This window comes from Marinobacter sp. UBA3607, from assembly GCF_002375525.1.
GTDB classification, from domain to species: Bacteria; Pseudomonadota; Gammaproteobacteria; order Pseudomonadales; family Oleiphilaceae; genus Marinobacter; species Marinobacter vinifirmus.
Genome location: NZ_DFLY01000034.1, coordinates 1 through 55,914 on the forward strand (window position 1 = coordinate 1; position 55,914 = coordinate 55,914).

Here is a 55,914-nt window from a genome sequence, read left to right on the forward strand (position 1 = left end):
ACCGGCGACTTCCTGGGCAAGGATCGCAAGCTGCGCCTGCAGGCCGGTGACCTTCTGGCCGTGCGCTCTGCCGGTGCTTACGGCTTTGTGATGGCCTCCAACTACAACACCCGAAACCGCCCGCCGGAACTGATGGTGGATGGTGACAAGGTGCACGTGGTCCGGCGCCGGGAAACCCTGGAAGACCAGCTGGCTCCTGAAAGTTGTCTGCCGGAATGAGCGGGGAACCGGAGATGAACCAGCAAAGACGGAATCAGGGGCCGCTGCTGAGGTTCACCAAGATGCACGGCCTGGGCAACGATTTCATGGTGGTGGATGCCATCAGCCAGCCGTTTCGCCTGCGCCCGGAAATGATCCGGGAGCTGGCCGACCGTAACTTTGGCATTGGCTTTGACCAGCTGCTGGTGGTGGAGCCGCCCGGATTACCGGATGTCGACTTCCGCTACCGGATCTTCAATGCCGACGGTTCGGAAGTGGAGCAGTGCGGCAACGGCGCCCGCTGTTTTGCCCGCTTTGTGCGGGATCAGCGCCTGACCAACAAGCGGGTGGTGCGGGTACAGACCGCCAAGGGCGTGATTGAACTGAAAATTGGCAAAGACGGCATGGTGATGGTGAACATGGGCGTGCCGGAACTGAACCCGCCCGCCATTCCCTTTGCCGCCGACCGCCAGAAAACCGTGTACACGGTGGAAGTGGACGGCCAGCAGATTGAATTGTCGGCGGTGTCTATGGGCAATCCCCACGGTGTGCTGGTGGTGGACGACGTGGATACCGCGCCGGTGGCCAGCCTGGGGCCGGCGCTGGAGAAGCATCCGCGGTTCCCGGCCCGGGCCAATATCGGTTTCCTGCAGATTGTGGATCGTAGCCACGCCCGGCTTCGGGTGTTCGAACGGGGCTCCGGTGAAACCCTGGCCTGCGGCAGCGGTGCCTGTGCTGCAGTGGTTGCCGGCCAGTTGTGCGGCTTGCTGGATGCCCGGGTAGATGTGGAACTGCGTGGCGGGCGCCTGGTGATCGAATGGCAGGGTGAGGGTACCCCTGTTATGATGGAAGGCCCGGCGACAACAGTATTTGAAGGCCAGTTACGACTGCCGGGCGAGGCTCCGCCGCGCCGGCGCAAAGGCCCTCGCAGCCCTAAAACAAGGTCCTGACAGCTCAGGAGAACACGATGACAGAACAAACGGCCCGCCAGAAGGTCGCAGAACTCACCCGTGAGCAGGTAGCGGATTATCTGCGCGACAACCCTGATTTCTTTGTCGACCAGGATGAACTGCTGCGCACCCTGACCCTGCCTCACGACAGTGGACGTGCGATTTCCCTGGTGGAACGCCAGGTTCATCTGTTCCGTGAGCAGCGCGATACCCTGCGCCGGGAGCTGGTCGAGCTGGTCTCGATTGCCCGCCACAACGACCGGCTGTTCGAGAAGAGCAAGCGCCTGCTGCTGCAGGTGATCGAAGCCCGAAACCTGAACGACATGGCGGCGGCTATCGATGACAGTATCCGCAGTGATTTCGGGCTGGATGCCGCGTCTGTCTTGCTGTTCAGTAATGATGAACTGCCCGGTTCCGGCCAGGGTGCCCTGCATGTTGTCAATGCCGACCTGGCACAGGAACGACTGGGTAGCCTGCTGGATGGTGAGCGGGCGGTGTGCGGACAGTTCCGGGAGAATGAGCGGGAATTCCTGTTCCCGGACCGGGACGAACCAATCGCCTCGGTCGCCCTGATGCCACTGCGCCATGAAGGCCTGGTCGGGGTGTTTGCGGTGGGTAGCTGCGAGTCGGGTTATTTTGACCAGAGCATGGGGTCGCTGTTCCTGAGTTATATCAGCGATACCCTGAGCCGCCTGCTGCCGCCCATGCTCAAACGCCATGGCTCCGGCGCATCGGTGTCTGACCTGGCGGTGGAAAGCGGTCAGGGGTGACCTTGGAGGTTGACCCCGGCGCCCTCGACACCCCCGGCACGCCGCCCGGGGCCCTGGCCGCGCCGCTGTCGGGCTTTATCCGCCACCTGCAATCAGAAAAGCGGCACTCCGCGCGCACCTGCGATAATTACCAGCGTGACCTGCAGCGCCTGGCGCTCTGGCTGACAGGGGGCGGTTGCGATTGCTGGGCGGACCTGTCCAGCCACGACGTCCGCCGGTATGTCGCCCACCTCAGCAAAGGCGGCCTTGGCGGCCGCAGCATTGCCCGCCACCTATCTTCTGTTCGTCGCTTCTACCAGTATCTGCTCAGGGAAGGCCTGGCCCGGGATAACCCGGCGCTGGATATCCGGGCCCCGAAAACCGGTCGCCGGTTGCCGAAAGTGGCCGATGTCGACCAGATCAACCAGTTGCTGGAAGTAAATTCGGACGATCCGCTGGAAGTCCGGGATCTGGCCATGTTCGAACTGATGTATTCCTCAGGCCTGCGGCTGGCAGAACTGGCCGGGCTTGACCTGGTCTCCCTGGACCTCAAAGGCCGGGAGGTGAGGGTGCTGGGTAAGGGGAGCAAGGAACGGATTCTGCCGGTGGGCGGCAAGGCGGTAACGGCCCTGAACAGCTGGCTGGCACTGCGGTCGTCCCTGGCGCCGGAAGGCGAGCCCGCAGTGTTTGTCAGCCAGCGGGGTGATCGCCTGAGCCGGCGCAGCATCCAGGCCCGGCTGGCCCGCTGGGGTGTGTTGCAGGGGGCCGACCAGCGCCTGCACCCGCACCTGCTCCGGCATTCCTTTGCCAGCCACATGCTGGAATCCAGTGGTGACCTGCGGGCCGTGCAGGAATTGCTGGGCCATGCCGATATCGCAACCACCCAGGTGTATACCCACCTGGATTTTCAGCACCTGGCCAGGGTCTATGACCAGAGCCATCCCCGGGCCAGGCGCCGGCGCGGGGGTTCGGGTTCCGGCGAGAGTTGAAACCGGGCGTCAGTGCCTTAGCATGGCATCGAGCTCGTCAATGATTTCTGCCCAGTCACTGTCTTCTTCCAGGCCTTCCTCCAGGAAGTGGGACTGGGCCTCGGACCAGAACGGGGCATCCTGCAGCGCGATTTCCGAGGGCAGTGGCGAGTGACGGCCAATGAAGTCTTCGATGCTGGCTTTGTCTGCCGGCATGCCAAGTTGTTTGAACAGGGTGCTCAGGCTATGTTTGCTGGTGTCCATGGAAGTGCCCTCTGTGATGGGTTGGCAAAATGCAATGTACCCCGTTTACGGGTATGGTTTCCTGAAATGTAGTGGACCCGCCGAGGATATCCAGTGAAGTCTGTTTCACAGTTATTGTTCTGCCTGCTGTTTCTGGTATTTCAAGGGGCCGCGCTGGCAGATCCGCCACTGGCCGCGCCGGACCCGGTGCTGGGCGTGGAAGACCTGGAGTGGCTGGAGCAGCAGGACAGCTTCCGGGTAGGCATCCGCCACAGCCAGGTACCCCTGGTGTTCGATACCGGCGATGGCCCCCTGGCGGGTATCTGGATCGATTACCTGCAGCGGATTGAAAACAAGCTGGGGGTGCTGGTAGAGCCGGAACTCCTGGATGGCTCCGGTAACCAGCCAGAGCCGGATATCATCCTGACCACCCGCATTCCCGATGCCCCGGTGATTCCGGGCGTGCGCCATACGGCGCCGCTGATGTCGCTCACCTATGGGGTCTTTGTGAATGCCGGAGCGGCGGCAATCCGCGGCCCGTCAGACCTTGAAGGCAGCCGGGTGGCCATTGTCGGTGACGACCCCAACCAGTACCCGCTGCTGGACCCGGTGAACAACTTTACCCCGGTGCCGGCGGCCAATCTTGGCGAAGCTGTCAGCCTGCTGCTGTCGGGCAAGGCGGATGCGTTTCTGGGGCCGGTGCCGGTGGTGTCCGACTACCTGGAATCGGCAATGATCAACGGCGTTGGCCTGTCCTTGCTGCTCGACCACCGGGAGGTGGATGTCGTGTTGCAGGTGCCCATCGAAGAAGCCAACCTGTTCCGGGTGTTCGACCGCGCCATTACCGCCCTCGGCCACCAGGAACATCGCAGCATCCGGCAGTCCTGGTTGCAGGCCAGCGCGCCGGAGATGGACGCCGGTAACCAGTCCCTTGGTAGTTCAGAGCGGGCCTGGCTGAAAGCCAATCCCGGGCTGAAGGTGGGCGTCCGGTCAGACTGGCCGCCCTTCGAATTCCAGCAGGACGGCCGGCCCGCCGGGCTGGTGGTCGACCTGCTCAAGCGCCTGGAGCAGGACCTGGACATCCGCTTTGAATATGTTCCGGTGGATAGCCGCAGTGCCTCGGAAGAACAGCTGAAATCCGGTGAAGTGGATGTCCTGCCAGGCATGTCCCGAACACCCCGTACCGAGCAGGATTTCCTGTTTACCCGGGCCTATGTGAACGTACCCATTGCCCTGGCGATTCGGGACACCGGGCGGTTTATCGGGGATTTGCGGGAGTTGCGTGACGAGCGGGTAGGGGTGGTCAATCGCCAGGCCAGCCATGATTACCTGCTGATCAATCATCCGAACCTCGACATTTATCCGCAGCAAACTGTAGAAGAAGGCTTGCTGGCGCTGTCTAACGGCGACCTGGACGTGATGGTGACCCATATCCCGGCGGTCAGTTACACCGTCGCCCGGTTGGGGCTGACCAATCTGCGTATTACCAGCATCACCCCGTACCAGTACGACCTGCGGTTAGCCGTGGGCCAGTCGGCCCAGCAGTTGCACCGGATACTGAACAAGGCCCTGAGTGGTTTGCCGGCATCGGAAACCGAGGCGGTTTACAACCGCTGGATTCACCTGGATATCGAGCAGGAAGCCGACTACACCGTGGTGCGCCGGATTATCCTGATCGCCATCGTGGTGGTGCTGATCTTCCTGTACTGGAACCGAAAGCTGTCGCTGGAAGTCGACGAGCGGATCCGGTCCGAGAATGCCCTTAGGCGAAGTGAAGACGAGCTGCGGGCAGCCAAGTTGGAGGCGGAGCGGCTGGCGCGGCAGGCCGAAGCCGCAAGCCGCTCCAAAAGCGAATTCCTGGCCAATATGTCCCATGAAATCCGGACGCCGATGAACGCGGTAATCGGCTACAGCGACCTGCTGTATAACTCGGTTACCGACCCCCAGCAACGTAACTACCTCAACGCCATCCGTGCCGGCAGCCGCAGCCTGCTGATGCTGATTAACGACATCCTGGACCTGTCCCGGATTGAAGCCGGCAAGATGCGCCTGGACTTTGGCCCCGTGTCGGTGCGCCGGCTGTTGAGCGATGTCCGCCACATCTTCGATCTGCGCGCCACCGAGCAGGGCATCACCCTGGAAGTGAGCGTTGGCAAGAAAATGCCGGCGGCCATGATGCTGGATGAAACCCGGCTGCGGCAGGTGCTGTTCAACCTGGTGGGTAACGCTATCAAGTTCACCCACGAGGGTGGGGTCACCGTTCGGGCCGTGGCGAGCGAGCTGGACGAACCGGGCGGGGAAGACTCCGAAACCCGGTATTACCGGCTGGTGGTGACGGTGGCCGATACCGGCATTGGCATTGCACCAGACCAGCAGGAGCGCATTTTTGACGCCTTCGAACAACAGGAAGGCCAGAGCTCCCGGCGTTACGGCGGCACCGGGCTGGGCCTGGCAATCAGCCGTAAACTGGTGGAAATGATGGGCGGCGAGCTGACGGTGGAGAGTGAGTCGGACGTGGGGTCGACCTTCTCGGTGGTATTGCCCCGGGTGGAGGCTACCGTTGAACAGGTGGAAGACGACGGTACGCCGAAAGAATCGGAGCGGTTACTGGCCCAGACCATGAGCATTCAGGAGCGGGGCTGGTTGCGGGAAAAGCTGGCGGAAGACTTCGGTAACGAATGGCAAGACGTTCGAGAGAGTGGCGACCCGGAACAGATGAAAGACTTTGCCCTGAGAGTGGTCGAGTGGGGCCAGCGTTATCGATCCCCGTCGGTGACCCGGTACGGTGAGAAGTTGCTGTCGGATGTGGAAGCCTTCAACCTGGACGCTGTTAATACCGCGCTGGAAGCCTTCCCGCACCTGCTGGGCCAGAGCTGAGGCAGCTCTGGCTTACAGGCAGTCGAACTGGGACTGGCGGTCGAAGGCAACCGACACCATGTCGTAACCGGAATCCGACAATGAGCGGATCAGGTCGCGGTCTTTAAGCAGGGTCATGCAGACTTTGTGTACGCTGGCCTGAAGCTGTTCGCTGGCCGGCTCCTGGCCGGTGAAGCGGAAGTCCACCACCAGGTATTTGCGATCCACTGCCGCAAGTTCAGGAATGTCTTCCCGCTCGATGCTTTCAAAGCCGATGTAGGTGGCTTCGTTGTCCGCGAAAACGCCGCTCATCAGAACATCCAGGTTTTCTGCCTGAGCTGCGGGTGCCGTCAGTGCGATGACCGCGGCGGAAGCAAGGGATGGCAACAGGGCACGCATGGTTATTCTCCTTGGGTCGCGCCTTAAATCCGTGTAACGCAATGTAACAGATTATTAAGTTAGATTGTTGCAGAGGATTTGGCAATTTTCCTCCGGTGAGCTCCGGATTTTTCAATTGTTTGCAATCTTCAGGCATTTTTGCGGTTCACCAGGCTGGCCTGTTCCGGCAATGGTTTTCAGCTATCATTGGCCCATTGGTCTGCGAAAAATAACGAGGCATAACTATGTTCCAGCTTGTGTTCAAAGGGGAGTGCGTGCCGGGCACCGACCCTGCTGCGGTTCGTAATAACGCAAAGGCCCTATTCAAGGCCAGTGTCGAGCAGCTTGACCGCATGTTCAGCGGTCAGCCGGTGGTTATCCGCAACAAGCTTGAGCAGGTGCAGGCTGAAAAATACCAGGCGGTTCTGAAAAAGCATGGCATGGTGGCCTATGTGCAACCGATGGCCGGTGCAGCGCCATCCAGGCCGCAGCCACGGCAGGAACCGGCACCGTCGGCACCGGAACGCCCTGCCAGCCCGGCGCCGGCAGCTACCGGCGCTGCGCAGGACGCTCCCGCCCGAACCGGTAAAACGCCCGAACCGGAGCCCGGTGACCGACTGCCCGTTGCGGGTGAAAAAGTGGATGACATCCTGGCCGGTTCCGGCCTGAGCCTGGACCCGCCCGGAGTCACGTTGGTGGAACACCAGGAAGCCGAAGCCCCCATGTTTGAGCATCTGGACGACTGGACCCTGGCGCCGCCCGGCACCGACCTTGGCGTAGACCGGGTGGTTCCGCCGCCGGTTGTGCCGGATATCTCCCACCTTTCCCTTGCCGACGATGACAAGAAAAAGCACTGATCGCCCGATCTTGAGCCCCCCGAAGCTGTTCGCCATTGCGCTGACGTTGCTGGCCATGCTGGCAGCGCCAGCCTGGGCCCAGTCGCGGCCCGAGGTTCGCCCCAAGGTGGGTCTGGTGCTCAGTGGCGGCGGCGCCAAGGGCATGGCCCATGTAGGTGTGTTGCGTGCGCTGGAAGAAATGAAGGTGCCGGTGGACATGGTGGTGGGCACCAGCGCCGGCTCTGCGGTGGCGGCCCTGTATGCCTCCGGTATGCCGGTGGAGGAAATAGAACGCCGGTTTATCGAGCTGGACTGGCTGTCCAGTTTCCGGGACGACCCCGGCCGTGCCTACAAGCCGGTGCGGCGCAAGCAGGATGACTGGCGTTTGCCGCTGGCCCCCGGCCTGGGGGTGAGCATGGACGGTATCCGGCTGGGTGGCGGCCTGGTGACCGGCCAGAACCTGGGTTTTATCCTGAACGAACTGACCCGCAATGCCGCGCTGGTGGAGGATTTCGATGAGCTTTCGATCCCGTTCCGGGCGGTGGCCACCGACCTGGAAACCGGGGTGGAAGTGGTGATCGGCAGTGGCGACCTGGCCGAAGCCATCCGGGCCAGTATGAGCATACCGGGAGTCTACGCGCCGGTAGAACGGAGCGGCCGGCTGCTGGTAGACGGTGGTGTAGCCAACAACCTGCCGGTTAGCGTGGCCCGGGACATGGGCGCCGATATCATCATTGCCGTGGATATCACCGACCCGCTGCTGACCAATGAGGAAATGCAGGAAGCGTCTTCGGTGATTGGCCAGCTGACCACCATGATGACCCGCCGTAATACCGACGATCAGCTGGCCCGGCTGACCGACAGCGACATACTCATCCGGCCGGACCTGGAAGGGCACTCCTCTGCTGACTTTTTTGATGGCCCGGTACTGTTCGAGCTGGGCGCGACCGCTGCCCGCGAACATGCGGTGGCGCTGAACCGGCTGGCGGTTTCCGGCCCGGCCTGGCAGGCCTGGCGGGATTCGGTCGAAGGCGGCATGTGGCAGCCGGGGCCGATCGCCCGGATCGAGTTCACACAGGGTGACCGCCTGGCCAGTGAATTCCTGCGCGAGCGGATTCGCCAGCAAGCCGGTGAGCCACTGGATGTCGAACAGCTGGAAGATGACCTGAAACGCATCTACGGCCTGGGCTACTACGAGACAGTGTCCTGGTCGATGCGCCCCTCTGACGAGGGCCCGGTGCTGATGGTGCGGGCCCGGGAGAAAAGCTGGGGGCCGAACTACCTGTCGTTTGGCCTCAACTACGAAGACAACTTTGACGGCGACACCCGTTTTAACCTGGCCGCGGGCCTGCGTATGACCGAACTGAACCAGCTGGGAGCCGAGTGGCAGACCGCCGCGCAGCTGGGTACCCAGCCCTGGGTGCGCACCCAGTGGTACCAGCCGCTGGATTACGGCTATGACCGGTTCGCGGTGCTGGGCGTGGAATACCGCCAGGATGATTACAGCGTATACCAGGATGGCGAGCGGATTGCCGAGATTGATGTTGGCTTCCGCCAGATAGACCTGGCGGTAGGTATGGAGCTGGGCCGCAACGGTGAAGTGCGCCTGGGCTACGTGCGCGGGCTGGCGTCAGTGGACGATGAGTTGGGTGCGTCGGTGGCACCTTCCAGCCATGTTCATCAGGGCTACGCCAGTGTGCAGTTGGTTCACGACTCCCTGAGCGATACCTTTTACCCGAAATCCGGTGCCTTTGCCGGTATCCGGGGCCGTTTTGAGCGAGACGGGCTGGGTTCTGACCGGGAGTTCGATTCGGTGACCGGCATGCTCCTGGGCACCGGCACCTGGGGCCGGTTCAACCTCACCGGCCTGGCGTACACCCGGCAGGTGGTCAGTGGTGAGCCGGGTATCGAGAATGCGGCCCGCCTGGGTGGCTTCCGGCAGCTGTCGGCCTATGCGCCGGGTGAAATCACCGGTAACGATGCGGCACTATTGTCGGCCTATGCCCGGCGGGAATTCGGCGGGCCGGTGATGCCCTGGTTCGCCGGCGTGGGCTTTGAAACCGGTAACGCCTGGGACACCATGGACGACGCGCGCTGGTCTGGCCTGGTACGATCCTGGAGCCTGTTTGCCGGGGTGAATACCTTCCTGGGCCCGGTGCAGCTGGCCGGCGCCTATAATAATGAAGATGACTGGACCGCCTACTTGAACATCGGCTTCTCGTTTACCCAGCTGTTCTACTGATCCAGCGCCGTCAGTACCTGGTCGCTTTGCTGTTGTGCGTAGCTGTGCAGCAGCGAAGCCAGTGCCTCTTCGTCCCGGTCACGAATGGCCTGGATCGACTCTTCCATATGCTTCAGGTTGTCTTCCAGAACCTGCTTCCCGCCCTGGCGGAAGGCTACAAACGCGCAGCGCTTGGCCGATGGCCACAGGTCTTCAATGGCAGAGACAATAAAGTAGTTGTCTGCGTAGGCCAGCGAGGCCTTGGTGTACTCGATGCCCAGCTCCAGGAACGCCATCAGGTCGTTGTTCTGGTAGCAAGCCTGCATCTGGCTGTGCAGTGATTCCAGCCGGGCCATGTCTTCGGGTTGCCATTGCCGCACCAGTTTGCGGCCGGTGTGGGTCAGGTACAGCTCCAGGGTTTCGTACAGGCTTCTGACGAAGTGTTCGTCCAGCGGGGTTACGAAGGCGCCTTTGCGGGGCACGTTCCTGACCAGGTGGCGTTTTTCCAGCAGCAGCAGGCCTTCGCGGATGGAGCCGTGGCTTACGTCCATTTCCTTGGCCATGGCGCTTTCGTAGATGCGCTCGCCGGAACGGAGCTGGCCAAAGGCAATCAGGTTCTCGATGTGGCGGGCGACCTGCTCGGTCAGGGTCTCACGGGGTTTGAATGCGGTCATGGAGTATCGGTTGTTGTCTTGCCGGTTTTCGGGCGGTCATATTGGCACAAGCCTGCACTGAGAACCAGTTCAAAGAAGCGGTGCCAGCAACCGTACGGCACGACAGCCCAGGCGGAACGGAAGTGAGCGGTCCTGGTAGTCGCTTTCGGTCATCAGCCGGCACTGTTTCAGGTCGTCTTCCAGCATTTGCTCTACCTGCCCGATGAACTCCGGGTGGGTGTTGATGGCCATGATCTCGAAGTTCAGGCGCATGGAGCGGTTATCCATGTTGGCGGTGCCCAGGGCCGCATAGCGGTCGTCCACCAGTACCACCTTCTGGTGCATGAAGCCCGGCTGGTAACGATAGATGCCGATACCGGCCTGGCTGGCCTGCACCAGGTAGGAATAGGCCGCTACCCGGATCAGCGGGCTGTCGGATTTCTCCGGAATCAGGATGCGTACATCCACGCCACGAAGTGCCGCCAGCTGCAGCGCGTTCATGATCTGGAAATCCGGCACGAAGTAGGGCGAGGCGATCCACAGCCGGGTTCGGGCGTTGTTGATGCAGTTCAGGAAAAACAGGGTGCAGGTTTCCCAGGTGTCGGCCGGGCCGGAGGGCAGTACCAGCACTTCCTGCTGCCCCGGAGGTGGCTCTGCCGGCGCCCATTCCAGCTCGGGACGGTCGTTGCTGGCCCAGTTCCAGTCTTCCAGCCAGGCCAGTTGCAGGCCGATGACCGCCGGCCCTTCGATACGGCAGTGGGTATCCCGCCAGGGCTCCTGGTCCATGGCAGTTCCAAGATATTCGTCGCCCAGGTTGATGCCACCGACAAAGCCGGTGTGGCCGTCACACACCAGCAGCTTGCGATGGTTGCGGAAGTTGATCTGGAAGCGCCGGCGGCGGATGTTGCCGTCGCCAAAGGAGGCAACCCGTGCCCCGGCGGCGCTCAGTTCGTTGAGCCAGCGGCGGGACAGGGAGACACTGCCGATGTCATCGTACAGAAACCACACCGACACACCTTCCGCCAGCTTGCGCTCCAGGATTTCCTTGATCCGGTGGCCCACCTTATCGGAGCGCACCATGTAAAACTCCAGCAGGATGTAGTGGGTGGCCTGCTCCATGGCTTCGAACAGGGCCTCGAAGGTGGCCTCGCCATCCCGCAGCAGTGTGCAGCGGTTACCGCTGGTAAACGGCTGCCGGCTGAGTTTGCACAGCACCTGCAGTTCATCGCTGAAGTGCCGGTCGCCGGGCTTGGCGATCGACGTGCTCTGGTTTTCAAAGGTGTCCAGCAGGTCAGACAAATCCTTGTTGCCCATGCGCCGGGCCTTTACGTAGCCGCCAAAGCGGATACGCCCGAACAACAGGAACGCCGGCACGGCCAGGTAGGGCAGGCCCAGCAGGGCAATAATCCAGGCAATGGCGCCCTGGGAGGTACGGTAGGTCAGCAGAATGCGATAGATGCAGGCGATGGCTGCCAGGTACAGCAATGCCAGGGGGATGGCGAGCCAGGACAGGGTATCACCGGTCATGCGCTTGCCTCCTGGTGCCTGGCCCGGTATTGCGCGGGGGCCAGGCCGGTCCAGCGCTTGAAGGCGCGGCTGAAGGCGCTGAGTTCGGAGAACCCGAGCAGGAAGGCAATTTCGCCCAGGGCATATTGATCGTCGGCAACATAGCGCAGCGCCTTGTCTTTGCGGACCTGTTCCACCAGGTCGTGGAAGCTCAGGCCTTCTTTTTTCAGCCGGCGGTACAGGGTTTGCCGGCTCATGTGGCATTGCCTGGCCAGGGTGTCGGCGTCAATGCGATCGGTCGACATTTGCCGGGAGATCAGCCGGCGTACTTTGCGGCTGAATGACCGGCGGGTTTGCAGCCGGGCCAGTACGGCGTTTACCTGTTTCAGTACCGCCGAATACACATAGGGGTTGCGGTGTGGAATACGGTGCCCCAGGTGCTTGCTGGCAAAGGCCATGCGGGTAATGCCACAGCCGAACAGCACCTGGCCGCCGAACAGCTTCTGGTATTCCGCGGCGTAATCCGGTTCCGGGTGGGCAATTTCCACCCAGTCTGCCTCGATGCCCCGATGAATATAGTGCCGGGTGCGGCACAGGGCGGCGGCCAGGGTGCGGTCCATGTCCTGCCGGCAGTAGTGGGCGGGGTTATCCGGTTGCCAGGTCAGAATGGCCTGCTCCGGCGTCTGCTCGAAGCTGAGCGTCACCGATTCGTTGATCAGTCGGTGCAGCCTTACGTACTGGACAACGGCTTCCCCCAGGGTGTCGCAATTGAAGAACACATGGCCTACCAGCCCCATGCGTTCCGGGTCGATCACTTGCCCTGCGTGCAGGCCTACGCCCGGGTCTGCGGTCAGCTGCTCGGCCAGTTTCCATAGCTGGTAGTGAATGCTGGCGGGAATGCGCAGGTCCGGGTCATCCAGTTCTTCCAGGCGCACCCCTGCGATGTCTTCCACCCGGGCACGGTCCAGCAGGCCCCGCTTTTCGAGGTAATGCACCAGCGCAAGGGTGCTGGAGGCCGCCACATGGGGCGTTGTTGCTGGATCCGCTTGGGGATGCATGGTGTTCGCTGGCTCCGCGGTTCGGTTCAGGCTGATACAAAATGTCAAACGATTGGCACAGCTGGTCAACGGGTATCAACACCTTAAACGATAGCATGTGTGGCATCAGGTTGAAGTAGCCATAACGCCAATTGGAGGTGTTGTATGACACAGGAAATCTTTGTTCCCCGTACCCAGAGCGAGCGCGAAAACATCGTGGCGCTGGCTGAATATCTGGACAGCATCTTCTATTGCTGATTTCTCAGTCGTAATGTCGTGACCATTAAGCCGGGCCTTTGCCCGGCTTTTTTCTGCCTGAATTTTCCCTTGCCCCGTGCACTGGCGGTGGTAGTGTATCCGGTTAATTCAGATAACCGGAGGTTGCCTGCGTATGGGCGTTGAACTGAATCACCGTATTTCCGGCCAGGGAGAGCCGCTGATCCTGTTGCACGGATTGTTCGGATCCCTCGAGAACCTGGGTGGCATAGCCCGCCGGCTGGAAGATAACTGGCAGATTCACGCGCTGGACGAGCGCAACCACGGCAGTTCTCCCCACAGCGATGAAATGAACTATCCGGCCATGGCCGCCGATATCATCGCCTACATGGATGCCCAGGGGCTGAACCAGGCCACTATTCTTGGCCACTCAATGGGTGGAAAGGTGGCCATGCAGGTGGCCCTGAGTTATCCGCAGCGGGTGAAAGCCATCATCGTGGCGGACATTGCCCCGGTGACCTACCACCCCCGCCATGACGACATCCTCGAAGGTATGAAAAGCCTCGACCTGAACGGGGTCAAATCCCGAAAACAGGCAGACGAGCGCCTGGCAGAATTCGTGGAAATCCCCGGTGTGCGGCAGTTCCTGCTCAAGAACCTGGAGCGTATTCCGGCCGAAGAACAGACCGACAGCGATATCATCTTCCGCTGGCGCCTGAACCTGCCGGTAATTGATGCCCATTACCAGAACCTGGCGGACGCACCGGAGGGTGATGGCCCGTTTGAAGGGCCGGTGCTCTTTATCAAGGGGGCAGACTCGGCCTACATCCAGGAAAAACACCAGGACACCATCCGCCGCTTGTTTCCGAACGCTGAACTGAAAATTATCGAAGGCACCGGCCACTGGCTGCACGCCGAAAAAGCCGATACCTTCGCCACCCTGTGCCGGCGGTTTCTGGAACAGTAAGGTGTGACGCGGCCATTGCCGGCAACCGGTGAATGTCTGCTAAGGTGAATGGTCCCAAACGAAAAATCATAAAACGGATCGGGCGTGCATGATGAAATGGTTACTGGCCGCAATATTGGTGCTCTTTGTGCTGGTGGGCAGCTTTCTGCTGACACCATCTCCTGTCGACAGCAAGGCCTGGGAGCCGCCCGAGCCTCTGGCCCTGACCGGAATCCTGGCGCCCAATAACCAGCTGCGACAGGCCGATCTGCTGGCCCGGGGCCAGGTGTACGGCCCGGAAGACACCACGGTGGATGCTAACGGCGTGCTCTATACCGGCACCCAGGACGGCAAAATCGTTCGGGTATTTCCCGACGGCCGGGTGGAAACCTGGCTGCAGACCGAAGGCCGGCCACTGGGCATGGTGTTTGATCGCCAGGGTAACCTGATTGTGGCGGATGCCTGGAAGGGCTTGCTGTCGATAGCGCCGGACGGTGAGATTACCGTGCTCACCCGGGAGGCGGAAGGCACACCGTTCCGGTTCACCGACGATGTGATTGTCGCCACGGATGGTCGTATCTACTTTACCGATGCCAGCTCCCGCTTCCGCCAGCCGGATTACATCCTGGACCTGCTGGAAATGCGCCCCCACGGTCGCTTGCTGCGCTACAACCCGAAAACCCGCAGAACCGAAGTACTGCTGCGTAACCTGTATTTTGCCAATGGCGTGGCGGTGTCTCCGGATGGTGACTACCTGCTGGTAAACGAAACCTGGAAATATCGCATCCTGAAATACTGGATCAACGGCCCGAAAGCCGGCCGTACCGAAGTGTTTGCAGACAACCTGCCCGGTTTCCCGGACAACCTGGCCGTGGATGAACGGGGCCGTTACTGGGTTGCCTTCCCGACCCTGCGTAACCCCCAGGTGGACGCCATGCACCGCCGGCCCTGGATGAAGAACCTGGTTGCTCGCCTGCCTGCCGGCTTCCAGCCCGAGCCGGAGGAATACGGCCTGGTAGTGGCCTTTGATGACCGCGGCCGTATGCTCACCAGCCTGCACGACACGACCGGCAGCCATTTGCAGGAAATCACCTCGGTGAACCCGCACAACGGCTTTCTATACTTTGGTTCACTTCACAATGACCGCATCGGCCGGCTACCTTTGCAGGCTATTTCCGGTCTGGGGGAGCAGCCTTGAGCGATGAAGCAGCCTTGAGCGATGAAACAGCCTTGAGCGATGAAACAGCCTTGAGCGACGAAACAGCCATGAGTGAGTCACAAGCACACAACTGGGATCTGCCGGATCCGTTCATCCTGCCCATCACCGTGCGGGAAGAAGACACCGACCGCCTCGGCCACGCCAATAACGTGGTATACGTGCGCTGGATGGAAGACGTCAGCTGGGCCCACATCGAAAGCCTGGGGATGACCTGGGCCCTGCACGAAGAAACCGGCAAGGCCATGGCCATCACCCACACCGAGGTGGATTACCTGTTGTCTGCCAATGCCGGCGACGAGCTGGTGCTGGGTACCTGGCTGACGGACTGGGACGGCCGGTTCCGCTCGGCCCGCCAGTTCCAGCTGATTCGCGTGGCCGATGGCAAAACCCTGCTGCGGGGGCTTTCAACCCATGCCTGCGTGGATATGAAGAGCCAGCGGCCGTCCCGGGCACCGAAAGCCTTTGCCGAAATCCTCTCCGGTGCCCTGGTGCCGGGTGGTCGTGGTTTGCCCCTATAAAGCCCGCCGGGAGAAATTCTGCTAGTCTGAAGCTGAAACTACGCGCCTGTTCAGGCGCTTGACTCATTGTTGTCTGGAGACACCCATGGAATCCTCTGAAGCAACTGACGCTGTGCCGATGCGCCACGTGGTTTATGACCGGTTTGGTGACAGTGATGTTCTGCAGGTAACGGAGTCTCCGGTACCTGAGCCCGCCGAAGGCGAGGTATTGATTCGAGTACACGGCGCCGGCCTGAACCCCATCGACTGGAAAACCCGCAAAGGCCTGGGTTTTGTCGCCACGCAGATCGAAGGCCGCATGCCGTGGACCCCGGGCTACGATGCCGCCGGCGAAGTCGTGGCCGTGGCCGATGACGTGACCACCCTGGCTCCGGGGGACCGGGTGATGGGCATGATCGGCTTTGCCGAATCTGGCGGGGCCTATGCACAGTATGCCGTGGCCCGGGCTGACGAACTGGCCATCGTGCCGGAAGAGCTGGACCTGGTTACCGCAGGGGGCGTGCCACTGGCGGCACTGACGGCCTGGCAGGCGTTGTTTGAAGTGGCGGGGCTGGAGTCCGGGCAGAAGATCCTGATCCACGCCGGGGCTGGAGGCGTTGGCCACTTTGCCGTGCAGTTCGCCCTGGAGCGCGGTGCCCATGTGATTGCCACGGCGTCTGCCAGCAACCGGGATTTCCTGGCCGAGCTGGGCGTGCATGAAGTGATTGATTACCACACCACCGACATTGCGGACGAGTGCTACGGGCTGGATGTGGTGCTGGATTTGATCGGTGGTGAAACCGGCAAGCGGTCATTGCAGACCCTGTCGGAATCCGGTGTGCTGGTGACCATTCCCACGGTGACTGCCGATGAGGTGGTCAGTGCCGCAGAAGCCATGGGCGTGAGGGCCCACGGCATGAAAACCCGGCCGGATGTCTTCCACCTGGAAGAAATTGCCGAGCTGATCGAAGACGGCGATGTGCGGGTGCACGTTGACCGGGTATTCCCGCTCGAGCAGGCCCGCGACGCCCACGACCTGCTGGAAGCAGGCCACGTGCGTGGCAAGCTGGTGCTCGACTGCCGTTGATGTGTCCCCGCCGGGAGCAGCAGGCCGTCAGGCCTGCTGCTCTCCGTTGCTGGTGGCTTTCTGGTCGTCGGTATCGGATGCCCGCTCTTTCCGTTCTTTCTGGGGCTGTGGTGGCACCAGGCTGATCAGAACCCAGTCGTCTTCCGGTTCCAGGTCATCCATCGCTTTCACCGGATGTATGTGTTCCCGCCCGTCCATCACAAACAGCACCAGGGCTTCGTTCTGGTACTGGTTCAGGAACTGCTCGTAACTGAACTCCTCGCTCAGCTGGGTGGTCTTCACCGTATAGCCCTGGCTCACCAGACTGGCCAGCTTGGCATAGCTCACACCGTCAAACAGACCCCGGGTCTGCTGCACCTTGCCGGCGGTTTGCAGTCGGGCGCGCTGGTCCTGGTCGCCTTCCGTCAACCCGAATACCGAGTGCTCGCCGAACCAGTCCAGGAAGTGATATGTGGCCAGGCTGTTCATCTGTTTGTACGGCGACAGGATCAGCAGGTTGCCGATGCCGGTCAGGTCCATATGTTTCGCAGCATGTTCCGAAGCCGGGTTGCCGAAATACACCGGCAGGTTCTCCATGCGGGCCTGGCGCACGTTTTCCCAGTTGGTATCGGTCAGCATGGCTGGAATTTCATGTTTTTTCAGGGCCTGGGCAATCAGGCGGGCTACCGGGTTGGCACCCAGAATCAGGAAGCCATGGGCCGGTGGTTCCTGTACGCCCAGCAGCTTGGCGACCGGCCGTGCCGTCAGGCTCTGGATCACCACCGTGGTAATGATCAGCATGAACACCAACGGCACCAGCACGCGGGCGCTCTCATAGCCGATCCGTTCCAGCTGGAAAGCGAACAGGGCGGAGACAGCAGCTGCCACGATACCCCGGGGCGCAATCCAGCTCAGGTAAAGTTTGTCTCGCCATGTGAGGGACGTACCGATGGCCGACAGAAAGATACTGGCAGGCCGGGCCACCAGCATCAGGCAGGCCAGCACTGCCACCAGGCCCCAGCCCAGGTCGGCAATGGCGGTAAATTCTACCCGGGCGGCAAGGATGATAAACAGGGCCGAGATCAGCAGTACGCTGAGGGATTCCTTGAACTCCAGGATGCTGTCGATCGGCACCTGTTTCATGTTGGCCATCCAGATGCCCATTACCGTCACGGTCAACAGGCCGGACTCATGGGCCATCTCGTTGGAAATGGCAAACACACCGAGCATGAAGGTCAGCGTGCCGGCATTGTGCAGGTACTGGGGAATCCAGTGCTTGCGAAGCACCAGGCCATTCAGGTAACCGGCTGCCGCGCCGATCAGGAAACCCACCAGCAGGGTTTTGCCGAAAATATACAGGGAGTGGCTGAAGACATTGCCCTGGCCCCAGGACACAATTCCTTCGAACACCAGCACCGCCAGCAGGGCGCCGACCGGGTCAATGATAATGCCTTCCCAGGTCAGGATATTGGCCAGCTTGGAGGTGGGCCGCACCGCCCGTAGCAGCGGTGCAATCACCGTTGGCCCGGTCACCACGGAAATGGCGCCAAACAACAGGGCCACTTCCCAGGACACCTCCAGGATCCAGCGGGCGGCCAGGGTGCCGATAATGCAGGTAACAATGGTGCCGACCGGGATCAGGTTGCGCACCATCTTGCCGTGGCCTTTGATTTCCTCGTACCGGAGCGTCAGGCTGCCTTCGAACAGAATGATGGCCACCGCCAGCGAAATCATCGGAAACAGGATGTCGCCAAAAATATCTTCCGGATGCAGAAAGCCTGTCACCGGGCCGGCGATGATGCCGCCAGCGAGCAGAAACAGGATGGCCGGCATGCGTACCCGCCAGGCAGCCCATTGGCAAATCAGGGAGGTAAGGCCGATACCTGCGAGGATCAGGGTGGTACTAATGGCCATAAGCGGGTTCCGGTTGGTTAATTAAAGGTTGGCTTTGCGTGCAATTCTGTTCAGCAGCCGGGACGCGGCAAAGAATCCGAAGCTGGCGGTTACCGGGCTGGCGGCGCCAAAACCCGAGGCACAATCCAGCCTTACCGGGTCGTCTGTGGCGGGCTTCTGCAGGCACACTTCACCATCGGCCGCCGGATAAGTCAGCTGCTCCAGAGAGTATACGGCCTCAATGCCAAAACGCCGCTTGGGATTTCGTGAAAAGCCGTATTCCCGACGCAGCATATTACGAACCTTGGCCAGCAATGGATCCTGGGTGGTCTTGCTCAGGTCCGCCACCTGGATCTGGGTCGGGTCCATCTGCCCCCCGGCACCGCCGGCACAGACAATCGGAATCTTGCGCCTCTGGCAGTGGGCAATCAGCGCCGCCTTGGCCTTCACGCTGTCGATAGCATCCACCACCCCGGTCATGTCTTCGGTAATCAGGTCGGCCACGTTTTTAGTGGTCAGGAACCCGAAGTGCACCCGGATATCCGCCTGGGGATTGATGGCCCGCAGCCGCTCAGCCATGGCATCGGTCTTGGTGCGGCCATACTGGCCCTGCAATGCGTGCAACTGGCGGTTGGTGTTGGAGACACAGATGTCGTCCATATCAATCAGTGTAATCGTTCCGATACCGCTGCGAGCCAGTGATTCCGCCGCCCAGGAACCCACGCCGCCGAGGCCGACAATGGCGATGTGGGCACTGCGGAAAGCGTTCAGGGCCTTGCGGCCATAGAGGCGCTCTATGCCGCCGAAGCGGAAAGCGTAGTCGTCGGTCTGTGCAGGGTTTGATGCCATTGAGGCTTTCCGGTAGGCAGAAGAGTTCAACATGAATTTGGCGCAGATTGTACCGCAGCGAGCCTCCTGACGACCATGTGGGTTCAGAACAAAAAGGCGGGCTCATGGGAGCCCGCCTTTTTGCCGCTGCTTGGTTGCGGGTCAGGTCTTAGTTTGTCTCGGTCAGAATCACGAGCCCCAGTTCATCCGGATCGCCCTCGGTGGGTTCCCAGCGCAGTGCAAACAAGCCAAGTGAGGCGTCTGCATTGAAGAACCCATCCAAGGTTGTTGAACCCTCAGAGCTACCGACGGTTATCGTCGTTGCACCGTTGGCACTGATGCTGGCAGAGGCCTCTGCACCATCCACCATGTCGGTAGAAACAGATAGCTGCCCACCCAGGGTGATCTTTTCTACTTCCAGGAAGCCACCGCTGATTGCGCCTTCGGTTTCACTTGCCATGGTCAGGAAAGTATTGAACTTGCTGCTGGAAAGCAGGAAACGCTCCTGAGTATCCAGTTTCATCGAAATAAGTTGTAACCGGTATTGCTTGCCTGCCACGCTGGGCCCACTGTCTGTGGGCAGCTTGGTCATCAGGGTCATGTCGAGCTCAGAGTAACTGCCAAGCTCGCCATCGCCGCCAGACATGACAATGAAGTCGCCGGTATCGTTAATAAAACCATCGGCAGGCTCACCACCGGCCTCTGTGATATCACCGGAACTGTCGACAACAAAGGTGCCAGTGTCCGCTGGGTCTGTAATCGGTACATAGCCCGGGCCACTTGCTGAAAGACTGATCTGGTGACCATGTCCTTCCATGACCTCTGCGTAGTTGAAGTTTCCATTGCCGTCGAAGGTGATGGTGTTGACTTCGGTTTTCAGTATCAGCTCACCGGTCGTGATTTCAGACGCGATATAAACCCGGCCAAACTGGCCTGACAGGTCGCTGCTCTGAAAGTTGGTTGGTTGCCGTGCAAAGACCTCAAAAGACCGGGAGATCTCGTCGCCCAGTTTCTGGGAGGGGTCTAGCGCATCGGGTGTGCCGTCGTCGTTGGTATCGATCACGGCGTAACGAACGCTGGCTTCATTGGGTTGGACAAAAAACAGGCCTCGCTCACCAGCCTGCACCAGATTGTAGGTTACTGCAGGCCAGCGCCAGCCTTCCTCCTCTTCGATTTCCTCTTCGAACTCGCCCTGGATAGCGAGGATGCCCGATTGGGTCAGAATGCCGTCGAAGGTTTCATTAACCTCTTCGAATTCGGACTCATGGTTGAGCCATTCAGCGCTGGACAAGGATGGGCCTCCCCGGCTTCCGTAGAGATCATCTTCATCGACCAGGGTGACGTTGACGACGTTTTCGCCACCGTCTGCCAGCTGAAAACTGGATGCCCACAAACTGTGGGCATAGGTGCCCGAACTGTGATTTTCAGCGTCGTGGAGTTCAAGTGCGAAGGCGGCGCTCCGGTAATCGCCAGCGACTGTGCTGGCCTCACCCTTGCCACCGGCTACCACGGCAACCTCGCTCTCTACGAAATCGCCGACTTCGCTCTCCAGTGTGCTGAACATTTCATCAAGATTGGCCCCGGCAGTCAGATCAAACTCTTCAACCTTGCCACTGAGTTTGACCACATCGGTGACAACCAACTGATCTAGGTCGGCACCCGTCTCGATGAACTTGCGAAGAACAAACTCGGACACCGGGTTTATATCGACGTCTTTTTCGACAACCTGTGCGCGCAGTTGCTTATTGTTTTGCCCGGTAATTCGAACCACGAGATTACCTGCAAGGTTAACGCCTTGCGGCAGTGTTAGCTTGTAGTTTCCTGTTGTTGACGTGGAGGTTTGAGCGAGCACGTCGCCGATTTGGTTGCCCTCATCATCCACGCGAATGAGTTCTACCGTGGCACCTTTTACGGGGTTGAGCCCGGTAATGGCTGCAGCAACAGGAGCTACAACAAAGTTCAATGCGACTTCAAAAATACTCGGCTGAGTAAAGCTGGCTATAGTACCTTCTTCACCAGGAGCGGTGGCGGTACCTGAAATAGTTTCTCCGGATACTGTCTCGCCCCCGGTACTCCCTCCACCGCTACTTCCTCCACATCCCGCAATACCAACAACCGATGAGACTGCTGCGGCCAATGCCAGTTTTTTATAACCGTTCATAACAACTCCTTGATTCAACAAAGTACCCTGGTTCGCCCTGTGAACCAGGCTCTGCCCGAAGGCTCCCTGAGGAAGGGTTCTTGAGATATAGCAAGGGAAATTGAGGGGCGCCCCACCCGTTTGGGGAGTGCGGGCCGGCGATTTGTATGAAATGTGTAACTATGAGCAGTTGGAATATCTTTGAAACCTACACTAAATTGTGTAGGAAACATCGATACAAGAGTGGACTGCTGTGCATTGCTCCGACCGGGAAGGCTTTTTTAAACATGACTTCCATGAGCTGATTGGCCTGATCTACGATTCGGTCACCTCGGAACAGGGTTTCTTTCCGTTTCTGAAGCGGTTTATCCAGGTGTTTAACGGCCACAGTGCATCGTTTGCAATTTATAACACTGCGGCAAATTCTCTTCTCGGTGCCTGGACCGTGAATATTCCCGAAGAGGCTCTGCGTTTCTATTCCGAACATGTTTCCCACCGGGACGTACTGGTTGAAAAAGCGATATCGGTCAACCGCGAAGGTAACTGCAGGTTTGTCGCCAGTAACCTCGATCTTGGCCCGGATGTTAAGCGCTTGCGGCGCGATACCCGGGCAGGAGAGTGGCTGGAAAGCTACGGGGCTTGTGAAGCTGCCGGAGCGATTGCCTATATGGACGGGCATTACCTCAACTTTTTCGGAATGCAGCGTTCTCCTGATCAACCTGAATTCAGTTATGAAGAACTCAAGGTCTTTGATGGATTCTTACCCCACCTGCATCGAGCTGTGGGCCTGTATACCCGGCTGATGCAGCGGCGGTGTGGTCCGGCGGTTGAGCGGTTGGTACTCGAGCGTGTCAATCGAGGCATCATCGTTTGTGATGCATCCTTCCGGGTGGCCTTCAGGAATGGCAAAGCGGATGACATCCTGAAACGCAACGCCGGTTTAAGGGTAAACAGTGATGGCATGCTGGTGGCCCATGGAAACGAGAGTGCGCGGCAGTTTGCCGTCCTCTTATCGGCTGCTGTTGAAGCGTCAATTGCCAGGCGGGAGCTTGAGGACCAGGTTTTCAGCCTTGAACACGGACAGCAGCGCATCACGCTGGTGGTGACTCCGCTGCAGGGAACGGCTGAGGCAGGGAGCCTGGCGCAGGGGGCGCTCGTTACATTGCACGATTGGAGCTGGAGCAACGAAATCAGCGACGACCTGCTGAAGAGTCTGTTCGATCTGACGGATGCGGAAGCGGTGGTTGCGGCTGAGCTGGTTGGTGGCCAGAGCTTGTCGGATATTGCGCAAACCTCGGGGCGGTCACGGGAAACCGTGAAGTATCACCTAAACAATATATTCCGTAAAACCGGCACCCGTCGTCAGGGCGAGTTGGTGTCACTGTTGTCCCGGGCCTGCACCTCTGTTTGATTATCTGTCCACAAAAAAAGCCGCGCAAAGCGCGGCTTCAAGAAGGTGCCAACCTCACAAGGAGGCGGGTTGGACTAGTTCAGAGACACTAATCAACGCATTCATTATTGACCGGAAACATGTCTTGATAAAGGTCATGAATGGACATTTACCGGTCATTTCCGGCCAGATTTTTGGTCTGGCCGGCATTTGTGGCCGCTCAGGCCACCCAGTGCTCATCGGAAAGCGACATCAGGCTGTCCTTTCCGCTCTGGATGTCTTTCAGCAGCCAGTCGGTTTCCGGCATCAGCTTTTCGAAGTAGAAGCGGGCCGAGGCCTGCTTGCTTTCCAATAATGGCTTGTTGCCTTCGCCGGCTTCGAGTTGCTGGCCGGCAACGCCCGCCATCCGCGACCACAGGTATCCGATCACGGTCAGGGCCATCAACCGCAGGTACGGAGCCGCGGCAGCACCGGCCTGCTCCGGGTCTTTCGGAGCGTTCTGGGCCAGCCACAGGGTGGCTTGTTCCAGGCCCTTGATGGCGCCTTTCAATTCTTCCCGGTAGGGTGCTTCCGGGTTGTCCTTCAGGTAGCCGGTCAGCTCGGCAAACAGGGCGCGTACCAGCTGGCCACCTTTCAGGGCCAGCTTGCGGCCTACCAGGTCCATGGCCTGGATGCCGTTGGTGCCTTCGTAGATGCGGGCGATACGGCCATCACGCACCAGTTGTTCCAACGGCCAGTCCTGGGTAAAGCCGGAGCCGCCCAGCACCTGCTGGCCCCAGTTGGCGTTGTTATAGCCTTCGTCGGTCAGGAAGGCTTTGACCACCGGTGTCAGCAACTGCACCAGGTCGTCGGCGTTTTCCCGCACGTGTTCGTCCGGGTGCGCCACTGACAGGTCCAACTGGTGGCCGGTAAACAGGGCCAGCGCACGCATGCCTTCGTTCAGTACCTTCTGGCGCATCAGCATGCGGCGTACATCCGGATGTACGATGATCGGGTCTGCCGGGCCGTCGGGGTTCTTCGGGCCACTCAGGGAGCGGCTTTGCAGGCGCTCTTTGGCGAAGGCCAGGCTTTCCTGGTAGGCCATTTCAGCCAGCCCCAGCCCCTGCATGCCTACCATCAGGCGGGCCTCATTCATCATGGTGAACATGGCGCTCATGCCCTTGTTGGGCTCGCCCACCAGCCAGCCCTTGGCGCCTTCAAAGTTCATTACACAGGTGGCGGAACCCTTGATGCCCATCTTGTGCTCAAGGCCGCCACAGAAGGCCGGGTTGCGCTCGCCGGAATCCGGCAGGAACTTGGGCACCACAAACAGGGAAATGCCCTTGGTGGTATCCGGTGCGCCCGGCAGCTTGGCCAGTACCAGGTGCACAATGTTGTCGACCAGGTCGTGTTCGCCGCCGGTAATCCAGATCTTGGTGCCCTCGATGGCGTAGCTGCCGTCGTCGTTCGGGGTTGCCCTGGTGCGGATCAGGCCCAGATCGGTGCCACACTGGGGCTCGGTCAGGCACATGGTGCCGGTCCACTCACCGGAGATCAGTTTTTCCAGGTAGGTCTGCTTCAGCTCGTCGGAGCCATGGGCGTAAAGGGCGCTGATGGCACCGTGGGTCAGGCCCGGATACATACCCAGCGACAGGTTGGTGGAGCACACCATTTCATCCACCACAAACTTCAGGGTGTGGGGCAGACCCTGGCCACCGAACTCGATGGGTGCGTCCAGTGCGGTCCAGCCACCTTCCACGAATTTGTCGTAAGCGGCCTTGAAGCCATCCGGGGTTTTGACCAGCTTGGTCTCCGGGTCGTAGCTGCAGCCCTGGCGATCGCCAACCTGGTTGGTGGGCTGGATCACTTCCGCGGCCAGTTTGCCGGCTTCGTCGATCACGGCCGAGATCAGGTCGGGCGTGGCATCGGCGTGTTTTTCCAGTTCGTGCAGCTTGTCTGCACCAAGGACATCAAACAGCAAAAAGCGAAGATCATTGGCAGGTGCCTGATATTGCATGGACTCTCTCCTGTTATCGGTGGGTAGCTCGGGGCTACCGGTATTCGCCTTGCACGGGGGGTACAAAGTCGATGTGATCATTCATACGGCTGTTTGAATGTTTTGGTTTGCTGCAGGCGAGCCCGATTGGATGGTTTTTTCGTATGGTTGGAATGAATCGGATTGATCACAACCGTCATCACAATTCTGATCACAACTGGGGAGAGTGGAATGGCAACCATCATTGCCGGTATATCGGGCGCGATTGGCCAGGCACTGGCCTTGAAGTATCTGGATGAGTTTCCGGAGCAACCGGTGATCGGTCTGTGCCGGAATCCGGACAAGGCAACGGAAGCGATGGGGAAGCCGCCAGGACTGCAGCTGCGGCCCTGGGACGCGGAGTCTGCAGTGCCGCTGGAGGTGGATGATGAACTGGCACAAACGCTGGCGGATTCCGGAGGCATTCACCGGCTGGTCTACGCCGCCGGGTTGCTGCACGACGACCGCATGTTTCCGGAGAAGCGCCTTGAGGACCTGACGGCGGATAATCTGGCCAGGGCCTTCCAGGTGAACTGTGTCGGATTCGGGCTTCTGGTGCAGGCGTTGTCGCCCTGGTTCCGGGGGCCGCAGCTAACCCGTGTTGCTGCCATTTCAGCCAAGGTGGGTTCCATCAGCGATAATCACCTGGGTGGCTGGTATGGCTACCGCTGCTCGAAAGCGGCGCTGAATATGCTGGTGAAAAACCTGTCGGTGGAGCTGCCCCGGCGTTATCGGCCTGTAGCCTGCGTGGCGCTGCATCCGGGAACCACCCGGTCGGGGCTGAGTGAGCCGTTCAGCCAGTCTCTGGCGAGCCTGGCGGTGCACGAGCCTGAGGGCACGGCAGACAATCTGTACCGGGTTATTGAAGCCTTGCAGGAGCATGATAACGGCCGCTTTATCAGCTGGGATGGCAGCGACTTGCCTTGGTAAAAGCGGGGAAAAAGCCGCCGCAGACGGGCTGCGGCGGTAAAGGTCATCGAATAAACGGGTTCAGAAGGCGGGTAAAGGTGCCGGTAAGCTTCAGCGGTGCGCTCAGAACCGACAGGGTAATGCAGTCTTCGCAGCCAACGGCTACCGGTTTGTGTTCGTCTTCCTCGTTCAGCACGACGAAGTCCCACTGATTGAACACGCCTTTCTGGTCCGAGAAAGCACCCTGCAGCACGATGGTGGTTTCAGTGCCGCGGTGGGTGTGGGCCGGAGCCTTGCCACCTGCTACCAGTTTTTGCAGCACCACACGTTCGCCCTGGCCAGGGAACTTCTCGGTGATGTCCAGCACGCTGACATCACCCAGCTGACGTTTCCAGGGCAGGTCGTTGATGTCGTCGCCCAGCAGCTTCTGCAGCGGGCTCATGCGCGGCGCTTCTGCGATTGGGGAAACCGGCTCCGGCGCGCTGTCGATACGGGACATCAGCTGCTCGAAACTGGTATCAGACACACTGACTTTGGGCTGTTCGGCCATCATCACGGCGCCCAGGCTGTTCAGGGTGTCTACCCGGCTTCTGCAGTGAGCACACTGGTCCAGGTGCAAACGGATGCACAGGGCATAGGGCTCCGTGAGGTTGCCCGCACTGTACTCCATCAGGCTCAGGCTGTCGGGGTGGTGCCGTGTCATACGTTCTGGTCCTGCAAAATCACTTTAAGCTTGTTCAATGCCAGGCGTACCCGGCTTTTGACGGTACCCAGCGGGATATCGAGCTCGTCTGCCACCATCTGGTGCGATTTGTGCTCCATGTATACCTTGGCAATCACGGTAATTTGCTCTTCCGGTAACTGGCTGAGGGATTCGCGAATGCGCCGCTCAGACATCAGACGGTGAAGGGAGGTTACCGGTTCATCTTCGTTTTCGCCGGGAATCTGCCACAAATCTTCGGTTTCCACGGCCATTTCGGCGCTGGTCCGCTGCATTTTGCGCAGCATGTCGATGCGCTGGTTACGGGCGATGGTGAAAATCCAGGTAGACGCGGCTGCCTTCTTCCAGTCGTACAGGCACGAGCGGCGCCAGATCGAAATAAAGACTTCCTGAACCAGCTCCTCGGCGTGGCTGGCCAGGCCGTTGGAGATGGCGTAGTACTTGATCTGTGGTGCAAAGTGCTCGAACAGGGCGTGATACGCGGCCCGATCCTGGCTCTTGCCGACTTTTTCCAGCAGGGCTCCCCACGGGTCCTTGCTGCGGCCCTCGCCTTTGGCGGGTTGCTTATCCAGTGTCGTCACCGGACGCTCCTTGACGGTCGCATGATTTGAGCTGGCTAATCTAATCATTCTATGCACTCACCACAGTGTTGTCAGTGAGTGTTTTTACGCCAGCCCGAAAGGTTCGGATTGCTCCGGGCGAAATTAATGCTGAAAGTTATTCTTCCAGGTAGGTGTAACCTTCCAGACCTGCGGTCAGCTCATCCAGCAACTGTTGCTGAAGGCCGGGTTCGAGAGTGCTGGCCCGGAATTTTTCCCGGTAGGCCTGCAACAGTGTGTCCGGCTCGAAGTTCACATAGCGCAGCACCTTGGCAACGGTATCGCCGGTGATGGGTTTGCCGATCCGGTAGTTCCCTTGTTCGTCCAGCCGAACATCCACCGAATGGGTGTCGCCGAACAGGTTGTGCATGTCGCCCAGAATTTCCTGGTAGGCGCCGGTCATGAAAAAGCCCATCAGCAGCGGCTCATCCGGATCATGTTCCGGCAGGGGCAGGGTGGTTTCGATGCCCTGTCCATCCACGTACTGGTCGATCCGGCCATCGGAATCGCAGGTGATGTCCTGGATAACGGCCCGCCGGTTCAGGGGGCGGTTCAGGCCGTTGATCGGCATCACCGGGAAGATCTGGTCGATGCCCCACACGTCTGGCAGGGACTGGAACAGGGAGAAGTTTACGAACAGCTTCTCGGCCAGTTTTTCGTTCAGTTCGTCGATGATTTCCCGGTGCGCACGGTTGGCACTGTCCAGCTGGCCGCGCAGCAGGCGGCAGCAACTGGTGTACAGGGTTTCTGCCTGGGCCCGTTCCTGCAGTGACAACAGGCCATGGGCGAACTGGGCGTGCACGTCGGTCATGGCGTGTAACACGTCGTGGTAGATCTCGGCCAGGGAGCGCGGGGAATCGTCGTCGTTAAGGCTTTCCAGGTCCCGCCACAGATCCTGCAGGGGCGCCGGTGCTTCCTCGGCGGGTGCAGCGGGTTCACGGTGGTCCGGTTCTTCCCGGTCGATCACGTTGGTCACCAGCACCGAATGGTGGGCGGTCAGGGCCCGGCCGGACTCGCTGATCAGGTCCGGATGCGGCAATCCCTGGCGGTCGCATTCTGCCTGCAGCACGTGCACCACGTTGTAGGCGTATTCGAACACGGTGTAGTTCATGGAGCAGCTGCTGCGGGAACGGGTGCCTTCGTAGTCCACCCCCAGGCCGCCGCCGATATCCACGGTGCCGATGGGCGCGCCCAGGTGGCGCAATTCACGGTAAAACCGGGCGCATTCCTTCAGGCCGGTCTGGATGTCGCGGATGTTGGCAATCTGGGAACCCAGGTGGAAGTGCAGCAGCTGCAGGGTGTCCAGGGCGCCGGCCTGTTTCAGGGTGTGGACTACATCCAGCACCTGGCTGGCGGACAGGCCAAACTTGGATTTTTCGCCGCCGGTGTTCTGCCAGTTACCTTTGCCAATAGTCGCCAGCCGGGCCCGCACACCAATCAGCGGGGCCACATCGAGTTTTTTTGCTTCGTCCAGGATCAACGGCAGTTCGGACTGCTTCTCCACCACAATGAATACCCGGTGCCCCAGCTTCTGGCCGATCAGCGCCAGGCGGATGTATTCCCGGTCTTTGTAGCCGTTGCAGATAATCACCGAACCACTCTGGCGCGATAACGCCAGCACTGCCATCAGCTCCGGCTTGCTGCCGGCTTCCAGCCCCACCTGGTTGGCCGAGGCGGCCGGTTCGGCCGCCAGCAGTTCTTCCACCACCCGGCGTTGCTGGTTCACCTTGATGGGATACACCGCGGTGTAACGGCCCTGATAACCGTGTTCTTCGGTTACCTTGTTGAAGGCGCCGCACAGTTTGTTGACCCGGTCGTGCAGGATATCGGTAAAGCGGATCAGCACCGGCAGGGCAATGCCGGCATCGGCCAGCGAGGCGGTGAGGTCTGGCAGGTTAATGCTGGCCTCGCTCCGGCCGCGGTCTGGCCGGATTTCCACCTGGCCTTGCGGATTGACGGAGATATAGCCGTCGCTCCAGTGGGCGATGTTGTAAACCTTGTGGGCCGGCGATGCGGTGGTTTCAGCCATTGTTGCTATCCTGTCAGGAAACCCGGGGTGGCCGGCAAAGCGGCGTCAGGCTGCATTGTAGGAGCTGACCGCTGCCCCTACAATACGCCTCTTTTCAGATGCCCGGGCGCAATGCAGTGGCACACAGTGGGAGACAGACATGACAGCATTGAACGAAGGCTGGTTTACCGAGGTATTCCAGGACCAGGGCACCGCCTTTTCCCTGCAGGTTAAAGGCAAGCTTCACGAGGAACAGACCCCGTTCCAGAAGCTGGAAATCTACGAAACCGAAACCTTCGGCAACCTGATGGTGCTCGACGGCTGCGTGATGCTCACCACCCGGGACAACTTTCTGTACCACGAAATGATGACCCATCCGGCCCTGTTCACTCACAAAGACCCGAAAAAAGTGGTGATTGTGGGCGGTGGCGACTGCGGCACCCTGAAAGAAGTGCTCAAGCACCCGGGTGTGGAAGAAGCCTGGCAGGTGGAAATCGACGAGCGGGTAACCCGCATGTCGGAAAAATACTTCCCGGAGCTGTGTGAGGCCAATGGCGACCCTCGCGCCAATTTCTTCTTTGGCGACGGTATCCAGTGGATGCGGGACATCGAGCCCAACAGCATCGATGTGTTGATTATCGACAGTACCGACCCGGTCGGCCCGGCCGAAGGCCTGTTTGCCCTGGATTTCTATCGCGATGCCATGGCCGCCCTCCGGGAAGGCGGCATCATCGTTCAGCAAAGTGAGTCGCCGCTGTTGCATACCGACAGCATCATCAAGGATATCCACACCGATATGCGCAAGGCCGGCTTCGGCCACGTGCAGACCCTTCCGTTCCCGCAGCCGGTTTATCCCACCGGCTGGTGGAGCTGCACCATGGGCAGCAAGGATAACCCGCTGAAGTATTTCCGCGAGGAAGACGCCAACAACCGCCCGTTCGTAACCCGTTACTACAACGCTGGTATTCACCACGGTGCCCTGGCCATGCCGCAGTTTATGGTGGATGCCCTAGAAGACGAGGTGCACCCGGAAGAGGGTTGATTAAAAATTGGACAGGCTCCGAAGCTGGTCTAAACTGGTTGCAATGGTCATCTAATGGCCAGTCTTCCGTTTAGCAGTCAGAAGGAGTTGTTATGGATGTCCGTAGCGGTGAACAGGAACGTCACTGGTTCCGGAGCGAGCGGTTTTCGTTGGTTAACGGGCAATGGTATTTCCAGACCCGTGAAGGCACGGTAGAAGGGCCTTTCGACGATGTCCGCGAAGCGGAAATGGAATTGCTGCTGTATCTTCGCCATGCCGAAGATGCCCTGTTTCGGGGAGTGGGTTAGTTCCGTCAATCATCCAGTAAAACAAGAGGGGCGCCAACCGGCGCCCCTCTTGTGTTTGGGTTTGCAGCGGGATTACTGCTTGCCGCTGACAAACTCCGGATAGGCTTCCATGCCACATTCTGCGAGGTCTACCCCTTCGTACTCTTCTTCCTCGGTTACCCGGATGCCCATGACCGCCTTCAGGATGCCCCAGACAACCAGGCTGGCTACGAATACCCAGACAAAGATGGTCAGGGCGCCGATCAGCTGGCCGCTGAAGGTTACGTCGCCGTTGGTCACCGGTACCAGCAGCAGGCCGAGCAGACCGCACACACCGTGGGCAGAGATGGCGCCGACCGGGTCGTCGATGCGCAGCTTGTCCAGGGTCACGATACTCAGCACCACCAGGATACCGCCCAGTGCGCCCCAGATAGTGGAGGTCAGTGCGCTGGGAGTGGACGGCTCGGCAGTGATCACCACCAGGCCCGCGATGGCGCCGTTCAGCAGCATGGTCAGGTCAGCCTTGCCGAACATCAGGCGGGCTGTCAGCAGGGCCGCAATGGCACCACCGGCGGCGGCAGCATTAGTGTTCAGGAACACCATGGCGACGGAGTTGGCGCTGGCGATATCGCCCAGTTTCAGCACCGAGCCACCGTTGAAGCCGAACCAGCCCAGCCACAGGATGAAGGTACCCAGGGCAGCCAGCGGCATGTTGGCACCCGGGAAGGCGCGGATTTCGCCGTTGGGGCCGTACTTGCCTTTACGGGCACCCAGCAGGAGAACACCGGCCAGGGCAGCTGCAGCACCAGCCATGTGTACGATGCCGGAGCCGGCGAAGTCGCTGAAGCCCAGGTCGCCGAGGTTGTACAGGCCGAACACGTCTTTACCACCCCAGGTCCATGCACCCTCAAGCGGGTAGATTACACCGGTCATGACCACCGCGAAGATCAGGAAGGCCCAGAGCTTCATGCGCTCGGCAACCGCACCGGAGACGATGGACATGGCGGTGGCCACAAACACCACCTGGAAGAAGAAGTCTGCTGCACCGGAGTAGATAGAGCCGCCGGTAAAGCCGTCTTCACGGGTAGCGAAGTCACCCAGAACGCCGTCTACATCCACATCGGCAATGCCGGTGAGGAACACGTTGCCGCCATACATGATGGCGTATCCGCATACCATGTACATGGTGCAGGCAATGGCAAACAGGGCCACGTTCTTGGTCAGGATTTCGGTTGTGTTCTTGGCACGCACCAGGCCGGATTCGAGCATGGCAAAGCCAGCCGCCATCCACATAACTAATGCGCCGCACATGACAAAATAGAAGGTATCTATAGCGTACTGCAGGTGAAAGAGATTGGTTTCCATAGGAAGCCCTCCGCACAAGGCTCTTCAGGTTTATAGGTTTTTTGCGTTGGCTGATTCGGGGATCAGGCCGGGTTTACACCGCTTCTTCGCCGGTTTCGCCGGTCCGGATACGGATCGCCTGTTCCAGTTCGGTCACGAAGATCTTGCCGTCGCCGATCTTGCCGGTATTGGCAGCCTTGGTGATGGCTTCGATAACCTGGTCCAGCAGGTTGTCGCCGATGGCGATTTCAACCTTCACCTTGGGCAGGAAATCCACTACATATTCCGCGCCACGATAGAGTTCGGTGTGGCCTTTCTGCCGTCCGAAGCCTTTAACTTCAGTAACGGTTACGCCTTGAACGCCAATCTCGGATAGTGCCTCACGGACATCATCCAACTTGAAAGGCTTGATGATCGCTGTCACAAGTTTCATTGCTTTCTCCTTGGTAAATGCTGCCACCTCGCACATCAATTGTGCGGATTGCGTACGAGGTCTATAGCATCGGGTGTGCCAACGCAAAAAAGGTATTTATTATCAGTAAGTTAAAAATACCTGGTTCCAGAATGGCGCAAGCGCCTGCACCGTTGTGGTGCGTGCTGCGGGGCTGCGGTCCAAAAATGCGCAGGCCCGGTGGCCATCCGGCGGCCATTATAATGCCGACCGGGTACAGTATGGCAGGGCCGGCGGTGTGATACACTCCCGCAAACCCGGTTACTGCCATGGCCAATAGTCTGAATTGGCCGGCAATCCGATTTGAATGAAGTGTTATATGCGAGGTTTTCGATGAAAGGGCCGCAGGATTTCTTTGCACAGTTGCAGGGCCAGTTTGGCCAGTTTGTTCCCGACATGGCCCGTGCCGCCCGGGAAGATTTTGAAACCCAGGCGCGGGCTACCGTTATGACCGTGCTGTCCCGCCTTGAACTGGTGACCCGGGAAGAATTCGATGCCCAGCAGGCGGTGTTGATGAAAACCCGCGAGAAAGTCGAAGCGCTGGAAAAGCGGGTAGCCGAACTGGAGCAGAAGCTGCAGTCGTAAATGAAACAGCCGGGCGCAGGATGCCTGCCCGGCGGCCCCGATTCGTAACCGGGGGCCATTTGTCTGTTACCAAGGAAGGTTGTCATGCTAGCTATTGTCCATTCCCGCGCCAGCATTGGCGTGTCTGCCCCTGCCGTTACCGTGGAAGTGCACCTGTCCGGTGGTTTGCCGGCGCTGTCGATTGTCGGGCTGCCTGAAACCGGCGTGCGCGAAAGCAAAGACCGGGTGCGCAGCGCGCTGCTCAATGCCGGCTTCGAATTCCCTGCCCGCAGAATCACCATAAACCTGGCCCCTGCCGACCTGCCCAAAGAGGGTGGCCGCTTCGACCTGCCTATCGCCCTGGGTATTCTGGCCGCCTCCGGCCAGATTCCTGCCGAAAGCCTGAAAGACCTGGAGTGTATTGGCGAGCTGTCCCTTGATGGTGCGTTGCGGCCACTTAAAGGGATATTGCCGGCGGTGCTGGCGGCCCGGGAGGCGGGGCGTTCACTGCTCCTGCCCCAGGACAATGCCGACGAAGCCGCGTTGGCCAGTAACGGCGATGTGTTGGCGGCCAGCCACCTGTTGACGGTGTGCGAGCATTTGTCGGGCCGGGCGCGGCTGGTACCGGTGCCCCGGGCAGAAGATCCTGAGCCGCAGGGGCAGTATTCCGGCGCCGACCTGGCGGATGTCCGGGGCCAGCAGGTACCCAGGAGAGCGCTGGAAGTGGCCGCAGCCGGTGGTCATAACCTGCTGTTCTTCGGCCCGCCGGGCACCGGCAAAAGCATGCTGGCCAGCCGGCTTCCCGGCATTCTGCCCGCACTGGATGATGCCGCGGCCATGGAAGTTGCCAGCGTGCATTCCGTTGCCGGTTTGCCGGTGAAGCCCGGTGGCTGGCGCCAGCCACCGTTCCGGGCGCCGCACCATACTGCCTCGGCGGTGGCCCTGGTCGGGGGCGGCAGCAGCCCCCGCCCCGGAGAAATCTCCCTGGCGCACCGGGGCGTATTATTCCTGGACGAGCTGCCGGAATTTCAGCGGCGGGTACTGGAAGTACTGAGGGAGCCGATGGAGAGCGGGGAGATTGCCATCAGCCGGGCTGCCCGGCAGGTAACCTTTCCTGCCCGGTTCCAGGTGGTCGCCGCCATGAATCCGTGCCCCTGCGGCTATAGCGGCCATCCCACCATTGAATGCCAGTGCGGGCCGGCGCAGGTGATGCGATACCGCTCGAAGATCTCCGGCCCGTTGCTGGACCGCTTTGACTTGCATGTGGAGGTGCCGGTGCAGACCGGCGAGGTGCTGCTGGGCTCCGGTGAGGCAGGAGAAAGCAGTGCCAGCGTCCGGGAACGGGTACTGAAAGCCCGGGCTGCGCAAACGGAGCGGGGGAGCCTGAATGCCGCCCTGGCAGGCAATCTGCTGCACCAGTCCTGCCAGCTGGATACCGGCAGCGAAAAATTGTTGTCGGCCGCCATGGAGCGGTTGGGGCTTTCGGCCCGGGCCCTGCACCGGATTCTTCGGGTGGCCCGCACCCTGGCAGACCTGGACGGTGAGCGGGGCATCGCCCGCAACCATCTGATGGAAGCCCTGGGCTACCGTCAGCTTGATCGCCAGCAGAATCAGGGCCCGGTGGTTTCAGCCTGAGTTTCACCTGTCCGGGAGCAGGTCTGGCCCTGCGGAGTCTGTTAAACTGTCGGCAATTTCCTGATAACACATCCGCGAAGGCGCGTGAGGATAACAGATGAGCGACCAGAACGACCCGAAGGACACTTCCGGCGAAAACCCGATTACCACCCGCCGTGGTGTGCGCAGCTTTGTACTGCGTCAGGGCCGGATGACTGAAGGCCAGAAAAAGGCCTTTGACCGCAGCTGGCCCAAGTACGGCCTGAGCCGTGACAACGGTATGATTGACCCCCGCGAGGTGTTCGGCCGCGACAACATGCTGAACCTGGAGATCGGCTTCGGTATGGGCAAGTCGCTGGCGGATATGGCCGAAGCCGCGCCAGAGCAGGATTTTATCGGCGTGGAAGTGCACCTGCCGGGCGTGGGCGCACTGCTTAAGGATGTGGAAGACCGTGGCCTGGAGAACGTGCGGGTCTACAACATCGACGCCAATGATGTGATCGACCTGTGCCTGCCGGATGCCTCCCTCGACCGGGTGATGATCTTCTTCCCGGATCCGTGGCACAAGAAAAAGCACCATAAGCGCCGGCTGATCCAGCCCGAGTTTATTCAGCGCATCCGTCACAAATTGCGGGTGGGTGGTGTGCTGCACCTGGCCACAGACTGGGAAAACTACGCGGAACACATGCTGGAAGTGATGAACGATTCCGAAGGCTTCGCCAACACCCAGGAGCAGGGTGGCTATTCTCCGCGCCCGGATGACCGCCCGATCACCAAGTTCGAGAAGCGTGGCGAGAAGCTCGGCCACGGCGTTTGGGACTTGCTGTTCTATCGCACCAACTGATCTGCTGCCCCGGCGCTTACTCAGCCACGCGGCTTAGCCAGGCTGGCTGAGGGGGTGCCGGCGCGCCGCCCGGATCACCACCAATCCCGCAATACCCAGCATCACTCCGGTAATCTTTACCAGCGCCAGGATCGCAGCGGAGCTGCTCATGGCATCGGTCGGCGTTGCGAGGTTATTCAGCAGCACCGAGTTTTCCGCTACGTCACACAACCCTGCAATTACAAACAGTACCCGCACCCAGCGCGCTACCTTGCGTTCCCGGATACCCGGCCGGTCCCGGGTAAAGTGCCGGGTCAGCTGAAGCAGGGCCGCGAGCCAGGCCACGGTGAACAGCAGCCCGAGCCACAGCGAGAGTTCTGCGAAAGCCAGGTTCTCCTGCCCCCAGCTCTGCAGTATGGCACCGCTTTGTTCAGCCGTTGCCGCCAACTGGAAGCTGAAAATGCCCTGGGGCGCGGCTTCGGTTTTCAGGGACTGGTTAAGCACCGCGATGACCAGAAACAGGCCGACGGCCAGCACCAGGGACGCCTTCATGGGCGAACGCATGGGTTTTACCGGCAGGAACGGTGGACGCTGTACGGTAACCATCAGAGAAATTGCTCCAGCAGGCTGTTCAGATACCTCTGCCCCTGCTCCGTTGCCTGAATCCGGTGCGGGGTCAACAAACCCTGTTTTCTTAATGATTCAAGTTGTACCGCAACCGTGCTCAGGGGTAAACCGGTTCGTTCATTGAACAGTTGCTCATCAGCCCCCTGTTTCAGGCGCAGGGCATTCATCATGAACTCCAGTGCCCGGTCTTCCGGCTCGATGGCTTCGGTGCCTGAAGTGCGGCTGCCGATCCGGTTCAGATAGGCGTCCGGCTGCCGGGTTTTCCAGTAACGAATGATGCGCCCGTCTTCGAGGCTGACCTTGCCGTGGGCACCTGCACCCAGGGCCAGGTAATCGCCGAACAACCAGTAATTCAGGTTATGGCGGCTTTCCCGGCCGGGCCGGGACCAGGCGGACACTTCATAGTCGGTGAAGCCGGCAGCATGCAGAAACTCCGAGCCCTGCTGGTAGATGGCCCAAAGCCGGTCGTCATCCGGCAGCGGTGGCGGCCGGGAGAAGAACTCGGTATTGGGCTCGATGGTCAGCTGGTACCAGGACAAGTGCGCAGGGTTGTGGCTCAGGGCCTCTCGCAAGTCGCCTATCGCCTGTTCCGGGGTCTGGCCCGGCAGGCCGTGCATCAGGTCGATATTGAAATTGTCGAAGCCGGCGGCCCGGGCTGCTGCGATGGCCTCGTGGGCGGCCTGGGCATTATGGATACGGCCCAGCGTTTTCAGGTGCTCCGGGTTGAAGCTCTGCACACCGATCGACAGCCGGTTAATGCCGGCTTCCCGAAAGCTCTCAAAGCGGCCGGCTTCCAGAGTGCCGGGGTTGGCCTCAAGGGTAATCTCGGCGTTGTCGCTAAAGTCCATACGCTGGCGTAAAGCCGTAAACAGCTGCTGGTAGAAGTCCCCGGTCACCAGTGACGGGGTGCCGCCACCGATAAACACGCTTTCGATGGGGCGGCTGCGCAGGTAGGCAAGGTCGGGCTCCAGGTCCTCCAGGATGGCCTGCAGGTACGCCGCTTCCGGGATATCGCCCCGGATGGCGTGGGAGTTGAAATCGCAGTAGGGGCACTTGCGCACGCACCAGGGTACGTGGATGTACAGGCTCAGGGGCGGGCAGACCGCCACGGGGGAGGTGGCGGTCATGCCGTCAGGCCTCCGCCTTTAACTGTTCCAGCAGGCTGGCCAGGGCGCGGCCACGGTGGCTGACACTGCCTTTCTGCTCCCGGGTCAGCTCGGCGGCGCTGCAGTCGAATTCGGGGGCGTAGAACACCGGATCGTAGCCAAAGCCGCCTTCACCGCGGGCCTCGGCCAGGATTCTGCCGGGCCAGCGGCCGTGGCAGATAACCGGAGTGGGATCGTCGGCGTGGCGCAGGTACACCAGCACACAGTGGAACTGGGCGCTGCGCTGTGCTTCCGGAACGTCTTTCAGGGCCGTCAGCAGGGCCTGCACGTTGTCGGCATCGGAAGCATTGGCGCCGGCATAGCGGGCAGAGCGCACACCGGGTTGGCCACCAAGGGCATCCACTGCCAGCCCGCTGTCATCCGCCAGTGCGGGCAAACCGGTTTCCCGGGCGGCATGGCGGGCTTTGAGAATGGCGTTCTCCACAAAGGTGACCGCCGGTTCTTCAGCTTCACCCACGCCCAGCGCGCCCTGGGCAACGGGCTCAAGCCCGAGTGGGCCGAGCAGGTCCGTCAGTTCGGCAATCTTGCCCTTGTTGTTACTGGCGATGACGAGTTTCTGTGACATAGGTTCAGTCGTTAAACAGCGTGTGGGAAAACCGCACCGGCAGGTCCTGCTGGTGGCCGGTGGGGCGGGCAGTAATGTTGAAGGTCATCAGGTCGCCGGACCGGTACTGGTACTGGGCGATGAAGTACACAGCATCGCCTTCCTGGATGCGCCGGAACGCCAGGAAGTTTACCTGCTGGATGTCGTTGGACACCTGGCCTTCAACCTGGCCACCCACAGGCGCAGGCTGGCCGTGTTCGTTCTCGGCCATGATGGAAATGTTGACGATGCCGATGCCCTTGCTGCGCTGCAGTTTGTTGGCCTTGGCGACTTCCGGGTCCAGGAAGGTGCTGGGAAAAACGCTCCAGTTAACCTGGTAGTCGCCAAAATCTTTCTCCCCGGCCTGGGCCTGAACGGCTACCAACAGGGCAAAGGCCAGAAACACCAGTTTTGAAACAGTGCGTGTGATCATCATGGGTTCTCCCGTGTGATGCGGTAGATGGCAATTTCTCCCAGCAGGTTCGGCCACAGCCTGGCCAGCCAGCTGTTCTGGTGCTGGCCGTCGACCACCCGCCGGCTCTTGATGCGAATACCTTTCTGGCGGCACAGCGCCTCGAAATCCTTGAAGGTGCACAGCCGGATATTGGGCGTGTTATACCACTTATACGGCAGCGCGTTGGATTCGGGCATGCGGCCGCTCAGGGCCAGGCCCCAGCGCAGTCGCCAGTGGGCAAAGTTGGGGAAGGTCACAATACCTTCCCGGCCTACCCGCAGCATTTCTTCGATGACTTTGTCTGGCCGGCGAACGGCTTGCAGGGCCTGGGTCATCAACACCACATCGAACATGCCGTCATCGAAGTTGTCCAGGCCCTGGGTATCCAGGTTCTGCTCGATCACGCTCACGCCCTTGCCCATGCAGGTGGTGATGTGGTCCGGGTTGATCTCCAGGCCAAAGCCGCTGGCGCCCCGTTCCCTCTGAAGGAAGTCGAGCAGGGTGCCATCGCCGCAGCCGAGGTCCAGTACGTGGTGGCCGGGTTCAACCCATTGCTGGATGATTTCGAGGTCTGGTCTCATGCGCCAACCTCCCTGGCAACACGGTCCATGTAGGCCGTGAAGATGTCGGTGTATCTGGGTGTCGGGATCAGGAACGCATCGTGGCCCCAGGGCGCATCAATTTCCGCGTAGCTGACTTTCTTGCGGGCGGAGATCATGGCATTCACCATCTCTTCCGACCGTTCCGGCGAGAACCGCCAGTCGGTGCTGAATGACAGCACCAGGTATTCGCACTGTGCCGGTGCCAGGGCCTTTGACAGGTCGCCGCCGTGCTCGTAGGCCGGGTCGAAGTAGTCCAGCGCCCGGGTCATCAGCAGGTAGGTGTTGGCATCGAAACTTTCGGAGAAACGCTCGCCCTGGTAGCGCAGGTAGCTTTCTACCTGGAATTCGGCATCGAAGCCGAACTTGTAGGCTTCTTCCCGCAGTTCCCGGCCAAATTTCTCGCCCATGGACGCGTCAGACAGATAGGTAATGTGGCCGACCATGCGCGCCAGCATCAGCCCCCGGCGAGGTAGAACGTCGTGTTCGTAGTAGCGGCCTTCGTGGAATTCCCGGTCCGAGGTGATGGCCTGCCGGGCCACTTCGTTGAAGGCGATGTTCTGGGCGCTGAGCCGGGGGGTCGAGGCAATCACCACTGCATGCCGAACCCGCTCCGGGAAATCCAGGCTCCACTGCAAAGCCTGCATGCCGCCCAGGGAGCCGCCCACAACCGCCGCCCATTGCTGGATGCCGAGATGATCGGCCAGTCGGGCCTGGCTTTTTACCCAGTCTGCTACGGTAATAACCGGAAAGTCCGGGCCGTAGAGTTTGCCGGTGGACGGATTGACGGAACCGGGCCCGGTGCTGCCGTGGCAGCCGCCAAGGTTGTTCAGGCTGACCACAAAGAAGCGGTTGGTATCTATCGGTTTGCCGGGGCCAATGCAGCTGTCCCACCAGCCGGGTTTGCGCTCTTCCATCGAATGGTAGCCGGCGGCATGGTGGTGCCCGCTCAGGGCATGGCAAATCAGGATCGCGTTGTTCGCATCGGCATTCAGGGTGCCGTAGGTTTCCACCACCAGGTCGTAGTTCTCGAGGGACTGGCCGCAAGCCAGGTCGATCGGGGCGTCAAAATGGATGGTCTGCGGGCTGACAAGGCCAACGGAATCCGAGGGCAGGGAATCGGGCATGGGTGTGTTGAGTTCCTGATCCGGTCCACAAGGTTCTGGCCATAGGCCATGGGGTGCGCGGAAAAAACGCGCCAGCACTGCAGTTTAAAGGCGGGGGGTGGTTGCTGCAACCGGCGCGGTGCCGGCGAGCAAGGCCCGGAGCCCGGGGGTGTGCTGCCCGGGCTCCGGTATGTCAGACAGCGCCGGAAATATTTACCACCTTCTGCTGCAGCAGGGTGGGGGCCGGTTTGCGGATTTGCCGCATCATGGCATCGGCCAGCTCCAGTTGTTTGCGCAGGTCAGCAATGGTGTGGTCCAGCCGCTCCCGTTCACTCCGGGTGTCGCGGTCGGTTCGCACCATATCGCGCAGGCGGCGGATCTGGTGCTCCAGCAACTGCTTCTGCTCCATGGAGTACTGCATGATCGGCAGAAGGGCCTCATGGGGCCAGCGCTCCACGTCAGCTCGCACCCGGGCATGCAGGGTGCGGGCTTCACCCACCATCACGTTGAAGAACCGTCGAACCAGCAGGGATTGCTCGGTCAGCAGGTTCTTTGGGCTGACCCTGAACCGCCTGGCTTTCTTGCGCAATTCCCGCACCGCGATCACATGGCGTCCGGCCCGCAGGGGGATAGGCTCCAGGTACCGTGCCCGGTTATCTTCGTTATAGCGGCGGTAGATGGCGCCAACCATTTTTTCCGCGAGGTGGCCCTCGCTGAGCAGGTTGGTCAGGTCGGTTTCCAGTAGCTCGAAGAAGTGATCCATCGCCGCGTTCATGCCCGCGGTCGTCCAGCAATTCGACATTTTCAGCCGTACCTTCGCGGCATGGGCTTCAAAGCGTTCCTCGCTCACCAGCTTGCGCAACATCTCGCCTTGGGAGTCCATCAGCCGCCGGGATGAGCGCAGGGTAATCAGCTTCTTATAGTAGAAGTCGTAATCCTTGTGGGCCCGCTCGGCGAGCCGGGCAATGGGTGCCTTGTCTACGGTGGCGCCGGTGCAGGCCGTGCGTTCCTCTTCCAGGGCCGACAGCCGGATATGCATGGCCGCCTGGCTGTTCTGCAGCATCCCCAGGAGATCGTTGATCAGGTTCTGGGTGATCAGCTCTTCCTTGTGCATCAGGATGCGGCGGACAATCAGTTGCTCGAGTTGGTCGATGTTGGAGCGTTTAAACAGGGCATCGTCATTGCGAACACGGCTGATCAGGCCCTGCTTGGCAGACAGCGGAATCACATCCTGCTGGCGGATGCCCAGGTGGTCAGCGGTGTAGCCGCGCACCCGCTCGATGGCATCGTTGGTATTTTGCTCGCCCTGCAGGTCGTCCCAGAGTACGTCGATCTTGTTCAGTACCGCGAAGCGGCCAGCCCGGTGGTCGGCGTACTCGGTGTCGATATGCTCGTTCCAGATCGCCATATCGCTGGCGGTTACACCGGTGTCGGCACTGAGCACAAAGATAATGGCGTGGGCCCGGGGCAGCATGCTGATGGTCAGCTCCGGCTCGGAACCCAGGGCGTTCAGGCCCGGGGTATCGAGAATGCGCAAGCCGCGTTCGAACAGCGGGTGGCGAATGCTGATCTGGGCGTTACGCCAGGCCGGTACCAGTACGTTGCCGGGGTTGCTGCGGTCGTGCTCCAGCATGTCCTCGTCGAACCCGAGCTTGCGGGCCTGCTGGGGCGTTACGCTCTTGGTGCGGGCAACTTCGGCCAGCACTTCTCGCATCACTTCGGGGTCGTGCTCGTCCAGGTCGTGCCTGACCCAGTGCTCCGGTTGCTTGCGCAGTTGCTGCAGGGAGAGTTCGCCGGTGCGGGTTTCGATCGGCAGCAACAGCAGGTAATTCTGGTTGGCGCTGCGGTCGTAGAACAGCTCGGTGGGGCACATGGTGGTGCGGCCCGCCTGGGACGGCAGCATGCGCTGGCCATAGCCGGAGAAGAACAGGGCATTGATCAGCTCGGTCTTGCCCCGGGAGTATTCCCCGGCAAAGGCGATGGTCAGCTCATCTTCAATGAGCAGCTCTAGGCCGTTACGGATGCGGGTGCTGACGTCTTCTGAGAAAAGGTCGTTGTCCTGCAGCCACAGCCGGTAACGGCCGATCTGCCGGATGAGTTCCTTCTTCCAGTTATGATAGGCCTCAACCTGCTGCGACAGAGTTCCCTGCATTTTCATCGGTTTATCCTTCTGCGCGACTTCCGGGTGCTCCCAGATTAAATGCCGTTAATCATAACCGCTTTGCCGGTTTTTGGCGCCTGAACCTGTCGCGGATCAAGGCGGAAGGCCCGGGATGACAAAATAAAAAAGCCGGAAAATCAAAAGGTTGATCTTCCGGCTCTCAAAAAGTCTGCGTTCCGACTTTTGTGTAACAAAATGTATTTTCGAGACCTGTTTTACATCCCGAGGCCGATCGAGCCGAGGCCGGCAGCCACCTTCATGTGATCGATCACCACAGTAATCACGTTCAGGATCAGGAACACGATGATCGGAGACAGGTCCAGCCCGCCCATGGATGGCATCATGTTGCGCACAGGCCGCATTACCGGCTCGGTAATCTGCGCCACCAGCTGGATAGCCGGGTGACCGCTCTGGGGCGCAATCCAGCTCACCACAACCACCGCGATAACCGACCAGAAGTAGATCTTCACAATCAGGCTGAGCACGTTCAGCACCGCCCACACCAGCAGGGTGATGGGGTTGATGGCGGGGATGCCGCCGTTCAGGGCGACCAGGATCAGGAAGAAGGTGATGGCCTGGATAATGACGGCCAGTACCAGCGCGGCGCCGTCAATGCCGCCCCAGCCGGGAATGAATCGGCGCAGGGGGCGCAGCGGCGGGTTGGTGGCCTTCACCACAAACTGGGAAATGGGGTTGTAGAAATCCGCCCGCGCCAGTTGCAGCAGAAAGCGCAGCAACACGATGGTCATGTAGAAGGTGGACGCGATCAGCAGGATGGTAATGACAATGTCTGCCAGCATGAAGCTGTGTCTCCGTTATCGGTTACTGTTTGTCTGCCAGTTCTTTGGACATTTCTTGCGAGCGTTCGAAGGCGGCATTATAGGCTTTCTGCACCAGGTCTCGCATGCCGCCGTCTTCAAAGGTATTGATGGCCCGCTCGGTGGTGCCGCCGGGCGACATCACATTGCGTTTTAGCTGGGCCGGGTCGTGTTCGCTGCGGGCCGCCATCTCCGCGGCGCCAGCCATGGTCTGGATGGCCAGTTCCCGGGCAGTTTTCGGGGCGATGCCGGCTTCGGTGGCGGCCGCTTCAAGCGCTTCGAGCATCAGGAAGAAGTAGGCCGGGCCACTGCCGGACAGCGCGGTTACGCCATGCAGTTGTTCTTCATCCTCCACCCACAGGGCAGAGCCAATGCTTTCAAATACCGACTGCACCATGGTTTTCTGTTCGGCTGTTACCGCCGCATTGGCGAACAGGCCGGCGGCGCCTTTGCCAACCAGTGACGGCGTATTGGGCATTACCCGCACCAGGGGCAGGCCACCACCGAGCCAGCCGTCCAGGGTGTCAGACGCCAGGCCGGCGGCAATAGACACCATCAGCGGCCGGGTATTCTGAACCACCGGGGCGATATCCCGGCAAACCTCTGCCATCACCTGGGGTTTCACCGCCAGCACCACCATGTCGGCCTGTTGGGCGCAGTGGCGGTTGTCGGTGGTCACGCTTACACCGAAGCGATCGCGCAGGGCCTGCAGGTGGCTGTCGTCGGGCGCGCTGACCCAGATGTTTCCGGCCTGGTAGCCGTTATCAAGCATGCCGCCAATAATGGCGCTGGCCATATTGCCGGCACCGATAAAGGAAATGGTGGATGAGTTGCTCACGGTAAACTCCGGGCTTGGTCGATGGATTCGTTGATCCGGATGATAGCAGGAACCGGGCCGATCAGCTCAGGCTCTGTTTTTCGCCCGGGCTCCGAACAGGGCGGTGCCCACCCGAACCCAGGTGGCACCTTCGGCAATGGCCAGTTCCAGGTCGTCAGACATACCCATGGAAAGGGTATCCAGCGGGCCGGCGTCCGGGTGGTCCTGTTTCAGGTTTTTCAGGGTGCCGGCCAGTTTTCGGAAACTCAGCCGCAGCTCCGATTCCGGCTGGTCCGGGTCCGGAATGGCCATCAGCCCGCGCAGGCTGATGTTTGGCAGGTCACTGATTGCCGATACCAGCTCCGGCAGTTCGTCCAGTGTGCAGCCGGACTTGCTGTCTTCGTTGTTGATGTTCACCTGCAGGCAAATGTTCAGGGCCGGCAAAGACTCCGGCCGCTGTTCGCTCAGCCGGCGGGCAATCTTCAGGCGATCCACGCTGTGTACCCAGGCAAAGGCCTCGGCAATCTGCCGGGTTTTGTTGGACTGGATAGGCCCGATGAAGTGCCATTCGATGCCATGCAGGTCTTCCAGCGCACCAATCTTGTCGAGCGCTTCCTGAAGGTAGTTTTCACCGAATGCCTTTTGCCCGGCTTCGAATGCGGCGCGCAGGTCTTCCGGTGGCCGGGTCTTGCTGACTGCCAACAGGCGCACACTGTCGGGGTCGCGCCCGGCCTTCAGTGTTGCTTTTTGTATGCGTCGGGTTACGCTCCCGATGTTGTCTGCTATGCTGCTCATAGTGTGAGTTTGCCGCTTCTGGACTAAAAGAAAAAGCCCTCCGAGGAATCCTATGGATATTACTGAACTGCTTGCCTTCTCGGCCAAACAGGGTGCGTCGGATTTGCACCTGTCTTCCGGTTTGCCCCCGATGATTCGTGTTGATGGCGATGTTCGTCGTATCAACCTTCCGCCCATGGAGCACAAAGAAGTGCACGGGCTGATCTACGACATCATGAACGACAAGCAGCGTAAGGATTACGAAGAGTTCCTGGAAACCGACTTCTCGTTCGAGGTGCCCGGCGTGGCCCGTTTCCGGGTTAACGCCTTCAACCAGAACCGCGGTGCCGGCGCCGTGTTCCGGACCATCCCCTCGAAGGTTCTGACCATGGAAGATCTGGGCATGGGCCAGGTTTTCAAGGATATCTCCTCGGTGCCCCGTGGCCTGGTGCTGGTCACCGGCCCCACCGGTTCCGGTAAGTCCACCACCCTGGCGGCGATGATGGACTACATCAACGACACCCGCTACGAGCACATCCTCACCATTGAGGACCCGATCGAATTCGTGCACGAATCCAAGAAGTGCCTGGTGAACCAGCGTGAAGTGCACCGGGACACCCTGGGCTTCAACGAAGCCCTGCGTTCGGCCCTGCGGGAAGACCCCGACATCATCCTGGTGGGCGAATTGCGGGACCTGGAAACCATCCGCCTGGCCCTGACCGCCGCCGAAACCGGCCACCTGGTATTCGGCACCCTGCACACCACCTCCGCGGCCAAGACCATTGACCGGGTGGTTGACGTATTCCCGGCGGAAGAAAAATCCATGGTCCGTTCCATGCTGTCAGAATCCCTGCAGGCGGTTATCTCCCAGACCCTGATGAAGAAAATGGGTGGCGGCCGGATTGCGGCCCACGAAATCATGATCGGTACCCCGGCTATCCGGAACCTGATCCGGGAAGACAAGATCGCCCAGATGTACTCGTCTATCCAGACCGGTGGCTCCATTGGCATGCAGACCCTGGACCAGTGCCTGGAGCGTTTGCTGCAGAAGGGCCTCATCTCTCGCGAACAGGCTCGAGCCAAGGCCAAGATGCCGGATAACTTCTGAGATAAGTAGGTAGCAAGATGGAATTCGAAAAACTGTTGCGGTTGATGGTCGAGAAGGGTGGTTCAGACCTGTTCATTACAGCAGGCGTACCTCCCAGCATGAAAGTGAACGGCAAGGTTCTGCCGGTCACCAAGAACGCCCTGACACCGGAACAGACCCGCGAGCTGGTGTACGGCGCCATGAACGACAAACAGCGCGCCGAATTCGACGAAAGCCACGAATGCAACTTTGCCATCAGCGCCCGGGGTATCGGCCGTTTCCGTGTGTCCGCCTTCTTCCAGCGCAACCTGTGCGGTATGGTGCTGCGGCGTATCGAAGTGAAGATCCCGCAGATTGACGACCTGGCGCTGCCGGAAATCGTCAAGGACCTGGCCATGACCAAGCGGGGTCTGATCATGTTTGTGGGTGCCACCGGTACCGGTAAGTCCACCTCGCTGGCGGCCATGCTGGGGCACCGTAACCGCAACAGTCGCGGCCACATTATTTCCATCGAAGACCCGATCGAATTCGTGCACCAGCACCAGGGTTGTATCGTGACCCAGCGGGAAGTGGGTATTGATACCGAAAGTTTCGAAGTGGCCCTGAAGAACACCCTGCGCCAGGCGCCGGACGTTATCCTGATCGGTGAGGTGCGTACCCGCCAGACCATGGAATACTCCGTGCAGTTCGCCGAAACCGGCCACCTGTGCCTGGCCACCCTACACGCCAACAACGCCAACCAGGCGCTGGACCGGATTATCCAGTTCTTCCCGCCTGAGCAGCACAACCAGATCTGGATGGATCTGTCCCTGAACCTGAAGGCTATTGTGGCCCAGCAGCTGGTACCCACGCCGGACGGCAAAGGCCGGAAGGCCGTTATCGAAGTCCTGATTAACACCCCGCTGGTGGCTGACCTGATCCGTAAGGCAGAGGTACACAAGCTCAAAGAACTGATGGCGAAGTCGAACGAATCCGGCATGCAGACCTTCGACCAGGCCCTGTACCGTCTATACTCTGAAGGCTCGATTACCTACGAGGATGCGCTGGCCCATGCCGACTCCGCCAACGACCTGCGTTTGATGATCAAACTGGGCGCAGATGCCCAGGGGGCTGACAAGCTGTCCTCTACCGTCGACAAACTCTCGATCCAGCACGATTAATTCCGCAGTACAAAGCCCCGGCTCCGGGGCTTTGATTTAAGACAAAAGTCGTAGATGGTTAGCCTGTTGAATCAGTAGCTTTGGCATTTGAGGCCGTTGCCATGTGCTGCGTATACTCCGCGCGAAACTAATAAGGAGACACCATGCACAAGAACACCAATGCACTCGTAAAAGCAATCCGCTTTGCTACCCTGGCCGCTGTTGCGGCACCTGCCAGCGTAATGGCCGGTGGTTTCTCTCTGAACGAACAAAGCGCCAGCCAGATGGGCGTCGCCAACGCCGGCGCTGCCGCCAACCCCGAAAACGCTACCACCGTGCTGTTTAACCCGGCGGGCATGAGCCAGCTGTCTGGTACCAATATTTCTTTTGGTGCGGCGGTTCTGGATATTGATGCTGAGGCGAAGAGTGCTTCCGCTAAGAATCAGCTCGGTGGAGACGTTTCTGGTTCTACGGGTGGTGACATTGCGGACGCAGCAGTGCTTCCGAACTTCTACCTGACCCACGAGATCAATGATTCGATTGATGTAGGTTTCGGCATTCATGCCCCTTATGGTTTGGCTGCTGATTATGATGATGACTTTGTTGGTCGTTATTTCGCCGACAAGACGGAGTTAACTGTAATCTCATTTTCTCCTGCGATTTCCATCAATAACGGCAAAGGCCTGTCGATGGGGTTGGGGCTAAACGTTATGTATGCTGAAGGTCGCTTGACGAAGTTCCAAGACTACTCTGGTGCTTATGGCCGTTGGCAGAAAGGGTATAACGATATCGGTGCTATCACCGCTCCAGCCCCCCCTTCAGCGATTGGTGTACCTGACCCTAGCTCTGTGAACGGTTTTGAACAAGGCTACGCAGATATCGAGGGCGACGATATTGCAGTTAATTTCCGTATAGGCTTCTTATACGAACTGTCGGAAAAAACTCAGATTGGTTTGTCTGCACAGACTCCAACACGATTTGACTTGGAAGGCGATGCGAAGGTAAGCAACATTCCAGACACGACGGTTGTAACGTTGCCCGGTGTAGGTGACCAAGTGTTTCCGACAGGAGCTCAATCTACACAGACCGAAAAAGTGAAGGTTCCTTTAGAGATTCCTGAGAGCCTGACCGTTGGTCTGCGTCATCAAATAGCTGACGATTGGACAGTTCTGGCCGGTGCTACGTATGCTCGCTGGGGCCGCTTTGAAGAACTGGATATTAACTCCAGAGAAGGCGCGAGCGGCGACGTTTCGAGTGCAACTGGCCGCACAGGCGATACTCCAATCACCCACATTACCGAGAAATGGAAAAACACCTGGCAGTTCAACGTTGGTGGAATCTGGCAGGCGACTCCCGAGTGGGCTTTCAAAGCAGGCTACGCGTTTGATGAGTCACCTGTGGACCAGTTCGTGACGGCACGTATTCCATCTGAAGATCGCCACTGGCTGACGCTGGGTGCACAGTGGAATGATGTGGCAAGTGGCTGGACCGTTGATGCAGCGGTTGGAACCCTGATCTTTGCGGACGACGTGAAGGTTAATGAGTTCCAATACCAGCACGATGCGCCGTCCCAGAAGGACCCAAATGCTGGTGCGTCTAACTACACAGCTGAATACGAACTCAGCGCCTGGAGTGCTGCGATCGAGTTCAGCAAAGCCTTCTAATCAGCTGACCTCAACTCAGGGCTGATTCCCTCTGGAATCAGCCCACCACCTGCCCCCGGTAGATCACTTTCTTCTGCCGGGGGCAGGGTTCCCCCTGTACAGAACTCTTCTCCTGCCGGCCAGCGGCAATCGGCTGTCCCCGGTACATTCGCGGCGCCACACGTTCCTCTTCCGTTTCCTCGTTCAGTTCCGGCACCCGTTGTTTCAGGGCTTGCCAGGTATACACCAGGTTCTTTGACCGGCTCTTGCCGGCATAACTGGCCAGGTTCTGCGCCAGGTCGGCTTCGTTAAGGTGGAGTTTAACCCCGAACTCGGACTGGATCAGGCGCCGGCACTGGTGCACCAGCTTTAACAGGGAAGGGTCGAACAGCCAGTTGCGTTCAATGGTTGCGGAATTCATGGGAAGGCCTCGCATGGATGTCACTGCATCGGGTGTTACCCCGGACACCGGGGCCGATGCAGCTTTTATGCCATGCGAGCGCCGGGTTAGTGGGCCTGGTCCCAGTTGTCGCCCACGCCGGCTTCCACCAGCAGCGGTACGTCCAGCTTTGCGGCCGCCGACATGCGTTTCACCAGTCCCTCGCGGACCTTCTCCACGGCGTCTTCCCGCACTTCGATGATCAGTTCATCGTGCACCTGCATGGTCATGCATGCGTCATTCTGGTGCTCGGCGTGCAGCCACTGGTCTACATCGATCATTGCCCGTTTGATGATATCGGCGGCGGTACCCTGCATGGGCGCGTTGATGGCGGTGCGTTCGGCAGCCTGTTGCATCTGCTTGTTACGGGCGTTGATCTCCGGCAGGTACAGCCGACGGCCAAACAGGGTTTCCACGAAGCCATCGTCGTGGGCCTGTTTGCGGATGTTATCCATGTAACGCAGCACGCCCGGGTAACGCTCGAAGTAGCGGTCGATGTATTCCTGCGCCACCTTTCTTTCCACGCCCAGCTGGCGGGCCAGGCCAAAGGCCGACATGCCGTAGATCAGGCCGAAGTTGATGGCCTTGGCGCTGCGGCGCTGGTCGGAGCTGACTTCAATCAGGCTGACGCCGAATACTTCGGCGGCCGTGGCCTTGTGGATGTCTTCGCCATGCTCGAAGGCGGTCAGCAGGCCCTTGTCACCAGACAGGTGTGCCATGATGCGCAGCTCAATCTGGGAATAGTCCGCTGCCAGCAGCTTGTAACCTTCCGGAGCGATAAACGCCTGGCGGATGCGACGACCTTCTTCGGTGCGGATGGGGATGTTCTGCAGGTTCGGTTCGGAGGACGACAGGCGCCCGGTGGCGGTGACCGCCTGGTGGTACGAGGTATGCACACGGCCGGTACGATGATGAATCAGCTCCGGCAGGGTGTCGGTGTAGGTTGATTTGAGCTTGCTCAGGCTGCGGTGTTCCACAATCAGCCGGGGCAGTTCGTGCTCGTGGGCCAGTTCCTGCAGCACCGGCTCGGCCGTGGAGGGCGCGCCCTTGGGGGTTTTCTTGATCACCCGCAGGCCGAACTTGTCGTACAGAATCGCCTGCAGTTGCTTGGTAGACCCGAGGTTGAAGCTTTCGCCAGCTACCTCGTGGGCTTCCTTCTCCAGCTCCGCCATGCGTTCGGCCAGCTCCTGGCTGTGCTGGCGCAGAGTGCTGGCACTGATCAGGGTGCCCCGCTGTTCCATGCGCGAGAGCACCGGCACCAGGGGCAGGTCGATGTCGCGGTACACGGATTCCAGTTTGCCGGTTTCTTTCAGTTTCGGGCTCAGGGCCTGATGCAGGCGCAGGGTGATGTCGGCATCTTCGGCGGCATAGGGCCCGGCTTTTTCCAGATCAATCTGGTTGAAGGTAAGCTGCTTGGCACCCTTGCCGGCGATGGATTCGTAAGTGATGGTTTGCTCGCCCAGATACTCCCGGGCCAGGCTGTCCATATCGTGGCGGGTGGCCACGGAATTGAGCACGTAAGACTCCACCATGGTGTCGTCGCTGATGCCTTCCAGGTGGATGTCGTGGTTGGCCAGCACGTTCTTGTCGTACTTCAGGTTCTGGCCGATCTTCTTCTGTTTCGGGTCTTCCAGCAGCGGTTTGAACTGGGCCAGCACTTCGTCACGGTCCAGCTGGTCCGGTGCGCCCATGTAGTCGTGGCCCAGGGGCACATAGGCCGCTTCGCCCGGCTCGATGGCAAAGGATACGCCGACAATTTCGGCGTCCATATAACGCAGGCTGGTGGTTTCGGTGTCGAAGGCGAACTGGTCGGCGGCTTTCAGGCGTTCCAGCCACTTGTCGAGCTCCGCCTGTTCGGTGATCACCGAGTACTGTTTCTCAATGGCCTTGGCCGGCTCTGTCTCGGAGGCAGCGGCTTTCTTGTCGCTGGCAGATCCTGCGTTTTCCAGCTCTGCAATCCAGCTGCGGAATTCGTATTCCTTGAACAGCTCCAGCAGGCTGTCGTCATCCTGCTCCCGCTCGGTGAGGTCTTCCAGCCCGAATTCCAGTTCCACATCCAGGCGGATGGTGGCCAGTTCCCGGCTCAGGGGCAGGGTGTCGATAGCCTCGCGCAGGTATTCACCGATCTTGCCTTTGATTTCGCCGGCGTGTTCGATCAGGTTATCCAGGTCGTTATACGCCTGCAGCCACTTTACGGCGGTTTTCGGGCCGCATTTGTTCACGCCCGGGATGTTGTCCACCTTGTCGCCCACCAGGGCCAGGTAGTCGATGATCTGCTCCGGCGTTACGCCGAACTTCTCCACTACGCCGTCACGGTCCATGGCGGTTTCGGTCATGGTGTTGATCAGGGTAACGTGGTCGCTCACCAGCTGGGCCATGTCCTTGTCGCCGGTCGACACCACTACATCGATGCCCTTGCTGGTGGCTTCGTGGGCCAGGGTGCCGATCACATCGTCGGCTTCTACCCCAGGCACAATCAGCAGCGGCAGGCCCATGGCCCGTACGATGTTGTGGATCGGCTCTATCTGCATGGCCAGGTCTTCCGGCATGGGCGGCCGGTTGGCTTTGTACTCTTCGTACATGTCGTGCCGGAAGGTTTTGCCCTTGGCATCGAAAACCACCACGACTTTTGATTCCGGGAAGTCCTGCTCCAGCCGCCGCAGCATGCTCACCACGCCTTTGATGGCGCCGGTGGGATGGTTCTTGCTGGTGGTGAGCGGGGGCAGGGCGTGGTAGGCACGGAACAGGTAGGAAGATCCGTCTACCAGAACCACGGGTGGGGTCTTTTTCTCAGTCATGTCAAAACGGGTCCGGATTCTGATTGAAGCGTGGGTTGGCTTGTGCAACTCTAGCCAGAAAGATGAACCAAAGGGTACCACGAAAATGAAACGAATCGCCTGTTCCGCCCTGTTGCTGGGCTGCTTCTGTGTGCCGGCTGTGGCCCAGGATGAGGGGGCCCTGGATGCCGTCCCGGTGGTCACGCCACAGGAGCCGCTGGTGATCTCCGATTACCAGCCGCCCGAGGGTGGTCCGGAGATTGTCATCCGCCCGGGTGAGAACGAAGTCTTCTACGAGTACCGGGTCAACGGCCAACTTATGGAGATCAAGGTGGTGCCGAAAACCGGTCCGGAATACTATCTGGTGCCTGCCGATGGCGGTGGCTGGGTGCAGGATACCGATTCAGACTTGCTGGTTCCGAGTTGGGTAATCTTCCGTTGGTGATTACCTGAGCAGTTCTAGTATGAACATTCTAATTTTTGCCCGTAACCTGACTGTGAAAGTTACCAGAAGCCGGCTGTGCTGATCGCTGAAGTGCCGGCCGAAGTTGGAAAATCACGAACGTCTGAAACGTCAGGAGAGTCATCATGGGTAAACTCAAATCTTACCAGGAACAACTGCAGGACATCGTAGAGAAGGGCATCAACGCCGCGGAAGAGCAGCAGAAGAAGCTGGCCTCCAAGCCGTTCGACTACGCCGAGAAGCTGGAAGCGGAAGCCCGCGAGTACAGCGTGAAGAGCCTGCGCAAGCGTTATAACGGCTACTCCGAAACCCTGTTCGAGCAACTGCGCTCCCTGAACGGCCGTTTCGGTAACTTCGCGGCTGAGCTGGTTGCCAAGCTGGAGAAAGAAGCGGCTGAAAGTGCTGATGCCGTATCCGAAGCCGCTGAAGATGTGGCCGAGGCGGCCCAGGACGCCAAGAAGTCAGTCACCGCCAAGAAGCCGGCTGCCCGCAAAACTGCGGCGCGTAAGCCTGCGGCCAAGAAAGAAACTGCCTCAGCCTGATTAAGGCCGGTAGTGTAAAAAGCAGAGGGCGCTCATTGAGCGCCCTCTGTTGTTTCCGGATCAGGATTTTCGCTTTCCGGGTTCAGGGGAATGGTTCGTTTATCCCCGGTAATTTCTTCCAGCCTGAGAACGTCTTCCTCGTAGGCCTTGCGCACGGACTCGATGTCTTGCTGCTGGGCTGAGATTTCCCGCTCTACCTCACGAATCTGGGCTTCCAGCCTGCGGATTTTCTCCAGCGTGGCTTCGGGGATTTCACGCCCCGCCCGCTCCATATCGGCGGCGCGGCTCTGTTCGTTATCCAGCTGCCCGGAAATTACGTTGATATTGCCGCGTTTGAGCTGGATCAGGCTGTTCATTTCCTGGATTTTCCGGCGCAGGGCCCGGATGGCCTGGTCCGGATGGCTGAAGCGCTTCAGCAATTGCCGGTCCAGCTCTTGCTGGGCCTCGAGTTGCCGCTGGCGCTCTTCTTCGGCTTGCCTGGCCGCTTCCCGCGCGGCGATTTCCTCGGCTGTCAGCGCCCGGGGTATGGTTTTCACAACCCGGCCGTTGTCGCTCAGGATTTCATAGCCGCGCTTGGTGGCTTCCTGGGGAATGGTATTGCCGATCACCAGTTGTCCATTTTCATCCGTGTAACGATACATGGTCGCCTGCGCGCCGGCAGAGGCCAGGAGCCCCAGGGCGACAAGACCGGCGAGAACCGGCGATGCGATCACACGGTGTTGCATTTATCAGACTCCGTAACGGTCCCGGTAGCTGGCTACGCTCTCCGCATGGCCGGCGAATTCCGGGTTGGACTTCAGGTAGTCCAGTACCTGTTCAAGGCGGATGATGCTGACGACCGGAATGCCGAATTCTTTTTCGACTTCCTGGATGGCCGAGAGTTCGCCATTGCCTTTTTCCTGGCGGTCCAGGGCAATCAATACGCCGGCCGGCTCGGCCCCGGCGGCCCGGATAATATCTATGGACTCCCGGATGGCGGTGCCTGCGGTGATCACATCATCCACAATCAGCACTTTACCCTGCAAGGGGGCGCCTACGATATTACCGCCTTCACCGTGATCTTTCTTCTCTTTACGGTTAAAGGCAAAAGGTTTGCTGTTACCGTCTGTTGCAAGGGCCATCGCGGTAACCGTAGCCAACGGAATGCCCTTATAGGCAGGCCCGAAAATGATGTCATAATCCAGCCCACTGCGTTCTATCGCGGCGGCATAGGCTTTGCTTAGTTGTAGCAGGTCGTCGCCGGTATTGAACAGTCCGGCATTGAAAAAGTACGGACTGGTGCGCCCGGATTTGAGGGTGAACTCTCCAAAACGCAGAACGTTCCGCTGGATGGCAAATTCGATAAATTTTTGCTGATAGTCATGCATGGCAAGGCTTCTGGCGGGATAGGATCTTTAATTAAAGCGTAAAACCGGTATCATACTACACAAACCGAATCAGGGAACACGTATGCGCGTAGTATCAATCAGCGTCAATGGCTTGGAGCAGGCTGTTGAGAAGGGCTTTTTTGACTGGCTGGCAGAGCAGGACGCTGATGTTGTCTGTGTTCAGGACCACCGGATGCGTGCCTACGAAGTTGAAGACAAAAACCTGATTCCGGAAGGGTATGAGGCCTACTTCATCGATGGCGAGCTGAACGAGCACGGCGGTGTGGGCATCTATACCCGTCACTTCCCGAAAGCCATTATGTACGGCTTTGCCAATGAGCAGGCCGACCGTGAAGGTCGCTTTATCCAGGCCGATTTCGACAAGGTATCCGTAGCCTGTGTTCTGGCGCCCTGTGCCCTGGGCCGCGAAGAGGAGCTGACCGGCGAAGACGACCTGACCGTTCTCGATCACAAAGACGAGTTCATGGAAGCCTTTGGCGTGCACATGCAGAAAACCCTGCGCAAGCGTCGTCAGTTTATCTTCTGTGCCAACCTGCAGACGGCTCACCATGTAACGGATGCCAGTCCGCTCTACCACAAGACAGATTTTTCCGGCTTCCTGCCCCATGAGCGTGCGTGGCTGGATCGTTTGTTCGATGAGATGGGCTGTATTGATGCATTCCGCGAGATCAACAAGCAGAGCAACCAGTTTACCTGGTGGCCGGAGCAGACCGAGGGTTCACGCAAGAAGGCCGGTATCCGGGTGGATTACCATTTGCTGACGCCGGGGATTCGCAAGACCATTCGCGATGGCTGGATTGATGACGGTACGCGGTTCTCTGACCATGCGCCGGTGATCATGGACTACGATATCGAAATCGGTTTTTAAGCCGATCCTTAATCTGGGGGAGGGCGCCGTTGTGGCAAGCCTTCCCCAGAACCGCTACGAGCACATATATGTAGACCTCTTGTTGCGCAAGCCTCCCAAGCTCTCGGTGGTGTAAAAAGTTAACTGGGTAAAACTGCGCACGTATATCCGGCCTTTATGATGAGTCACTTCGGTGACTCTGGCCTCAATGAAAACCGCGCCCTTGCCGCTTATCGTCCGTACGGAGTTGGAGCTCCGTGTGCTCGCCAGCATTCACAAGGGCCGGTTTAACCCTGTTAACTCATTACTCACCGCATTTGCGTGGGGTGCCTTTGCTCCTTGGGTGCTGCTTTACGCCGCCCGGTACTCCGTTTGGTGGTAGAGCATTGCCCATAGAATTCTTGCCAACTTGTTGGCCACGGCAATCACCGCTTTGTGTTTGCCTCTGCGCTCAATAACCCCTGCCGCCCAGCGTGATAGCCGGTCGGTGGCTTTATCCGTGTATCGGATGACCGACCAGGCACCCTGAACCAATAATCGGCGCAGATAGTTATTCCCTCGACGGGTGATGCGTCCGAGCTTTTGCTTGCCGCCACTGGAGTGTTCGTTCGGAACCAATCCCAGATTGGCTGCAAAGTGTCGCCCGCTCTTAAATGCCTTACCGTCACCGGCATAGGCCACCACCGCGGTTGCCGTTTTCTCCGCAACCCCTTTCACGCCCATCAGGCGCCGTGCCGGCTCCAGCTGTTTGGCTGTTTGCTTCAGTTTCGCCTCATGCATCTGTATCTGGCGATTGGCCTCTCTCCACTCTTCCAACAGACTCTGTAAGGCCTCTCTGGCAGCACAGGTCAGTGGGTTCTCCGCGTCCTCCAGCAACTCTGGTAACGCCTTGAGTAATCGCTCCTTGCCCGGCGCAACGATGACGCCGTACTCGTTCAGAAAGCCCCGGATCTGATTGATCAACGCGGTCCGGGCCTGGACCTTCCGATTGATCAGCTTATGCAGCACCAGTATGTCTGTTTGCTCCAGCGATCTCGGTTCCACAAACCGCATCCTCGGTCGCCGGGCGGCCTCTGTAATCGCAAAGGCATCGTTCCGGTCGTTCTTGTTGCCCTTCACAAACGGCTTCACATGCTGGGGCGGAATCAATAACACCTCAAAGCCCAGCTTCTTTAGCTCCCGACCCCAGTAGTTCGAACCACTGCAGGCCTCCATGGCAATCGTCGCTTCCGGATACTGCAGCAACTTCTCAATCAGCCTATTCCTGCGCACTTGATGATTGAACGCCGGGTTGCCGCTTCGGTTCACACCACAAACCTGAAAGACAGTTTTTGCCAAG

The 55,914-nt window shown here is 59.7% G+C and carries 52 protein-coding genes and 1 pseudogene (1 of these 53 only partly in view); 24 read left to right on the plus strand and 29 right to left on the minus strand.

Annotation, left to right across the window (positions count from 1 at the left end; genetic code table 11):
• The 4 genes and pseudogenes from B2589_RS13130 to xerC all read left to right on the plus strand — a co-directional run.
• A pseudogene (locus B2589_RS13130) lies at positions 1-219 on the plus strand (diaminopimelate decarboxylase); the annotation flags it as partial.
• A gap of 14 nt (positions 220-233) precedes the next feature.
• Complete coding sequence (gene dapF / locus B2589_RS13135; protein WP_286816894.1) at positions 234-1,148, plus strand: diaminopimelate epimerase; 915 nt, start codon at positions 234-236, stop codon at positions 1,146-1,148.
• Positions 1,149-1,165: 17 nt separating this feature from the next.
• Positions 1,166-1,918 carry a DUF484 family protein gene (locus tag B2589_RS13140; RefSeq protein WP_286816895.1) on the plus strand — a complete coding sequence of 251 codons (753 nt, stop codon included), beginning with the start codon at positions 1,166-1,168 and terminating at the stop codon, positions 1,916-1,918.
• A gap of 2 nt (positions 1,919-1,920) precedes the next feature.
• Complete coding sequence (xerC, locus tag B2589_RS13145) at positions 1,921-2,886, plus strand: tyrosine recombinase XerC (protein ID WP_414673960.1); 966 nt, start codon at positions 1,921-1,923, stop codon at positions 2,884-2,886.
• Between the two features lie 9 nt (positions 2,887-2,895).
• Here the strand turns inward: xerC and B2589_RS13150 are convergent, their stop codons facing one another.
• Positions 2,896-3,129: a DUF2789 domain-containing protein gene (locus tag B2589_RS13150; RefSeq protein ID WP_286816896.1), complete on the minus strand. Its 234-nt coding sequence runs from the start codon at positions 3,127-3,129 to the stop codon at positions 2,896-2,898.
• Between the two features lie 93 nt (positions 3,130-3,222).
• On the opposite strand from B2589_RS13150, the gene B2589_RS13155 reads away from it, so the two are divergent.
• Positions 3,223-5,985, plus strand: coding sequence for an ATP-binding protein (locus tag B2589_RS13155; protein WP_286816897.1), 2,763 nt, complete (start codon positions 3,223-3,225; stop codon positions 5,983-5,985).
• 12 nt (positions 5,986-5,997) lie between these two features.
• Here the strand turns inward: B2589_RS13155 and B2589_RS13160 are convergent, their stop codons facing one another.
• Complete coding sequence (locus B2589_RS13160; protein WP_058339950.1) at positions 5,998-6,363, minus strand: hypothetical protein; 366 nt, start codon at positions 6,361-6,363, stop codon at positions 5,998-6,000.
• A 224-nt stretch (positions 6,364-6,587) separates the two neighbouring features.
• On the opposite strand from B2589_RS13160, the gene B2589_RS13165 reads away from it, so the two are divergent.
• Positions 6,588-7,199, plus strand: coding sequence for a hypothetical protein (locus B2589_RS13165; protein ID WP_273133121.1), 612 nt, complete (start codon positions 6,588-6,590; stop codon positions 7,197-7,199).
• Positions 7,180-9,420 carry a patatin-like phospholipase family protein gene (locus B2589_RS13170; protein ID WP_414673961.1) on the plus strand — a complete coding sequence of 747 codons (2,241 nt, stop codon included), beginning with the start codon at positions 7,180-7,182 and terminating at the stop codon, positions 9,418-9,420. The genes B2589_RS13165 and B2589_RS13170 overlap by 20 nt, the downstream gene beginning before the upstream one ends.
• On the opposite strand, the gene B2589_RS13175 is transcribed toward B2589_RS13170, so the two are convergent.
• From B2589_RS13175 to B2589_RS13185, 3 genes are all read right to left on the minus strand, one after another.
• Positions 9,414-10,073, minus strand: a complete 660-nt coding sequence (locus tag B2589_RS13175; RefSeq protein ID WP_273133120.1) for a GntR family transcriptional regulator — start codon at positions 10,071-10,073, stop codon at positions 9,414-9,416. The genes B2589_RS13170 and B2589_RS13175 overlap by 7 nt on opposite strands.
• 69 nt (positions 10,074-10,142) lie before the next feature.
• Complete coding sequence (gene cls, locus B2589_RS13180; RefSeq protein WP_286816898.1) at positions 10,143-11,579, minus strand: cardiolipin synthase; 1,437 nt, start codon at positions 11,577-11,579, stop codon at positions 10,143-10,145.
• Positions 11,576-12,616, minus strand: a complete 1,041-nt coding sequence (locus tag B2589_RS13185; RefSeq protein ID WP_286816899.1) for an AraC family transcriptional regulator — start codon at positions 12,614-12,616, stop codon at positions 11,576-11,578. The genes cls and B2589_RS13185 overlap by 4 nt, the downstream gene beginning before the upstream one ends.
• 370 nt (positions 12,617-12,986) lie before the next feature.
• Here B2589_RS13185 and B2589_RS13190 point away from each other — a divergent pair, with 370 nt between their 5' ends.
• The 4 genes from B2589_RS13190 (at position 12,987) to B2589_RS13205 (ending at position 16,560) form a co-directional block, all read left to right on the plus strand.
• Positions 12,987-13,778, plus strand: coding sequence for an alpha/beta fold hydrolase (locus B2589_RS13190; protein WP_286816900.1), 792 nt, complete (start codon positions 12,987-12,989; stop codon positions 13,776-13,778).
• Between the two features lie 91 nt (positions 13,779-13,869).
• Positions 13,870-14,955, plus strand: coding sequence for an SMP-30/gluconolactonase/LRE family protein (locus B2589_RS13195; RefSeq protein WP_286816934.1), 1,086 nt, complete (start codon positions 13,870-13,872; stop codon positions 14,953-14,955).
• A gap of 68 nt (positions 14,956-15,023) precedes the next feature.
• Positions 15,024-15,494, plus strand: a complete 471-nt coding sequence (locus tag B2589_RS13200) for an acyl-CoA thioesterase (protein WP_199456878.1) — start codon at positions 15,024-15,026, stop codon at positions 15,492-15,494.
• Between the two features lie 85 nt (positions 15,495-15,579).
• The gene (locus B2589_RS13205) at positions 15,580-16,560 is read left to right on the plus strand and encodes an NADP-dependent oxidoreductase (RefSeq protein ID WP_286816901.1); all 981 of its coding nucleotides are present in this window, start codon (positions 15,580-15,582) and stop codon (positions 16,558-16,560) included.
• Between the two features lie 27 nt (positions 16,561-16,587).
• Here B2589_RS13205 and B2589_RS13210 read toward each other — a convergent pair whose 3' ends face one another.
• The 3 genes from B2589_RS13210 to B2589_RS13220 form a co-directional block, all read right to left on the minus strand.
• Positions 16,588-18,453 carry a cation:proton antiporter gene (locus B2589_RS13210; RefSeq protein ID WP_286816902.1) on the minus strand — a complete coding sequence of 622 codons (1,866 nt, stop codon included), beginning with the start codon at positions 18,451-18,453 and terminating at the stop codon, positions 16,588-16,590.
• 21 nt (positions 18,454-18,474) lie between these two features.
• Positions 18,475-19,281: a tRNA cyclic N6-threonylcarbamoyladenosine(37) synthase TcdA gene (gene tcdA / locus B2589_RS13215; RefSeq protein ID WP_286816903.1), complete on the minus strand. Its 807-nt coding sequence runs from the start codon at positions 19,279-19,281 to the stop codon at positions 18,475-18,477.
• 148 nt (positions 19,282-19,429) lie between these two features.
• Positions 19,430-21,421 (minus strand): hypothetical protein, encoded by a 1,992-nt coding sequence (locus B2589_RS13220; protein WP_286816904.1) that lies wholly within the window; start codon positions 21,419-21,421, stop codon positions 19,430-19,432.
• A 232-nt stretch (positions 21,422-21,653) separates the two neighbouring features.
• On the opposite strand from B2589_RS13220, the gene B2589_RS13225 reads away from it, so the two are divergent.
• Positions 21,654-22,811: a helix-turn-helix transcriptional regulator gene (locus tag B2589_RS13225; RefSeq protein ID WP_286816905.1), complete on the plus strand. Its 1,158-nt coding sequence runs from the start codon at positions 21,654-21,656 to the stop codon at positions 22,809-22,811.
• Between the two features lie 199 nt (positions 22,812-23,010).
• Here B2589_RS13225 and B2589_RS13230 read toward each other — a convergent pair whose 3' ends face one another.
• The gene (locus tag B2589_RS13230; protein WP_286816906.1) at positions 23,011-24,786 is read right to left on the minus strand and encodes an acyl-CoA dehydrogenase C-terminal domain-containing protein; all 1,776 of its coding nucleotides are present in this window, start codon (positions 24,784-24,786) and stop codon (positions 23,011-23,013) included.
• A 210-nt stretch (positions 24,787-24,996) separates the two neighbouring features.
• Between B2589_RS13230 and B2589_RS13235 the strand changes: the two genes are divergently transcribed.
• Entirely contained in the window at positions 24,997-25,734 is a 738-nt protein-coding gene (locus tag B2589_RS13235; protein ID WP_286816907.1) for an SDR family oxidoreductase, read from the plus strand.
• Between the two features lie 43 nt (positions 25,735-25,777).
• On the opposite strand, the gene B2589_RS13240 is transcribed toward B2589_RS13235, so the two are convergent.
• The 3 genes from B2589_RS13240 to speA all read right to left on the minus strand — a co-directional run bounded on the left by B2589_RS13240 (position 25,778) and on the right by speA (position 29,062).
• A complete protein-coding gene (locus tag B2589_RS13240; RefSeq protein ID WP_286816908.1) occupies positions 25,778-26,416 on the minus strand; it encodes a ChrR family anti-sigma-E factor in 639 nt (212 codons plus the stop codon).
• Entirely contained in the window at positions 26,413-27,015 is a 603-nt protein-coding gene (locus B2589_RS13245; protein ID WP_058339936.1) for a sigma-70 family RNA polymerase sigma factor, read from the minus strand. The genes B2589_RS13240 and B2589_RS13245 overlap by 4 nt, the downstream gene beginning before the upstream one ends.
• A gap of 136 nt (positions 27,016-27,151) precedes the next feature.
• Positions 27,152-29,062 carry a biosynthetic arginine decarboxylase gene (gene speA / locus B2589_RS13250; protein ID WP_286816909.1) on the minus strand — a complete coding sequence of 637 codons (1,911 nt, stop codon included), beginning with the start codon at positions 29,060-29,062 and terminating at the stop codon, positions 27,152-27,154.
• A 139-nt stretch (positions 29,063-29,201) separates the two neighbouring features.
• On the opposite strand from speA, the gene speE reads away from it, so the two are divergent.
• Positions 29,202-30,083 carry a polyamine aminopropyltransferase gene (gene speE / locus B2589_RS13255; RefSeq protein WP_199456832.1) on the plus strand — a complete coding sequence of 294 codons (882 nt, stop codon included), beginning with the start codon at positions 29,202-29,204 and terminating at the stop codon, positions 30,081-30,083.
• 92 nt (positions 30,084-30,175) lie between these two features.
• On the plus strand, positions 30,176-30,370 hold the full coding sequence (locus tag B2589_RS13260) for a DUF6316 family protein (RefSeq protein ID WP_199456831.1): 195 nt from the start codon (positions 30,176-30,178) through the stop codon (positions 30,368-30,370).
• Positions 30,371-30,442: 72 nt separating this feature from the next.
• Here B2589_RS13260 and B2589_RS13265 read toward each other — a convergent pair whose 3' ends face one another.
• On the minus strand, positions 30,443-31,714 hold the full coding sequence (locus B2589_RS13265) for an ammonium transporter (RefSeq protein WP_286816910.1): 1,272 nt from the start codon (positions 31,712-31,714) through the stop codon (positions 30,443-30,445).
• 73 nt (positions 31,715-31,787) lie between these two features.
• Positions 31,788-32,126: a P-II family nitrogen regulator gene (glnK, locus tag B2589_RS13270; protein WP_011784068.1), complete on the minus strand. Its 339-nt coding sequence runs from the start codon at positions 32,124-32,126 to the stop codon at positions 31,788-31,790.
• A gap of 351 nt (positions 32,127-32,477) precedes the next feature.
• Between glnK and B2589_RS13275 the strand changes: the two genes are divergently transcribed.
• The 3 genes from B2589_RS13275 to trmB all read left to right on the plus strand — a co-directional run bounded on the left by B2589_RS13275 (position 32,478) and on the right by trmB (position 35,166).
• Positions 32,478-32,729, plus strand: a complete 252-nt coding sequence (locus B2589_RS13275; RefSeq protein ID WP_022987582.1) for an accessory factor UbiK family protein — start codon at positions 32,478-32,480, stop codon at positions 32,727-32,729.
• Positions 32,730-32,813: 84 nt separating this feature from the next.
• Entirely contained in the window at positions 32,814-34,343 is a 1,530-nt protein-coding gene (locus B2589_RS13280) for a YifB family Mg chelatase-like AAA ATPase (RefSeq protein ID WP_286816911.1), read from the plus strand.
• Between the two features lie 97 nt (positions 34,344-34,440).
• The gene (gene trmB / locus B2589_RS13285) at positions 34,441-35,166 is read left to right on the plus strand and encodes a tRNA (guanosine(46)-N7)-methyltransferase TrmB (protein ID WP_232902357.1); all 726 of its coding nucleotides are present in this window, start codon (positions 34,441-34,443) and stop codon (positions 35,164-35,166) included.
• Between the two features lie 33 nt (positions 35,167-35,199).
• Here the strand turns inward: trmB and B2589_RS13290 are convergent, their stop codons facing one another.
• The 10 genes from B2589_RS13290 to B2589_RS13335 all read right to left on the minus strand — a co-directional run bounded on the left by B2589_RS13290 (position 35,200) and on the right by B2589_RS13335 (position 44,271).
• The gene (locus tag B2589_RS13290) at positions 35,200-35,751 is read right to left on the minus strand and encodes a hypothetical protein (protein ID WP_232902356.1); all 552 of its coding nucleotides are present in this window, start codon (positions 35,749-35,751) and stop codon (positions 35,200-35,202) included.
• Positions 35,751-36,899 (minus strand): radical SAM family heme chaperone HemW, encoded by a 1,149-nt coding sequence (gene hemW / locus B2589_RS13295; protein WP_232902355.1) that lies wholly within the window; start codon positions 36,897-36,899, stop codon positions 35,751-35,753. Before hemW ends, B2589_RS13290 begins: the two co-directional genes overlap by 1 nt.
• A 4-nt stretch (positions 36,900-36,903) precedes the next feature.
• Positions 36,904-37,503: an RdgB/HAM1 family non-canonical purine NTP pyrophosphatase gene (rdgB, locus tag B2589_RS13300; RefSeq protein ID WP_022987587.1), complete on the minus strand. Its 600-nt coding sequence runs from the start codon at positions 37,501-37,503 to the stop codon at positions 36,904-36,906.
• A 4-nt stretch (positions 37,504-37,507) separates the two neighbouring features.
• Positions 37,508-37,957 carry a DUF4426 domain-containing protein gene (locus tag B2589_RS13305; protein WP_232902354.1) on the minus strand — a complete coding sequence of 150 codons (450 nt, stop codon included), beginning with the start codon at positions 37,955-37,957 and terminating at the stop codon, positions 37,508-37,510.
• Positions 37,954-38,556, minus strand: coding sequence for a methionine biosynthesis protein MetW (metW, locus tag B2589_RS13310; protein WP_232902353.1), 603 nt, complete (start codon positions 38,554-38,556; stop codon positions 37,954-37,956). Before metW ends, B2589_RS13305 begins: the two co-directional genes overlap by 4 nt.
• Positions 38,553-39,701 (minus strand): homoserine O-succinyltransferase MetX, encoded by a 1,149-nt coding sequence (gene metX / locus B2589_RS13315; RefSeq protein WP_286816912.1) that lies wholly within the window; start codon positions 39,699-39,701, stop codon positions 38,553-38,555. The genes metW and metX overlap by 4 nt, the downstream gene beginning before the upstream one ends.
• Positions 39,702-39,873: 172 nt before the next feature.
• The gene (locus tag B2589_RS13320) at positions 39,874-41,838 is read right to left on the minus strand and encodes a dynamin family protein (protein ID WP_286816913.1); all 1,965 of its coding nucleotides are present in this window, start codon (positions 41,836-41,838) and stop codon (positions 39,874-39,876) included.
• Between the two features lie 218 nt (positions 41,839-42,056).
• On the minus strand, positions 42,057-42,641 hold the full coding sequence (locus B2589_RS13325; RefSeq protein ID WP_022987592.1) for a YggT family protein: 585 nt from the start codon (positions 42,639-42,641) through the stop codon (positions 42,057-42,059).
• Between the two features lie 22 nt (positions 42,642-42,663).
• Positions 42,664-43,497 (minus strand): pyrroline-5-carboxylate reductase, encoded by an 834-nt coding sequence (gene proC, locus B2589_RS13330; RefSeq protein ID WP_286816914.1) that lies wholly within the window; start codon positions 43,495-43,497, stop codon positions 42,664-42,666.
• Positions 43,498-43,563: 66 nt separating this feature from the next.
• Positions 43,564-44,271: a YggS family pyridoxal phosphate-dependent enzyme gene (locus B2589_RS13335; RefSeq protein WP_286816915.1), complete on the minus strand. Its 708-nt coding sequence runs from the start codon at positions 44,269-44,271 to the stop codon at positions 43,564-43,566.
• A 52-nt stretch (positions 44,272-44,323) separates the two neighbouring features.
• Between B2589_RS13335 and B2589_RS13340 the strand changes: the two genes are divergently transcribed.
• The 3 genes from B2589_RS13340 to B2589_RS13350 all read left to right on the plus strand — a co-directional run bounded on the left by B2589_RS13340 (position 44,324) and on the right by B2589_RS13350 (position 48,140).
• Positions 44,324-45,358 carry a type IV pilus twitching motility protein PilT gene (locus tag B2589_RS13340; protein ID WP_022987595.1) on the plus strand — a complete coding sequence of 345 codons (1,035 nt, stop codon included), beginning with the start codon at positions 44,324-44,326 and terminating at the stop codon, positions 45,356-45,358.
• A 17-nt stretch (positions 45,359-45,375) separates the two neighbouring features.
• Complete coding sequence (locus B2589_RS13345; protein ID WP_022987596.1) at positions 45,376-46,497, plus strand: PilT/PilU family type 4a pilus ATPase; 1,122 nt, start codon at positions 45,376-45,378, stop codon at positions 46,495-46,497.
• A gap of 143 nt (positions 46,498-46,640) precedes the next feature.
• Positions 46,641-48,140, plus strand: a complete 1,500-nt coding sequence (locus B2589_RS13350; protein ID WP_286816916.1) for an OmpP1/FadL family transporter — start codon at positions 46,641-46,643, stop codon at positions 48,138-48,140.
• A gap of 37 nt (positions 48,141-48,177) precedes the next feature.
• Here the strand turns inward: B2589_RS13350 and B2589_RS13355 are convergent, their stop codons facing one another.
• Positions 48,178-48,540, minus strand: a complete 363-nt coding sequence (locus B2589_RS13355) for a hypothetical protein (protein ID WP_286816917.1) — start codon at positions 48,538-48,540, stop codon at positions 48,178-48,180.
• A gap of 86 nt (positions 48,541-48,626) precedes the next feature.
• Positions 48,627-51,356, minus strand: a complete 2,730-nt coding sequence (gene polA / locus B2589_RS13360) for a DNA polymerase I (RefSeq protein ID WP_286816918.1) — start codon at positions 51,354-51,356, stop codon at positions 48,627-48,629.
• 85 nt (positions 51,357-51,441) lie between these two features.
• Between polA and B2589_RS13365 the strand changes: the two genes are divergently transcribed.
• Together B2589_RS13365 and B2589_RS13370 are read left to right on the plus strand one after the other, a co-directional pair.
• Complete coding sequence (locus B2589_RS13365) at positions 51,442-51,780, plus strand: DUF2782 domain-containing protein (protein WP_286816919.1); 339 nt, start codon at positions 51,442-51,444, stop codon at positions 51,778-51,780.
• A 143-nt stretch (positions 51,781-51,923) separates the two neighbouring features.
• Positions 51,924-52,340: a hypothetical protein gene (locus tag B2589_RS13370; RefSeq protein ID WP_022987601.1), complete on the plus strand. Its 417-nt coding sequence runs from the start codon at positions 51,924-51,926 to the stop codon at positions 52,338-52,340.
• Between the two features lie 32 nt (positions 52,341-52,372).
• Here the strand turns inward: B2589_RS13370 and B2589_RS13375 are convergent, their stop codons facing one another.
• Both B2589_RS13375 and pyrE read right to left on the minus strand, forming a co-directional pair.
• Positions 52,373-53,065, minus strand: coding sequence for a DUF4124 domain-containing protein (locus B2589_RS13375; RefSeq protein WP_286816920.1), 693 nt, complete (start codon positions 53,063-53,065; stop codon positions 52,373-52,375).
• Positions 53,066-53,068: 3 nt separating this feature from the next.
• The gene (pyrE, locus tag B2589_RS13380; RefSeq protein WP_022987603.1) at positions 53,069-53,707 is read right to left on the minus strand and encodes an orotate phosphoribosyltransferase; all 639 of its coding nucleotides are present in this window, start codon (positions 53,705-53,707) and stop codon (positions 53,069-53,071) included.
• An 82-nt stretch (positions 53,708-53,789) separates the two neighbouring features.
• Here pyrE and B2589_RS13385 point away from each other — a divergent pair, with 82 nt between their 5' ends.
• Entirely contained in the window at positions 53,790-54,596 is an 807-nt protein-coding gene (locus B2589_RS13385) for an exodeoxyribonuclease III (RefSeq protein ID WP_022987604.1), read from the plus strand.
• 330 nt (positions 54,597-54,926) lie between these two features.
• On the opposite strand, the gene B2589_RS13390 is transcribed toward B2589_RS13385, so the two are convergent.
• A protein-coding gene (locus B2589_RS13390) for an IS110 family transposase (protein WP_286816921.1) crosses the window boundary here: on the minus strand, positions 54,927-55,914 show its 3' portion. It continues 26 nt past the right edge of the window; the window shows 988 of its 1,014 coding nt (coding positions 27-1,014); its start codon lies beyond the right edge, outside the window; it ends in the stop codon at positions 54,927-54,929.

What these genes read in the sequence shown, in the direction of transcription:
- B2589_RS13140 (WP_286816895.1), top strand. Translation starts at nt 1,166, where the DNA reads ATGACAGAACAAACGGCCCGCCAGAAGGTCGCAGAACTCACCCGTGAG.
- B2589_RS13305 (WP_232902354.1), bottom strand. Translation starts at nt 37,957, where the DNA reads ATGATGATCACACGCACTGTTTCAAAACTGGTGTTTCTGGCCTTTGCC.
- B2589_RS13370 (WP_022987601.1), top strand. Translation starts at nt 51,924, where the DNA reads ATGGGTAAACTCAAATCTTACCAGGAACAACTGCAGGACATCGTAGAG.
- hemW (WP_232902355.1), bottom strand. Translation starts at nt 36,899, where the DNA reads ATGACCGCCACCTCCCCCGTGGCGGTCTGCCCGCCCCTGAGCCTGTAC.
- B2589_RS13325 (WP_022987592.1), bottom strand. Translation starts at nt 42,641, where the DNA reads ATGCTGGCAGACATTGTCATTACCATCCTGCTGATCGCGTCCACCTTC.
- B2589_RS13175 (WP_273133120.1), bottom strand. Translation starts at nt 10,073, where the DNA reads ATGACCGCATTCAAACCCCGTGAGACCCTGACCGAGCAGGTCGCCCGC.
- B2589_RS13385 (WP_022987604.1), top strand. Translation starts at nt 53,790, where the DNA reads ATGCGCGTAGTATCAATCAGCGTCAATGGCTTGGAGCAGGCTGTTGAG.
- metW (WP_232902353.1), bottom strand. Translation starts at nt 38,556, where the DNA reads ATGAGACCAGACCTCGAAATCATCCAGCAATGGGTTGAACCCGGCCAC.
- B2589_RS13190 (WP_286816900.1), top strand. Translation starts at nt 12,987, where the DNA reads ATGGGCGTTGAACTGAATCACCGTATTTCCGGCCAGGGAGAGCCGCTG.
- B2589_RS13160 (WP_058339950.1), bottom strand. Translation starts at nt 6,363, where the DNA reads ATGCGTGCCCTGTTGCCATCCCTTGCTTCCGCCGCGGTCATCGCACTG.
- B2589_RS13235 (WP_286816907.1), top strand. Translation starts at nt 24,997, where the DNA reads ATGGCAACCATCATTGCCGGTATATCGGGCGCGATTGGCCAGGCACTG.
- B2589_RS13150 (WP_286816896.1), bottom strand. Translation starts at nt 3,129, where the DNA reads ATGGACACCAGCAAACATAGCCTGAGCACCCTGTTCAAACAACTTGGC.
- B2589_RS13275 (WP_022987582.1), top strand. Translation starts at nt 32,478, where the DNA reads ATGAAAGGGCCGCAGGATTTCTTTGCACAGTTGCAGGGCCAGTTTGGC.
- B2589_RS13210 (WP_286816902.1), bottom strand. Translation starts at nt 18,453, where the DNA reads ATGGCCATTAGTACCACCCTGATCCTCGCAGGTATCGGCCTTACCTCC.
- B2589_RS13195 (WP_286816934.1), top strand. Translation starts at nt 13,870, where the DNA reads ATGAAATGGTTACTGGCCGCAATATTGGTGCTCTTTGTGCTGGTGGGC.
- metX (WP_286816912.1), bottom strand. Translation starts at nt 39,701, where the DNA reads ATGCCCGATTCCCTGCCCTCGGATTCCGTTGGCCTTGTCAGCCCGCAG.
- B2589_RS13165 (WP_273133121.1), top strand. Translation starts at nt 6,588, where the DNA reads ATGTTCCAGCTTGTGTTCAAAGGGGAGTGCGTGCCGGGCACCGACCCT.
- B2589_RS13220 (WP_286816904.1), bottom strand. Translation starts at nt 21,421, where the DNA reads ATGAACGGTTATAAAAAACTGGCATTGGCCGCAGCAGTCTCATCGGTT.
- B2589_RS13205 (WP_286816901.1), top strand. Translation starts at nt 15,580, where the DNA reads ATGGAATCCTCTGAAGCAACTGACGCTGTGCCGATGCGCCACGTGGTT.
- B2589_RS13375 (WP_286816920.1), bottom strand. Translation starts at nt 53,065, where the DNA reads ATGCAACACCGTGTGATCGCATCGCCGGTTCTCGCCGGTCTTGTCGCC.
- cls (WP_286816898.1), bottom strand. Translation starts at nt 11,579, where the DNA reads ATGACCGGTGATACCCTGTCCTGGCTCGCCATCCCCCTGGCATTGCTG.
- speE (WP_199456832.1), top strand. Translation starts at nt 29,202, where the DNA reads ATGACAGCATTGAACGAAGGCTGGTTTACCGAGGTATTCCAGGACCAG.
- B2589_RS13335 (WP_286816915.1), bottom strand. Translation starts at nt 44,271, where the DNA reads ATGAGCAGCATAGCAGACAACATCGGGAGCGTAACCCGACGCATACAA.
- B2589_RS13355 (WP_286816917.1), bottom strand. Translation starts at nt 48,540, where the DNA reads ATGAATTCCGCAACCATTGAACGCAACTGGCTGTTCGACCCTTCCCTG.
- B2589_RS13170 (WP_414673961.1), top strand. Translation starts at nt 7,180, where the DNA reads ATGACAAGAAAAAGCACTGATCGCCCGATCTTGAGCCCCCCGAAGCTG.
- B2589_RS13365 (WP_286816919.1), top strand. Translation starts at nt 51,442, where the DNA reads ATGAAACGAATCGCCTGTTCCGCCCTGTTGCTGGGCTGCTTCTGTGTG.
- B2589_RS13265 (WP_286816910.1), bottom strand. Translation starts at nt 31,714, where the DNA reads ATGGAAACCAATCTCTTTCACCTGCAGTACGCTATAGATACCTTCTAT.
- tcdA (WP_286816903.1), bottom strand. Translation starts at nt 19,281, where the DNA reads ATGGCATCAAACCCTGCACAGACCGACGACTACGCTTTCCGCTTCGGC.
- dapF (WP_286816894.1), top strand. Translation starts at nt 234, where the DNA reads ATGAACCAGCAAAGACGGAATCAGGGGCCGCTGCTGAGGTTCACCAAG.
- rdgB (WP_022987587.1), bottom strand. Translation starts at nt 37,503, where the DNA reads ATGTCACAGAAACTCGTCATCGCCAGTAACAACAAGGGCAAGATTGCC.
- speA (WP_286816909.1), bottom strand. Translation starts at nt 29,062, where the DNA reads ATGGCTGAAACCACCGCATCGCCGGCCCACAAGGTTTACAACATCGCC.
- B2589_RS13240 (WP_286816908.1), bottom strand. Translation starts at nt 26,416, where the DNA reads ATGACACGGCACCACCCCGACAGCCTGAGCCTGATGGAGTACAGTGCG.
- B2589_RS13350 (WP_286816916.1), top strand. Translation starts at nt 46,641, where the DNA reads ATGCACAAGAACACCAATGCACTCGTAAAAGCAATCCGCTTTGCTACC.
- B2589_RS13320 (WP_286816913.1), bottom strand. Translation starts at nt 41,838, where the DNA reads ATGAAAATGCAGGGAACTCTGTCGCAGCAGGTTGAGGCCTATCATAAC.
- pyrE (WP_022987603.1), bottom strand. Translation starts at nt 53,707, where the DNA reads ATGCATGACTATCAGCAAAAATTTATCGAATTTGCCATCCAGCGGAAC.
- B2589_RS13230 (WP_286816906.1), bottom strand. Translation starts at nt 24,786, where the DNA reads ATGCAATATCAGGCACCTGCCAATGATCTTCGCTTTTTGCTGTTTGAT.
- polA (WP_286816918.1), bottom strand. Translation starts at nt 51,356, where the DNA reads ATGACTGAGAAAAAGACCCCACCCGTGGTTCTGGTAGACGGATCTTCC.
- trmB (WP_232902357.1), top strand. Translation starts at nt 34,441, where the DNA reads ATGAGCGACCAGAACGACCCGAAGGACACTTCCGGCGAAAACCCGATT.
- B2589_RS13260 (WP_199456831.1), top strand. Translation starts at nt 30,176, where the DNA reads ATGGATGTCCGTAGCGGTGAACAGGAACGTCACTGGTTCCGGAGCGAG.
- B2589_RS13185 (WP_286816899.1), bottom strand. Translation starts at nt 12,616, where the DNA reads ATGCATCCCCAAGCGGATCCAGCAACAACGCCCCATGTGGCGGCCTCC.
- B2589_RS13290 (WP_232902356.1), bottom strand. Translation starts at nt 35,751, where the DNA reads ATGGTTACCGTACAGCGTCCACCGTTCCTGCCGGTAAAACCCATGCGT.
- B2589_RS13200 (WP_199456878.1), top strand. Translation starts at nt 15,024, where the DNA reads ATGAGTGAGTCACAAGCACACAACTGGGATCTGCCGGATCCGTTCATC.
- B2589_RS13280 (WP_286816911.1), top strand. Translation starts at nt 32,814, where the DNA reads ATGCTAGCTATTGTCCATTCCCGCGCCAGCATTGGCGTGTCTGCCCCT.
- B2589_RS13345 (WP_022987596.1), top strand. Translation starts at nt 45,376, where the DNA reads ATGGAATTCGAAAAACTGTTGCGGTTGATGGTCGAGAAGGGTGGTTCA.
- B2589_RS13340 (WP_022987595.1), top strand. Translation starts at nt 44,324, where the DNA reads ATGGATATTACTGAACTGCTTGCCTTCTCGGCCAAACAGGGTGCGTCG.
- glnK (WP_011784068.1), bottom strand. Translation starts at nt 32,126, where the DNA reads ATGAAACTTGTGACAGCGATCATCAAGCCTTTCAAGTTGGATGATGTC.